Source organism: Pseudooceanicola marinus, assembly GCF_002786295.1.
GTDB classification, from domain to species: domain Bacteria; phylum Pseudomonadota; class Alphaproteobacteria; order Rhodobacterales; family Rhodobacteraceae; genus Pseudooceanicola; species Pseudooceanicola marinus.
Map to the genome: position 1 here is coordinate 268655 of NZ_PGTC01000029.1, position 51655 is coordinate 320309.

The window sequence follows — 51655 nt, forward strand, 5'->3', positions numbered from 1 at the left end:
AGAGCGGCGGCCAGGTGGACGTGGTCATCATGGAGAACGTCGAAGAGTGGAAGACCTGGGGGCCGGTCATCGAGACCCCGCGCGGGCCGATGCCCTGCCCGCAGCGCCGGGGCGAGACCTTCGACAAGTGGCGCAAGGCCATCCGGCGTCTCGGCGGCCAGATGGAGACGCGCGAGCTCCGGGCCTGCGACTATGGCGCCCCGACGATCCGCAAGCGGCTCTTCGTCATCATCCGCTTTGACGGCCAGCCGATTGTCTGGCCCGTCCCGACCCACGGGGCGCCGGACGATCCCCGCGTGATCGCGGGCGCGCTGCAGCCCTGGCGCACGGCGGCCGAGTGCATCGACTGGTCGACCCCCTGCCCTTCGATCTTCGACAGCGCCGAGGAGATCCGGGAGGCGCTCGGCCTGCGGGCCGTGCGCCCCCTGGCCGACAACACGCTGGCCCGGATTGCCCGCGGCGTCGCCCGCTACGTGTTGGAGGCCGAGGCGCCCTTCCTGGTCAACCTCACCCACGGTGGGCGGGTGGAGGCGGCGGAGGAGCCATTCCGAACCATCACCGCCGCGCGTCGCGGCGAGAAGGCCGCCGTGGCGCCCAATCTCCTGTCCCTCAAGGGCACGGACCGCCGCGACAGCACTCTCGCCGCCCCGCACCCGACCGTGCTGGCCGGTGGCGGTCACAGCGCCCTGCTGGCGCCCAGCCTCACCCGCTTCAACACCGGCGCGACGGGCGCCGACCTGCGCACCCCGGCCCCGACCATCACGGCCAACAGCTGGGTGAAGCGCCCGGGCGGTGCCGCGCCGCTTGGCGTTGTGGCGCCCTGCCTCGCCAGCATCGCCCATGGCGACAGCGGCGGGCGGCGGGAATACCCGCTAACCGATCCCCTGGGCACCATCACCGGGCGCGGCGTCCAGCACGCGGTCGTCGCCACCTTCTTTGCCAAGTACTACGGCACCGGGGACGGCGCCCGCACCAATGCGCCGTGCCACACGATCACCGTGAAGGACCGGATGGCCCACATGCAGGCCGCCCTCCAGGCCCCGCCCTTCACCGCCGCGCATGAGGCCCGCGCCCGCGAAGTGGCCGCCTTCCTGCGCGCCCATGGCGCCTGGGACGGCGGCGACCTGGTCACCCTCGACATCGCCGGCACCCGCTACGTCATCGCCGACATCGGCATGCGGATGCTCACCCCGCGCGAGCTCTTCACCGCCCAGGGCTTCCCCACCGACTACGTGATCGAGGGCGTCTGGGCGCAGGACGATAACGGTGCGTGGGACTGGCGCAGCTTCACCAAGAACACCCAGGTCAGCTGCGTCGGGAACTCTGTCTGTCCGCCCGTGGCGGCTGCGGTCGTGAAGGCGAACTGCGGGCAGCTGGCTGAGAAGGAGGACGTGGCATGAGCAACGCCACTCGGAAGCTTCAGCAGCTCAACGCCTTGCGCGCCCGCGCGCAGCGACACGCCGACAGCAGCGACAGCCCGGCCATGCGCCGCGTCTGTCGCGCCATCATGGTTGAGACAAACGCGATGCTGCGCCCGCTCTGGCGGACGACACGCAGCGCCCAGTCGACGCAAGCAGGAGACAAGACCCATGCCTGATAAGCAGCACCCCCCAAGCCCGCGCGATGTCGCAATACGCAAAGGCTTTCGCCCTGAGATCGTCACAGAGATGCGTTCTCGCGGGTTCCTCGATTGGCTCCCCACGAGCGGCCCGGGCAAGAAGCACCCCATGCAGCCGGATGAAGAACAGGCATTGGAAACCTTCCTTGACCTCATGTCCGCCGGCATGAAGCCCGCCAAGGCGGGGCGGATCGCCTATGCGTTCTTCGGCTCACAGGATGACGCATTCCGCTACGGCATTGGTTTCGGGATCTGGATCGAGATCCCGAAGGCCAAGCCGCCGGCGGCCTGAAAGGAGCAACCACCATGGCAGCAACTCGCGATTTTGCACCCCGGCTGATGCCTGCGCCGCAGGCCGCACACTATCTTGGCGTATCCGTGTCCATGCTCCGAAACCTCAGCCTGCGCCGGCGCGAGCTGGGCGGCAAACGGGTCTACGACCGCGCCGACCTCGATGCCTTCGCAGACCACCTTCCCTATGAGGGTATGGTACGAACGCAGCTGGATGCGATCAGCGCCCACCTGAACGAACCTGAAGACGAGAGCAGGAACGCATGCGATCAAGCATTCGGAACGTAGAGCTAAAGGGGCTAGTGGTGAAGCGCCGCGGCGATCGCGAATATCGCTACCTCCGGATCCGGCAAACGAATGTCGCGAAGCTACCGTCGGACTGCGCCCTGGACAGCCCAGAGTTCCTGGAAGCCTACGCCAAGGCTCTTGCGGAGAACAGCGGCCCCGTCCAGAGCCGCAACGGTCCTGGAAGCATCGCGGCCGTGGCAGATGGCTCCCTGCGCAGCAAGTACTTCAGCACCCTCTCCGAGGGCTATCAGGCAACCCTGCGGCGCCACCTTGGCCAGATCAGCGACGAGGTTGGCGCGGCGCCCGCCGGCGGTTTGCGCGACTACCACGTCCGAAAGAACGTGGCCGAGGCCGCCTCCCCCCACGATCGACTGAAGACCTGGCGCTTCTGGGCGCAGCACGGCCTCGATACAGGTGTCATTCGCGCGGACCCGACCATCGGTGTCCGCCCGCCCCGCCGAGTGAAGTCGGACGGACATCCGCACTGGACCGATGATGAGAAGGAAGCCTATCGCGAACGCTGGCCCATCGGGACAACGCCGCGCCTTTGCTTCGAGGTGATTTCCTGGACGGGCTTCCGCCTGATCGACGCTGTGTCTATCGGCCCTGGCCACGTCGACCGCGATGGAGTGATGGTGTTTCGGCAATCGAAGGTGAAGGCCCCGGCCTTCATGCCCTGGACCGCCGCCCTGCCCCCATATGCCCAGCCCTTCGCCTGGGAGCGCGACCTGCTGCTGGAGGCTGTTGCCGCAACCAACCTGCGCCAGGCAACATTCCTCGCCACGGAGGCGGGCGCATCGAGGTCGGAGAAGGGCCTGGGGAATCGAATGCGAGAATGGGCGCGCGCCGCCGGCGTCGAGAAGTCGGCCCACGGCCTGAGAAAGAGCCGCGGAATCGCTCTAGCCGAGGGCGGAGCCTCGGCACATCAGATCATGAGCTGGGGCGGTTGGCAGACCCTTAAGGAAGCCGAGCATTACTGCCGCCTGGCCGACCGGAGACGGGCCGTGATGGGGCAGGAACGAAAATCGAACGTGGGAACAGATATCCGCTAAAGTGGGAAAAATTCCGTAAGCGTCAGTTCCAGCTGGATATTTTAGGGGAAGTGGCGCACCGGGGAGGATTCGAACCCCCGACCCCCTGATTCGTAGTCAGGTACTCTATCCAGCTGAGCTACCGGTGCGTCGTGGGGCGTGATCTACAGTTGAGGCCGGAGGGGTGCAAGCGAAAAATCGAAATTTTCGTGACAAGTTTTTCGCATCCGCGTCCGCCCCCGAGCCAAAGCCCTTGTCATGCAGGCGCATCGCCCGCAGCGGCGGAATTCTCGGCCACCTGCCCGACCTCCTTCGGCAGGCAGATGAGGAAGATCGTGCCCTCGGGCCCGGTGCGTTCCAGGTCCAGACGCCCGCCATGGCCGCGCAGCAGCTCGGCGGCGATGGCCAGGCCCAGGCCGGTGCCGCCCTTGCGCGCGCCACCGGTGAAGGGGGTGAACAGATGCTCCTGCGCCTTGGGCGGCAGGCCGGGGCCGGTGTCGGAAATGCGGATCAGCCACTGGCTGTCGCTTTCCTCGGCCGACACGGCGATCTCGCCCGCGCGGCCCGTGGCCTCCAGCGCTTGGCGGGCATTGCGCACCAGGTTGGCCAAGACGCGGTGCAACTGTTCGGGGTCGGCGCGCAGGCGCAGGCTGGCCGGCACGTCCTCCGCAAAGGAAATGTCGGCCTCCTCCGCCACGGCCAGCCGCTCGCCGTCGATCACGTCTCCCACCACGTCAGCCAGAGACAGCAGGCTGAGGCGCGGCGCGGGTTCCTCGGCGCGGCCGAAGGCCAGGGTCGCCTCGCAGAGGTTCACCGCCCGGCTGACCGAGTTCACCACCTTGGGCGCCAGGCGCTTCACCGTGGGATCGTCGGAGGCCTCCAGCCGGTCCGCGAAAAGCTGGGTCGAGGTCAGGATGTTGCGCAGGTCGTGGCTGATCTTGGCCACGGCAGAGCCCAGCTGCGCCAGGCGTTCCTTCTGGCGCAGGGCGCTGGTCAGCTGCGTCTCCATCTCGTGCAGGGCTTCTTCCGCGTCGCGGATGTCCGAGACCGAGGCCGAGGGCGTGATGATGCGCCGCCCGTCCTCCGGGTCCTGGGCGTAGGCGCGCATGTGGCCGATCACCCGTTTCATCGGCCGCAGGATGAAGGACCGCACGGCGATGAACAGAAGAAGCGCGGTGGAGACCGAGAAGAGGGTCGAGATCATCACCATGTAGCGCATGTATTCGACCATGGCCGCGCGCAGGGGCGCCGTGGGCATGGTGACCTCGATCAGCAGGCCGGCCTCGCGCACCGGGTTGCCGATCACCCGGATCACCTCGTCCCCGTGTTCGAAGAAGGTCAGCAACGCCTCGCGGACCAGTTCGCTCATGGTCGGGTCGCGCAGGTCGAAGGTGTCCACGACAGGTCCCGGCACCGGCGAGGACAGCACCAGCTGGCGCGCCTCGTCGCGGCGCAGCACGACGTTGTAGACGCCGGCATTGCGCAGCAGCTCCTCTTCCAGGTCCTCGGGAATCATGTCATCCGCGAGCAGGGTCAGAGAAGCGATCTGCGCGCGTTCGAGACGCGAGATCAGGTAGTCCTGCCGGAATTGCGCAACCGATGGCACGAGGATCAGCACCTCCGCCAGAATGACGAAGATCCCGGTCAGGATCAGCACGCGTCCGGAAAGCGAACGGAACATCAGGGGCGGTCACCTCCGGCCCGGCATGGCGGCCGGGGCCGCAATTGGATCAATAACTGCCCTGAAACTAGGGCCTTGCGTGACAATTTCCCAGTGCAGGCGGCAATGTCATGGTGAAAAGTGCCGATCGCGCCGGTTCGCCCCCTGGTCCGGCCCCCGATCCGACCCTATCGCGGCAGAAAAACCCCGGCTTCGGGGCGGATGGGTTTGACAAGGCGGGCGGGCGTTCTTATAGCACGGGCTTCGAACACCAGCGGGGCCGGGCCGATTCCCGGAACGAACCCGTGCAGCATCGCGTCGGTATCGCGCAGGCCCCTGGCCTCCCGGCATCGCCGCCGTGCATCTGAACAGAAACCCCGGTTGCCACCGCGGGAATAGAAACGGAGACGGAGCGATGAAACGCACCTACCAACCTTCGAACCTGGTCCGCAAGCGGCGCCACGGTTTCCGCGCCCGCATGGCCACCAAGGCCGGTCGCAAGATCCTGAACGCCCGCCGCGCCCGCGGCCGCAAGTCGCTGAGCGCGTGATCGCTGCCGGCGCGGACCTTCCGCGCCGACCGGACGATTGCCCGTTCCTCGCTTGACGCCCGGCGGCCCCGGTCTCCGGAGCCGCATTCCAGGCAGACAGGTCGCAAGATCATGACACCGCCGAAGGTCACGCCCGACATCGCCGAACAGGCGCAGAGGGCAACGGCCTCGGCGGTTTCGTCGTGCGCGGGTCCTGCCTCCGATACCGCCACGCCCGACACCGTAATGCCCGACACCCCCGCCCCCGCGCTGAAGATCCTCGCCAAGCGGTCCCAGTTCCTGGCCGCCGCCCGCGCCCGCCGTCAGGGCGCCGGGTCGATGATGGTGCAGGCCCGTTGCCGGGCCGAGGATGAGCCCGAGGCGCCGGAGGCGATCCGCGTTGGCTTCACCTGCTCCAAGAAGGTCGGCAATGCCGTGGCCCGCAACCGCGCCAAGCGCCGGATGCGCGAAGCCGCGCGCGCCGTGCTGCCTCTCCAGGGCCACCCCGGCTGGGACTACGTTCTGATTGGCCGCAAGGACGAAACCGCCGCCCGCCCCTTCGAGCTGCTGAAGCGGGACCTGGTCCGCGCATTGGAACGGCTGCACGCCGAGCGCGCGCCGCGACCGAAGCCCCCGCGCAAGGACGGCGCGCGGGGATGAGCGGCCGCCGCCTCAGCCCGGCGGCCTGGGTGCTGGCGCAGCCGATCCGGGCCTACCGGCTGATCTTCTCCCCCTGGGTCGGGCACAATTGCCGCTACGACCCCACCTGCTCCGCCTACATCCTGGAAGCGCTGGAAAAGCACGGCGCCCTGCGCGGGTTCTGGCTGTCCCTGCGCCGGGTCGCCCGTTGTCACCCTTGGGGCGACATGGGGGTGGACGACGTGCCGCCCCCGCGAAGCGACCGGCATTCCCACGACCATGACGCCGCCGCGCGTGACGAGGACAGCGGCCCCGAGCGGTAAGCCCAGGCGCCCGCCGCCTGCCGGACTAGTAGCTGTCGTAGTGATACAGCGCCTGGTCGAAGCGCCGGGGACCAAGGTCCTTGGGCTTGACGAGGATATTCGCCGCCCCGCCATCCCCGAAGCTGACCGCGAGGTCCCCCGCCCCCAGACGCCCCAGTTGCAGCAGGACCTTCGCATGGAACCGCTGCCGGCCCGTCCGTACGTCGCCCTGGGCGAAGACGGGGTAGCCGCCATAGGTGATCGCGCCCGCGCGGCCCGCCTCCAGCACACGGTCCAGGGCCGCCTCGTCCACCTCCCGGCCCGCCTCGGCCCAGGCTTTCTGCAAGGCCGCCACCTCGCGCAGTGCGGCACCGGGCAGGTCCTGCACCGCCTCGCCGGTCAGCACCGCGCCCTCGGCGCGCAGGGCAGCGCCCAGCGGGTCCGGCCCCTGCGGCGCATCCGGCGGATCACGGCGCCGGCAAATCGAGGGATCCTCCAAGTAGAGACTGCGGAACCCGGCCTGGTCGAAAGAGGGGAAGGCGCAGCCATGGGCTTCCCCCGCGGCCACGAAGACCGACAGCAGGCCGGACGTGGGATAGTCATCGAGCGGCGGCATCTCGGCATAGTTGATCTGGGCGAGAAACAGCATGGGCCGCCCGTTGTCCTCGGGCCAGTCCATGCCCTCGGGCAAGCTGGGCCGCCCGCCGAGGGACGACACCGGCCCGTCCGGCACCGGCGCGCCGGGCTGCGGCACCAGGCGGATGGTCGGCTGCGCCAGCGCCTCGATCTCGGCCAGGATGTCGGGGGGCAATGCGGCGGGGGCGTCGGACGACGGCACCTCCGCCTCGGCAAGCCGCGGGTTGGGCGGTGCGCTGACCAGCGCGGGATCGGCCACCAGCGGCGCGGCATCCGCCGGACGCTCCGGCGCACGGCCCTGTTTCCGTCCGACCTGTTTCCTTCCGAAAAGACGCCCTAGCCAGCCCATGACGCACCCCGCCCTTGTCCGCTTACACGAAACGATCTATGGGCCGAGCATGCGTGATGAATGTGACGAAATCCACCCGCTGTTCCACGGCGCCCCGCAAAGCACCGAGTTTCGGAAGCTGCGCAAAAGGATTGTGCGCTACACACGCGAGGCGATCGAACAATACGGTATGATCGAACCCGGCGCGCGCTGGCTGGTCTGCCTGTCGGGCGGCAAGGACAGCTATACCCTGCTGGCGGTCCTGCATGAGCTGAAGTGGCGCGGCCTGCTGCCCGTTGACCTGCTGGCCTGCAACCTCGACCAGGGGCAGCCGGGTTTCCCGGCCACCGTCCTGCCCGAGTTCCTGGAAAAGATGGGCGTGCCGCACCGGATCGAATACCAGGACACCTATTCTGTGGTCATGGACAAGATTCCCCAGGGCCGCACCTTCTGCGCGCTGTGTTCTCGGCTGCGGCGCGGCAACCTCTACCGTATCGCACGGGAAGAGGGTTGTTCGGCGGTGGTTCTGGGCCATCACCGGGACGACATCCTTGAGACGTTTTTCATGAACCTCTTCCACGGCGGGCGCCTGGCGACCATGCCGCCGAAGCTGGTGAACGAGGAAGGCGACCTGTTCCTCTATCGTCCCCTGGCCCATGTGGCCGAGGCGGATTGCGAGAAATTCGCCACCGCGATGAACTATCCGATCATTCCCTGCGACCTCTGCGGCAGCCAGGACGGGCTGCAACGCCAGCAGGTGAAACAGATCCTCGACGGCTGGGAAAAGAACAGCCCCGGACGGCGGCAGGTGATGTTCCGCGCGCTGATGAACGCGCGCCCCTCGCACCTGCTGGACCCGAAGCTGTTCGATTTCGCCGGCCTGACCCTGGGCGCCGCACCCCAGGAAGAAGATTCGATTCCCAGCCTGCGTTAAGCCGCTATTGAACTTCTGGACGTAGCGTCACCGCCCATGACACATGGGATGACCTGCAATGCCGGGGATCAGGGCTAAAGACGTCGGACGCGTTCGAGCGCGGTTACGTCGGGCCCTGTGCGGCCCGCAGCTGGTGGCCGTGCTGCCCGCGATCTGCCTGACCGCCTTCTGGGTCGCCGGGGAGGCGGCGCTGATCCTGACGGCCCTGCTGCTGCCGGTCTTCTACAGTTTCGCCGGGTCCGACCCGGCGCCGCGCCCAGCGGGCAATCCGCGCGATCCGGTCACCGGCCTGCCCCTGCGCGACAGCCTGGAACGGACGCTGGACCATGCCCTGCAAGCGCGTGAGGGCGCCATCAGCAAGACCGCCTGCCTGCTGCTGCAACTGGACGACTTCGACGCCTATCGCGACCGCTACGGGCCCGCCGCCGCCGATGACGCTCAGTATCGAATCGCCACGCGGCTGCGTGGCGCTCTGCGCGATGACGATACGCTCTGCCGTCTGGGCGAGGCCCGGTACGGCATCGCCGTGGGCCCCGTAACCCAGCTGGACCTGGAGGCGGCGATACAGCTGGCCTCGCGCCTGCAGGCCGCGGTGGAGGAACCGCTGTCGCTGGATGCGACCACGGTCTACCTCTCCTGTTCGATCGGGTTCTGCCTGGGCACCCGCAGCCCGCAACCCAGCGGGGCCTCGCTGCTGACCGCGGCGGACACCGCCCTGCGCGAGGCCGGGCGGTTCGCCCCCTCGGCCATCCGCTCCTTCTCTGTCGACATGCAGGGACGTCGGCGGACGGGCCCCATTCCGGCGGATGAGATCGAGACGGCGATGGAGGCAGGCCAGATCCTACCCTTCTTTCAGCCGCAGGTGTCGACCGATACCGGACTGGTCACCGGCTTCGAGGCGCTGGCGCGCTGGTGCCACCCGCAGCGCGGCATGATTTCCCCGGCGGAGTTCCTGCCGATGGTGCAGCAGGTCGGGCTGATGGAACGGCTGGGCGACCTGATGCTGGTGCAATCCCTGATCGCGCTGCGTCGCTGGGACGAGGCCGGGGTGAACGTGCCCCAGGTCGGCGTAAACTTCGCCAATGATGAGCTGATGAATCCCCAGCTGGTCGAGAAGATCCGCTGGCAGCTGGACCGCTATGGGCTGACGCCGGGGCGGCTGACGGTCGAGGTGCTGGAAACCGTGGTGGCCGCCTCCCCCGAAGATGTGATTTCACGCAATATCAACGGGCTGGCCAAGATGGGCTGCCGCATCGACCTGGATGATTTCGGCACCGGCCATGCCTCCATCTCCTCCATCCGACGCTTCTCGGTCGAGCGGCTGAAGATCGACCGCAGCTTCGTGATGAAGGTCGACCGCGACATCGAGCAACAGCGCATGGTGGCCGCGATCCTGACCATGGCCGAACGGCTGGGCCTGACGACCCTGGCCGAGGGGGTGGAGACGCCGGGCGAACACGCGATGCTGGCGCAACTGGGGTGCGACCACGTCCAGGGGTATGAAATCGCCCGGCCGATGCCTTTCGACCAGACCACCGAATGGATGCGCGCCTATCACGCCGGCCTGACCGAGGCGCCGAAGTTCGGCCGCCGAAGCGGCTGACCAGCGCGCGCCAAGGCCCTACGTCTGCACCGGATCTGATCGCGCCCCTGCGTCGCATCAGCCGGGTGGATTGGCCTCAGCTCCCCCGTCAGAGCCGCGGCCACCCCCACAGAGGACCATGGCTCCGGTGCAGCCTCCCTCCCGACTGCCGCCAGATGACCCATCTGCCGCCCGCAACGCGCCGTTTCCCGCACACAACCCCGCGACCCTTGGCCCTGTAAAAGAGGGAAGCCCCTTGACCTTTGGCCCGGTGACAGGTTGAACGCCCAAGACCGAATTTCCGAATATTGCAACGACCAAGGGTGGCGCAGCGCGATGGACGATCAGAACAAGAACCTCATCCTGGCCACGGTGCTCAGCTTCATCGTTGTCCTTGTCTGGTTCCTTCTTTTCCCGCCAGAGGAACAGGCCCCCGGCATCGAGACCGCCGAGGAGCAGACCCAGGTTGAGGGCACCGCGGGTGCGCCGACGACCAGCGGCAGCGCAGACGGCGCGCTTGGCCCGGGCGGCGACGGCGTCGCCACGGCCCAGACCGAGGCCCCCGCCGCCGAGGCAGAGGCCGAAGCGCCGCGCGTCACCATCGACACGCCCAGCCTGGCCGGTTCGATCTCGCTGGGCGGCGGCCGTATCGACGACCTTCAGCTGAAGGATTACCACGTCGAACTGTCCGACGACTCCCCCGAGGTCACCCTGCTGCGCCCGCAGAGCGAGCCCGAAGGCTACTACGCCCTTTACGGCTGGATCGCCGGCACCAATGCCGACCCGGAGGCCGTGCCCGGCGCCGACACCCTGTGGTCGCTGGAAAGCGGCGATGTCCTGACGCCCGACACCCCCGTGACCCTGTCCTGGGACAACGGCCAGGGCCTGATCTTCCGCCAGACCTACAGCGTCGACGACAAGTTCATGTTCCAGGTCAGCCAGTCGGTGGAGAACACCAACGACAGCGCCGTCAGCCTGCGCCCCTACGGCCTGCTGCGCCGCCACGGCGAACCCTCCGACCTGCAGAACTTCTTCGTCGTCCACGAAGGCCTGGTACGCATGTCCGACGGCGAGCTGGAAGAAGCCGGATACGATGACCTGGCCGACTACGACGTCGACCCCCGCGAAGGCACTCCGGCGGAACGCATCGACGTCGCCGAAAGCGGCTGGATCGGCTTCACCGACCACTACTGGATGGCGACGCTGATCCCCGGCGACCGCCCCTTCCGCTCGACCGCGAAATACTACCCCAGCCCCGACATCTACCAGACCGAGACCGTGCTGGAGACCGTCGAGGCCGCACCCGGCGAGACCGTCTCGGTCGAAACGCAGCTGTTTGCCGGCGCCAAGGAAGGCGAGACGATCAAGGATTACGAGGACGCCGGCGTCACCCGCTTCTTCGACTCGATCGACTGGGGCTGGTTCTTCTTCATCACCAAGCCGATCTTCTGGCTGATCCACTGGCTGCACAGCTTCATCGGCAACATGGGCTGGTCGATCATCGCGATGACCATCTTCCTGAAGGCCATCCTCTTCCCGCTGGCCTACAAATCCTATGCCTCCATGGCGAAGATGAAGGAACTGCAGCCGCGCATGGAAGAGCTGAAGGAGAAGGCGGGCGACGACCGCCAGAAGCTTCAGAAGGAGATGATGGAGCTCTACAAGAAGGAAAAGGTGAACCCCGCCGCGGGCTGTCTGCCGATCCTTCTGCAGATCCCGATCTTCTTCTCGCTCTACAAGGTGATCTTCGTCACGCTTGAACTGCGCCACCAGCCCTGGATCGGCTGGATCCGCGACCTCTCGGCGCCGGACCCCTCCTCGATCCTGAACCTGTTCGGTCTGCTGCCCTATGCCCCTCCGGGCCCGGAAAGCATCTTCGCCATCGCCAGCCTCGGTGTCCTGCCGATCCTGCTGGGCATCTCGATGTGGCTGCAGCAGAAACTGAACCCGGCGCCCGCCGACCCCGCGCAGCAAATGATCTTTGCCTGGATGCCCTGGGTGTTCATGTTCATGCTGGGCAACTTCGCCAGCGGCCTGGTCCTCTACTGGATCACCAACAACACGATCACCTTCATCCAGCAGTACACGATCATGCGGATTCACGGGTTCAAGCCCGACGTCTTCGGCAACATCAAATCGTCGTTCAGCCGGAAGAAGAAGGCCGAAGCAAAGGGCAAGAAGTAAATGAGACGCGTCGCGCAGATCTGGCGGCACCCGATCAAGGGGATCGGGGCCGAGCCGCTGGAGAGCGCGGCCTTCTTGCCCGAACGGCCCCTGCCCGGTGACCGGGCCTGGGCCCTGCTGACCGGCCAGGCGCAGGATACCGGCGCCTGGCAATCCTGCCGCAACTTCGCGCGCGGCTGCTACGGTCCCCAGCTGATGGCGATCACCGCCCGCACGCTGGAAAATGGCCGCATCCACCTCAGTCACCCCACGGCGGGTGAGATCGAGGTTGATCCGGCCCGCGACGGCGCGGCGCTGTCGGCTTGGCTCGCCCCGCTTTGGCCCGCCGAGCGCCCTGCCCTGGGCGCGCTGATCGCGGCGCCCGCGGAGGGCATGTCGGACGCCAACTATGCCTGCGTCTCGATCCTGGGCCGCGCGTCGCTGGGCGCGCTATCCGAGGCCTGCGGCACGCCCCTGGATCCGCGCCGCTTCCGCGGCAACATCTGGCTGTCGGGGCTGGAGCCCTGGGAAGAGCTGGACTGGCCCGGGCGCCGTATCCGTCTAGGCGATGTCGAACTGGACGTGGTGGAGCGGATCACCCGCTGTCGCGCCACCCAGGTAAACCCCGAGACCGGCGAGGACGACGTGCAGACGCTGCGCACCCTGCGCCGGACCTGGGGCCATGTTGATTTCGGCGTGAAGGCGAAGGTGGTCACCCCCGGCACCATCGCCACCGACGCGCCGGTGGAGGTCCTGCTATGACGCCCCTTCCCTTCCCCCTGGCCGAAGAGCCCGATGACCACATGGCCGAAAAGGGCCGCCTGCTGTTTGCCGGACCGGTGGATTTCGTCAAGGGCGTGGTCGCCATGAACGGCCTGCCAGAGGCCGACCGGCTGGAGGTCTGCTTTGCCGGCCGTTCCAACGTGGGCAAATCCAGCCTGATCAACGCGCTGACCGGCCGCAAGGGCATCGCCCGCGCCTCGAACACACCGGGCCGGACGCAGGAGATCAACTATTTCACCCTCGGCGAGGAACGCTACCTCGTCGACCTGCCGGGCTACGGCTATGCCAATGCGCCCCTGTCGGTGGTGGAGAAATGGCAGCGCCTGCTGAAACAGTACCTGCAGGGCCGCCAAACCCTGCGCCGCGCCTTCGTGCTGATCGATTCGCGCCACGGGGTGAAGGCCGTCGACGAGGAAATCATGACCCTGCTCGACAGCGCTGCTGTGACCTTCCAGGTCGTCATGACCAAGGCGGACAAGGTGAAGGAAAAGGACCGGCAGAAGGTCCTCGACCAGGTGCGCGGCGCCCTGTCCAAGCATCCCGCCGCCTTCCCCGAGCTGGTGCTGACCTCTTCGGAGAAGGGCGACGGCATTTCCACGCTGCGCGCCATCATCGCCGGGCTGGACTGAGCCAGAGCGCGCAATCGCACCTCAGATGCTTCCCCTCAGAAGCGGTAGTTCAGCCGCCCGGTCAGGGTGTTCATGCTGAAGCTTTCGCCGGTGCCATCGAAATCCGACACCTGGTGGTGCAGCAGTTCCCCGCCTAGCGTCACGTGCTCCGTCAGGTGGGTTTCCGCCCCTGCCCCCAGCACGACGCCTGTATCGCTGCCGAACCTGCCCTGCATGTGCGCCAGTCCCGCCACGGCGTAGACATGGACCTCCTTGCGGACCATCCCGAGGCGCCCCTTCACCCGGGCGATCTTGTCCACCGGGCCTGCGGGACTGCCGATGTCGGTCTCCGCCAGGTCAAGCTCCACCCCGTAGGTGGTGGCGCCCCTCTGTTCCAAGTAACCGCCGTGAAGGCTGCGCAGCGCATCGCCGTCGGCCGAGGTCGCGACCCCAAGCGACGCGCCGAGATAGGCGCCGGTCCAATCGTCACCAAGTGGCTGGCCCCGTGCCGCGACCGCCGTGAGCAGAAGCACCGACAACGTGAGCGTCAGACGCCCCGCGGCGGTCCGGACGGCTTGCCCATCAAGGGCCGTGGTATGAGCGCGGTACTGTTCCATCACGAACACAACACGGCAGACGCACTAAAAGTTCATTGAAATCACGCCAGGCCCTGCCCGACGGCGGAACCTTGCCTGTCAGACTTTCTGAAAATGCGAGGTAAATTGCGGCTTTGCCTCCGGTCCGGCGCGGGGCCGGACATGAAAAAGGCCCGGGAGATCCCGGGCCTTTCCAGAGTTTTGATCGCGGTCGGACCGGATCAGAAGCGGTAGTTCACACGGGCCGCCAGGGTGCTGCCGTCGATGTCGACGCCAGTGTCGTCGAAGTCATCGAACTGGTGGTACAGGTATTCGCCGCCGACGGTCACGTCGTCGGTCAGCTTGTAGTCTGCGCCAACGCCCAGGATCCAGCCGTTGTCGTCGCCCAGATCGGATTCGGCGTGCGCGGCACCGGCGACACCGTAGACCAGGGTCTGACCGGCGTCGTAACCGGCGCGGACCTTCAGACGGGTGATCGAGTCGAGGTCAGTGCCGTTGAAGTCCAGATCGGTTGCGCTGTAGTCCAGTTCACCACCCAGCACGAAGGTGCCGAAGTCGTAGTCGTAACCGGCCTGAACACCGTAAACGGTGCCATCGGCACCTTCGCTGGCGGAACCCAGCTCGGCGTCGAGATCGCCATAGCCCAGCGAGGCACCGGCATAGGCGCCGGTCCAGTCGGAGCCCGAGAAGACCGGAGCCGGTGCGGGTGCGGGGACGACCGGGTCTGCGGGGGCTTGCTGGTAGGAGCCTGCAAAGGCGGGGGCGGCCACTGCGCTGACGGCCACTGCTGCGATCATGGTTTTGCGAAGCATTCTTTTTCTCCTTCGTTTCTTTTCAGGGCCGGTTGGGGATGACCGTCCCTGCTGAGACGCTCCCATCGGGCATGCGCCACGAACGCACCTCCGACAGAGGGCGCTCTCGCCGGATCAACACACCGAAACGGAGAAGAGTTCCAATCACATCGCATCAATGTCACGGGCGTCGGCCATCGGGCGCCGCCGGGACAGGGCTCCGAAGGCGATTCCCCGCCGCCTGCCACCCTGCCCTGCAAATTCCTTCGTGATCCCCCTTGAAACCTCTTCGTGTCGCGCAGTGGCGCGGGTCGGACTTGGCAGCGCGACGGGCAACGCGTATCAAGCGACGAAACCAAGGACGCCCGAGACATGAAGAAGCAGACCGCCATGAACCAAGACTGGATCGCCACCGCCCGCACCCTGTCGGAGGCCCTGCCCTACCTTCAGCGCTACGAAGGTGCCATCGTGGTGGTGAAATTCGGCGGCCATGCCATGACCGATGCTGACGGGCTGGAGAATTTCGCCCGCGACATCGTGCTGATGCGGCAGGTCGGCGTGAACCCGGTGATCGTCCATGGCGGCGGCCCGATGATCAACGAGATGCTGGACAAGCTGCAGGTGAAATCCGAGTTCGTCCGTGGCAAGCGGGTCACCGACCAGGCCACAATGGACGTCGTAGAGATGGTGCTGTCGGGTCAGGTGAACAAGCGGATCGTCCAGGCGATCAACGCCCAGGGTGGCAAGGGCGTGGGCCTGTCCGGCAAGGATGCCAACCTGATGGTCTGTCGCCAGGACGATCCGGAACTGGGCCTGGTCGGCACCCCGGACGAGATGGACACGACGATCCTGCACTCGATGTTCCGCAGCGACATCATCCCGGTCATCGCCCCCATCGGCATGGGCCGGGAGGGCCAGACCTTCAACGTCAACGGCGACACCGCCGCCGGCGCCATCGCGGGGGCGCTGCGCGCCGACCGGCTGCTGCTGCTGACCGACGTGGCGGGGGTGAAGGACGGCTCGGGCGAGGTGGTCACCGCGCTGACCGCCCAGCAGATTCGCGACATGACCGCAGATGGCACCATCGCGGGCGGCATGATTCCCAAGACCCAGACGGCGCTGGATGCGATCGAACGCGGCGTGCGCGCGGTGGTCATCCTGGACGGGCGCGCCCCCAATGCCGTGCTGCTGGAGCTGTTCACCGAACACGGGGCCGGCTCCCTGATCCGTGCCAGCTGAGGCACCACCGGATCTCGACAGACTGGAACGGGCCGCGCAGGCCCGCCAGCTGACGATTTCCTGCGGCCTGGACGCCCGGGCCTGTGCCGTCCGCGACGACCTGCCCGGGGGCACGCGCAGCCTGCTGCTGCTGTCGCCCCATGAACCGGCGTTCTGGCCCGCCTTCACCGACAGCCCGGAATGGCAGGACGGCGCGCCGGACCCCATGGACCGCTGGTCGACCCGCGTGATCGGCGCCTGGGCAGAGGAGATCGACGCGATCCCCCTCTACCCCTTCGGCGGCCCGCCCTTCGCCCCCTTCCTCGCCTGGGCGCTGGCCAGCGGGCGGGTCCACAGCTCCCCCATCGGGCTGCTTGTGCATCGCGGGATGGGCCTTCTGACCTCCTTCCGGGGCGCCCTGGCCCTGCCTTGGGACGTCACCGTGCCGCCGCCCCTGTCCTCCCCCTGCGATGGCTGCGCCGCACACTGCCGCGACGCCTGCCCCGTCGGCGCCCTGGGGCGCGCGGGCGGCTACGACGTGCCCGCCTGCAAGGACCACCTGCGCCAGCCCGAGGGCGCCCCCTGCCTGACGGCGGGCTGCCTGGCACGGCGTGCTTGCCCGGCGGGCGTCGGCCATGGCAGGATCGCGGCACATTCCGCCTATCACATGCGGCAATTCCTGGGGGATACGTGACAGAGCAAGAGCCGCGCCGGCGCCTGATCCTGATGCGGCATGCGAAATCCGCCTGGGACGATCCTGCCCTGTCCGATCACGCCCGCCCCTTGAACCGGCGCGGTCAGCGCAGCGCCGAGGCGCTTGGGCAATGGCTTGTCGAACGAGGGCACCTGCCCGACCAGGCGCTGGTGTCGGACGCCAAACGCACGCAGGAGACCTTTGCCGGCCTGCACCTCGACATCGCACCGGATCTCGATTCGGACCTCTACCTGGCGGAGCCGCCCCGGCTGCTGTCCGCCCTGCAGGCGGCCCAGGGCCACTGTGTCCTGCTGATCGCGCATAATCCCGGAATCGCCGCGCTGGCCGAGGCGCTTCTGGCCGACCCAGTGCCCCATCCGCGGTTCATCGACTACCCCACCGGGGCGACGCTGGTCGCGGATTTCCCCATCGACAGCTGGCGCGATCTGGAACCGCACACGGGCCGCGCCGCGGATTTCATCACCCCGAGAGAGCTGACCGACTGAACCCCGGCTGGTCCCCGCCCCCCGGCCTGCCGGGTCGCGCACCAATTGCGTCCATAATAGCGAAATTCATTCCAAATCGTCGCAGCTTCATTGAAAGTGCGAAAGGTCTTTCCCTGCCTCAACCCAACGGCCAACGGGCCGTGCGGCCCCCTGCTGAGGGCAGGACAATGATCGACCTTTTCACCAACACCCTGCGCGCCGCAGGCGCCGGTTCCAAACACCACACCCCGCGCGACCGGACCGCGCGGGGTGCCTCCTTGCGCTGCCGCAAGGGGCCGGACAATCTTGGGTCGTGGACCGGCCTGCGGGCTGCCTGGATTGGGGACGGGCAACCCGATGGCGGTGTTACTTCACCACGATGTGCCAGATGCCGCCGATGCCGTCACCATTGCGGTCGCCCGGGGCCTGGTCGCCGGACCAGTAGTACAGCGGCTGGCCCTTGTAGGCCCACTGGTAGGCGCCGTCCTGGCGCAAGATCACGGAGAAATAGCCGTAGGGGGTCGCGTCGGGCGCGGCATAGAAGGGCGGCCAGTCGGTGGCGCAGCGGTCATAGCAGTTCGAGACGCCGCGATTGTCGTTGTCGAAATAGTAGAGCGACATGCCCTCGGCGTCGGTGACATAGGCCACTGCCGTCTTCGCGTGCTGCTGCGGCGCGGTGTAATTGTAGTTGCTGGCGGCCTTGTTGGTCGCGCCATAGGAATTGCTGGACCCATAGCCTGCGGCCATGGCGGAAACGGAAGATGCGGCGAAAATGGCCGCTGCAATCAGCGATACGGACTTCATATGAAGAATTCCCTTGGTCATGCGGGGCCTTGCCCCGGGGTGGAGAGGTACAGCGCCGCCATCCCTGACCGGGAGAATACGCGGACCGACGACGACGCCGTGGCGCCTCTGTCGACCGCCACCATTGTGCCAAGCGTTGTCATGACCGGTGAATTGCCGTTGAAAGTTGCCCCCCGGCCATATGCTGCCTCGGCCCGTCCCCCTTCGCCCTCGCAACGAAAAAGGCCCCGCCGAAGCGGGGCCTTCTGATCCTGATCTGCGGCGGCCTCAGTGGCCGAGGATCTGGCTGAGGAACAGCTTGGTACGTTCCGAGCGCGGATTGTTGAAGAACTCTTCCGGCTCGTTCTGTTCCACGATCTGGCCCTGGTCCATGAAGATCACGCGGTTGGCGACCTGGCGGGCAAAGCCCATCTCGTGGGTCACGCAGAGCATCGTCATGCCCTCTTCCGCCAGCTCGATCATGGTGTCGAGCACCTCCTTGATCATCTCCGGATCCAGCGCCGAGGTCGGTTCGTCGAAGAGCATGATGCGCGGCTTCATGCAGAGCGACCGGGCAATCGCCACACGCTGCTGCTGGCCGCCCGACAGCTGTCCGGGGTACTTGTTGGCCTGCTCTGGGATCTTCACCTTTTCCAGGAAGTGCATCGCGGTCTCGACCGCTTCCTTCTTCGGGGTCTTGCGAACCCAGATCGGCGCCAGGGTGCAGTTTTCCAGGATCGTCAGATGCGGGAACAGGTTGAAGTGCTGGAAGCACATGCCGACCTCGGACCGCACCTTGTCGATGTTCTTCAGGTCCGAGGTCAGCTCGGTCCCGTCGACGACGATCTTGCCCGCCTGATGCTCTTCCAGCCGGTTGATGCAGCGGATCATGGTGGACTTGCCCGACCCGGAGGGGCCGGCGATGACGATGCGTTCGCCCCGGTTCACCGTCAGGTTGATGTCGCGCAGAACGTGGAACTGGCCGTACCACTTGTTCATCTGGCTGATCTGGATGGCGACCTCGTCGGAGACTTTCATCGCGGCAGGAGTCGGGGTTTCGACTGCGGTATTGGTCATTTGATATTACCTCCTCAGCGATGGCCGGTCTGAAGCTTGCGCTCCAGGTACATCGAGTAGCGGGACATGGAGAAACAGAAGATGAAGAAGACGGCACCGATGAAGATGAACAACTCCCAGTAGATGCCGTTCCAGGCGGTGTCGGCGCGGATGCCGTTGGCCAGGCCCAGCGGGTCGATCAGGCCGATGATCGACACCAGCGTGGTGTCCTTGAACACCCCGATGAAGGTCGACACGATCCCCGGGATCGAGATCTTCAGGGCCTGCGGCATGATGATCAGCCGTTGCGCCTTCCAGTAGTCGAGGCCAAGCGCATCGGCCGCCTCGTACTGGCCCTTGGGCAGGGCGGCGAGGCCGCCGCGGATCACCTCGGCCATGTAGGCCGACGCAAACAGCGTCACCATGATCATCACCCGCAGGATGATGTCGAAGTTGGTGCCCGGCGGCAGGAAGATGTTCAGCAGCACCGAAGCGACGAACAGCAGGGTGATCAGCGGCACGCCACGAATGAATTCGATGAAGCCTACGCAGAGGATCTTCACCAGCGGCAGATCGCTGCGGCGGCCAAGCGCCAGGACGATCCCGATGGGCAGCGAACAGCCGATGGCGGTGACGCCGATGGTGATCGACAGCATGAAGCCCCCGAAATCACGACTGGCCACAGGCTCCAGCGCCAGCGGCAGAACCGAGGCGATGCCGTTGGCGACCGGCGCGGCCAGCAACACCCACCAGAGCACCGCAACCGCCGCTGCGACGGAGATCGAGATCCCGGCGTTCAGCAGCCGGCTGACCAGGGTGAAGACGGCAAACCCGATGGCAAAGCCCGCGGCCGCCATCAGCGGCATCCAGACGGTGCCGCCCCACAGCAACCAGGGCATCAGGAAGGGGAAGGCGGCGGAGAAATACAGCAGCTTGGGCGTGACGTAGTCGGTGTAAAGCACCGGCGCCAGCGCCACCAGCAGCAGGACCAGGGTCAGGATCGGGCGCCAGTAGAGCTCCGGCGGGTAGAACCCGAACAGGAGTTGTTGCCAGCGATCGCGGATCACGCCCCAGCAGGCGCCTTCGTGCCCGTCCAGGATCTCGCGGCAGTTGGACAGCGAGCTGCCGTCCCAGGTGGGCGAGACGAACCACGGGATCAGCCGGTACAGCAGGTAGGCGATGAAGAGGCTCGACAGCACCGTCAGAGCCGTGTTCAGCCAGCCCGAGAACAGGTTGTCCTTGGCCCACCCCACGGGACCCACGGTCGAGGACGGGGGGGCCTGCTGTTCCAGCATGGTGTCGCGGACGTAAAGAACAGTATCAGCGTGCGTATTGCTCATTTCACCGCTCCACCAGTTTCTTGCGTTCGTTGTAGACGTTCATGACGCTGGAGATGATCAGGCTGATCACCAGGTAGATCGCCATGCCCAGCAGAACGGTTTCAAGCTCGCGCCCGGTCTGGTTCAGGGTGATCCCCATCAGCGTGCCGGTGATGTCCATGTAGCCCACGGCGATCGCCAGCGAGGAGTTCTTGGTCAGGTTCAGGTACTGGGAGATCAGCGGCGGGATGATGACCCGCAAGGCCTGGGGCAGGATGACCAGCGACATGATCCGGTTGGACCGCAGGCCAAGCGCCGCGGCGGCCTCGGTCTGGCCGGCGGAAATGGCCAGGATGCCGGCGCGCACGATCTCCGCCACGAAGGCGGCGGTGTAAAGAGACAGGGCCAGCCACAGCGCGATCAGCGAGTTGCGCATGTGCGTGCCGCCCTGGAAGTTGAAGCCGCGCAGTTCCGGGTAGCCCAGGTGGAAGCCGAGGATGCCCAGCAGGATCACGGTGGGCAGGATCACAGCGGCGGTGCGGATGTGCCAGGTGGTGGGGCGGACGCCCGTGGCTTCCTGGGTGGCATCCGCCTTGCGGCCGATGCGTTTCGACACCCAGATGGAGCCGATGAACACCACCAGGATCGCGATCAGGTCGACACTGATGTCGAAGGCGCCGAAGAAGGAGATGTCGCCCAGCCCGCGCGAGAACAGCGGCTCGGGGATGTAGACGCCCCGGTTGGTCAGCGCGACGCTGTCGAAGAGCTTCATCGTGGAATCGGGATCGTCGCCGCGGAAGGCCGAGGGCGCCGGCAGGCCCTCGATCAGGACGGCCATGGCCAGGATGATCCACATCAGCACGGGGACGTTGCGGAACATCTCGACGTAAACGGTCATCAGGCGCGCGATCAGCCAGTTGCCCGACAGACGCAGCACGCCCACGATGACGCCGATGACGGTGGCGGTGATACAGCCCAGGACAGCGACCAGCAGCGTGTTCAGCAGGCCGACGAAGGCCGCACGCAGGTGGGTGTCCTGGTTGTCGTATTCGATCAGGCGCTGGTTGATGTCGTACCCGGCGGGATTGCCGAGGAAGCCGAAGGAGACTTCCTTGCCCAGGTCGTTGAGGTTCTGGACCGTGTTCAGCGTCAGCCAGCCGAAGAACAGCAGGAACGCGATCAGCGCGATGATCTGGAATGTGATGGACCGATAGCGCGTGTCGTAGACAAGCATGGATAGCTTGAACGACTCCGCCGGCGGATCAGTAAGCGTTGTCATGTGAATCTTCCCCGTGTCCGGCCAGTTCTGGAATGCGTCTGCGCGCGGGGCCGGTAACTGCCCCCGAGGGGGCCGATGGCAGGAGGGCGCAGCCAGTGCCGCGCCCTCCGCCGTTGGATCTTAGCGGAACGGCGGGCTGTAGAGCAGGCCGCCATCGGTGTACTGGGCGTTCAGGCCACGGGCGAGACCGATCGGGGTGTTCTCGCCGATGTTCTTCTCGAACAGTTCACCGTAGTTGCCGCCGGCGGAGATCGCGTCCACGGCGAAGTCGGCTTCCAGGCCCAGCATGGCGCCCAGTTCACCTTCGGTGCCCAGCAGGCGGTTCACTTCCGGGTTGTCGGTCGGCGCAGACGCCAGGTCGGCAACGTTGGCCGAGGTGACGCCGTATTCCTCGGCAGCGATCAGGGCGTTCAGGGTCCAGCGGACCACGTCACCCCATTCGTCGTCGCCATGACGGACGAGCGGGCCGAGCGGCTCCTTCGAGATGATCTCGGGCAGGACGGCGTAGTCGCCCGGGTTCTCGAAGGTGGCGCGGGTCGCGGCCAGGCCCGAGGCGTCGGTGGTGTAGACGTCACAGGCACCGGCCAGGAACTGCTGCTGCGCTTCGGCATTGGTCTCGATCGGGACCGGCTCGTAGCTGATGTTGTTGACGCGGAAGTAGTCGGCCAGGTTCAGCTCGGTGGTGGTGCCGGTCTGGATGCAGACGGTGGCGCCATCAAGCTCCTTGGCCGAGGACACGCCCAGCTCTTTCGGGATCATGAAACCTTGGCCGTCATAGTAGTTCACGCCGACGAAGGTGAACTTCAGGTCGACATCGCGCGAGAAGGTCCAGGTGGTGTTCCGGGCCAGCACGTCGATCTCGCCGGAGGCCAGGGCGGTGAAGCGGGTCTTGCCGGTGGTCGGAACGAACTCGACCGCGCTGGCATCGCCCAGGACTGCGGCGGCAACGGCGCGGCAGAAGCCGACGTCAAACCCCTGCCACTCGCCGTTGGCGTCGGGGTAGGAAAAGCCGGTCAGGCCGGTGGAGACGCCGCAGTTCAGCGTGCCGCGGGCCTTCACGTCGTCCAGGGTGGCGGCACCAGCCACGCCAGCGGCCAGGCCAGCGACGGTCAGCGCGCCAAGAAATACGGATTTTTTCATGTTTACCTCTTCCTGATTTTCCGCCTTGTCTGCATCCATGTCTGCAGCGGCAGTTCACCGCCCCTTTGGGGTCGGAGACAAAAAGCGCTAGAGGTGCTCCCCCTAACAGTGCTTAAACAGTGAGCGGATTCATCGCTATGGGTCAACCCATTCATCACGGAAAGCGAACGATCCGATCTGCGACGAAGGCACAGGTCGGTCGCGGCGCGTCAGCGCAGGCGCGTCCGTTCAAGAGGTTTTCTAGGCAATCTTACCGATGCAGAAGCGCCAGGAATCGGCGCGCATCGTCAAAAGATGCCCTTTTCAGGGCTTCGATCTGCCGTGCTTCCTCGTCGATTCCCCACTGGGCCTCCTGCCAGCGCTCATCGAGGCGCGACACTTCCCAGATCTCGTCTGCGGACCGGGTGGTCAAAAAAGCGGCAAAGCCCAGCACCAGAGAGCCCGTGAGCGCCACCAGATCATGGAAAGCAGCCAATTCGAAGGGGTCGAGCGCATGGACTCGGTCCCGCAGGACCTCCAGCGCGGCGGGATCCTGCGGCGCATGGATGATGCCGGTCCGCGGGCTGAGTCGCGCGCCCAGCTCGGCCTCGGCCCAATCCAGCATCGGGTCCCAGTGCGCCACCTGCCGGTCGACCAGTTCCGCCGGGCTGTCGGCGCGATAGCACAGCAGGTCGCTGTCGCCATAGGCGGCCAGCATCTCCGCCACCTCGGCCCGCTGCACGGCCACCTTGTCGATGGCGGAATTGGCGGTGCGGGTCATCGGCATGGTGTTCGGATCGACCACCTCTTCCTGGGCGTCCCACTCGGCGGCCAGGGCCTGGGCCAGTGCCTCGGTCGGCACCACCAGCGCGGCCTTGGCCGGGGTCTTCACCGGGCGCTTGTCCAGTTGCACGGTGTAGCCGCCGGTCACCGGCAGGGCGGCGGCCTCGGTCCAGAAACGGCGGGGCTTCCAATCGCTCATCAGGTCTTGTCTCCGGTCGTCAGGGCGTCGATGGCCCGGGCCAGGTCGTCGGGCGTGTCGACCACCACGTCGGCCTGGGCCAGTTGGTCGGCCGGGTGATAGCCCCAGGCCACACCGATGGAAGCCACGCCGGCGGCGCGCGCCATCTCCAGATCGTAAGTCGTGTCGCCGATCACCACCGCGCGGGAGGCGTCCACGCCGGTCTCGGCCAGGGCGGTCATCACCATCGACGGATGGGGTTTCGAGGGGTGGTCGTCGGCCACCTGGATCGACTGGAAGAAGGGCCGCAGCCCGTGGGTGTCGAGCAGCGCCTCCAGCCCGCGCCGCGACTTGCCAGTGGCCACGGCCAGCAGGGTCTCGGGCTCCGCCGCCAGGCGTTCGACCAGCGCCCGCATGCCCGGGAAGAGCGGCGAATGATCCGGCCCCGCCGCCAGGCGCTGTTTCTGATAGGCCGCCTTGTAGCCCGCCACCAGCCGCGCATGGGTGGAGGCCGGGGCCTCCTGCGCCAGCTGCGGCATGGCCTCCTCCAGGGACAGGCCGATGATGCCCATGATCCGGTCCCGGTCGGGCACCGTCATGTGTTCGGCGCCAAAGGCCGCCTCCATGGCGCCGACGATCTCGCCCAGAGAGTCGGACAGGGTGCCGTCCACGTCGAAGATGACCAGTCGCAGATCTGCCATGGCGCGGTCCTCAGTCCAGCGGTTCGTCGAGATCGAAGGGATCCTTGCGCACGGTATCCTCGGACCAGCCGAAGTGGTCCCAACTGCGCTTCATGTGATCGGGCAGCGGCGCTTCCAGCTCGATCTCCTTGCCGGTGAAGGGATGGGTGAACCGCAGAAGACGGGCGTGCAGATGCAGCTTGCGGCTGATCTCGCCGCCCAGTTGCGCCCCCCAGCCGTCGCCGAGGTTCTCCTGGCTGGATCCGCCGTATTTGCCGTCGCCAATGATCGGATGGCCCATCTCGGCCATATGGGCGCGCAGCTGGTGCGTGCGGCCCGTGACCGGCACCAGGCCGACCCAGGCGGCGCGCTGACCCAGGCGCCACAGCACCGAGTAATCCGACACCGCGCGTTTCGCGCCGGGGGTGCTGTCGACGTCGCGCGGATGCACGCAGATCATCTTCTCCCCCTCGCCGCCGGAGCCATGGCCCGGGGCCTTCACAAGGCCGAACTTGATCGTGCCCATGTAGGGCTGCGGCACGCCGGCCACCAGCGCCCAGTAGATCTTGCGAGTCTCGCGCGAGCGGAAGGCGCCGGTCAGCTTCGAGGCCGCCTCGCGCGTGCGCGCCAAAAGCAGCAGGCCCGAGGTGTCCTTGTCGAGGCGATGCACCAGGCGGGGTTTCTCGTCGTAGTCGAAGCGCAGCGCCTCGGACAGCCCGTCAACGTGGCGGGTCTGTTTCGAGCCGCCCTGCACCGGCAGACCGGCGGGCTTGTTCAGGGCGATGATATGGTCGTCCATCCACAGCACGGCGTCGCGCATCATCTTGGCGTCGTCGTCGCTGATGCGCGGGCCCGCCTGGGGCGCGGGCGCCTCGCCCTCGGGGATCGGCGGCACGCGCAGGACCTGGCCGGGGGCCAGCCGGGTGTTGGATTTCACCCGCCCGCCATCCACGCGCAGCTCGCCCTTGCGGCACATCTTCTCGATGCGCCCTTGCGTCAGCTGCGGGAAGGTCCGCCGCATCCAGCGGTCCAGCCGCATGTCGGCGTCACCCGCCGGGATCTCGATCTGCTGCACACCGCTCATACCAATACCGCCCGCATCGCGTAGGTGCCCGCGACGATGGCCGCGAGCGAAAGAATGACATTGATCCCGACGTAAACCGCAGCCAGCCCCGGCTCCCCCCGCTCATAAAGCGTGAAGGCCTCCAGCGAGAAGGAGGAGAAGGTGGTGAAGCCGCCCAGGATCCCCGTCGCCAGGAAGGGGTTCCAGTGGCCCAGGCCCTTTTCGCCGATGACCACCACCAGCACCCCCATCAGGAAGGAGCCGAGGATGTTGACGAAGATCACGCCCACCGGGATCGGCAGGCCGGGCCCGAAGACGCGCATCAAACCCACCCCCGACAGGTATCGGAGCGAGGCGCCAACGGCGCCTCCGGCGGCAACTTGAAGAACGGTCAGGATCATCCGGCGTCTGTCGCGCGCGGGCCCGCGGTTGTCAAGTTTTACAAGGGTGTCGACGGGGTATTAGCCGGGTTGCGCAGGGCGCCCGGCCCACGCCGCACCGGCATCAGGTCCCGGGGTTGCCCGCGCGTTTCGCCCGCAGCTTGGCGAAATACTCGATCCGCTTCTTCAGGTCACGCTCGAACCCGCGTTCGACGGGCTGATAGAACTCGGTGCGCTGCATCTCCTCGGGGAAGTAGTTCTGCCCCGAGAAGCCATCCTCGGCATCGTGGTCATAGGCGTAGCCGGCACCATAGCCCTGCCCCGCCATGAACTTCGTCGGCGCATTCATGATGTGTTTGGGCGGCATCACGCTGCCCGTCTTGCGGGCCTGGGCGCGGGCGGCGAGATAGGCCATCTCGGTCGCGTTCGATTTGGGCGCCAGGGCCAGGTAGATCACCGCATTGGCCAGGGCCTGTTCCCCCTCGGGGCTGCCCAGGCGTTCGTAGACCTGCCAGGCGTCCAGGCAGACGGTCTGCGCTTGGGGATCGGCCAGGCCGATGTCCTCGACCGACATGCGGGTGATCCGCCGCGCCAGATAGCGCGGGTCCTCGCCCCCCTCCAGCATCCGGCAGAACCAGTAGAGCGCCGCATCCGGGTCGCTGCCCCGGACGGATTTGTGCAGCGCCGAGATCAGATTGTAGTGCTCGTCGCCCGACTTGTCGTATTTCGCCGCGCGCCGCATCAGCCGCGCCGACAGCTGCTCGGGCGTCAGCGGCTCCTTCGTCTTCCAGGCGGCGGCCTGTTCGACGAGGTTCAGGAAGGCGCGGCCATCGCCGTCGGCCATGGCCAAAAGTGCCTCGCGCGCCTCCGCCGTCAGCGGCAGCTTGCGGCCCAGGGCCTCTTCGGCGCGCTGCGCCATCTGTTCGAGGTCCTCCATCGACAGCCGTTCCAGCACCAGCACCTGAGAGCGTGACAGAAGCGCGGCGTTCAGCTCGAAGCTGGGGTTCTCGGTGGTCGCCCCGACCAGGAGGATCGTGCCGTCTTCCATATGCGGCAGGAAGCTGTCCTGCTGCGCCTTGTTGAAGCGGTGGATCTCATCGACGAACAGCAGCGTCCCCTGCCCCATGCGGCGGTGCTGCTTGGCCGTCTCGAAGACCTTCTTCAGGTCCGCCACGCCGGAAAAGATCGCGCTGATCTGGACGAAGTGCAGGTTGGTTTCATGGGCCAGCAGACGCGCCATGGTGGTCTTGCCGGTGCCGGGCGGCCCCCAGAAGATCAGCGAGGACAGCGAGCCCGACTCCAGCATCACCGTCAGTGGTGCATCGGGGCCGATGACCTGGCGCTGGCCGATCACCTCGGCCAGGGTCTGCGGACGCAGCCGGTCGGCCAGCGGGCGCGGCGCGCTGTTGCCGCCGCCCTCTGCGCCGGCCGTTCCGTCGGCCCCGTTGTCAAAGAGATCCACCATGTCAGAGCCGGAAGCGCAGGGACAGGCTGCGCCCGTCGCGCAGCACGGTCAGTTGCAGGAAGACGTTGGCGCGGGTCAGCGCGACCTCGGCCATGGGGGCGCCGTCGACCACAGTGTCATTGACGGCCTGGATCACGTCGCCCCGTTGCAGGCCCGCACGGGCGCCGATGGCGCCGGGGTCGTCGATCATCGCGCCCCGGGCGTCCTGCGGCAGCTGGTTTTCCGCGATCACGGCGGGGTTCACGGTGATCAGCCGCATGCCCGGCAGGGCCGAGGCCTGACCGGTGGTCACCGGGTCACGCGGCGGATCCTCGGGTGGCGGCGCCAGGGTCACCTCGATCTCGCGCTCCCGGCCATCGCGCAGGCGCGTCACCCACACCGCATTGCCAAGGCCCGCCACGGTCATGCGGAAGATCATCTCCGGCGGGGAGGAGACCGGCATGCCATCGACCGCCAGGATCACGTCGCCGGGCTGAAACCCCGCGTCGGCGAAGGGCGAGGCCGGGTGCATCTGAGTGATGGCGATCCCCTCGGGCCGGTCGAGCCCGAAATGCGCCGCCATGTCCGCATCGACGCTTTGCCCGGTGATGCCGGCCCAGGGGCGCTGGAAGCGATCATTGCCGGCCTCGGCCTGGTCCAGGACCTGCGCCACGAGGCTGGCGGGAATGGCGAACCCGATGCCGTTGGAGCCGCCAGAGCGTGACAGGATCGAGGTGTTCACGCCGATCAGGTCGCCGTTGATATCGATCAGCGCACCACCCGAGTTGCCCGGATTGATCGGCGCATCGGTCTGGATGAAATAGCCACGTTCGTTGCCCGTGGCCGTGCCCGAGCGCGCCAGCCCAGACACGATGCCGGAACTGACGGTCTGGCCCACGCCGAAGGGGTTGCCGATGGCCAGCACCAGCTCGCCCACCTCAACGGTGTCGCTGTCGCGCAGCTCCAGGTGCGGCATGTCCTGCGCCCCCTCCAGCTTCAGGATCGCCAGGTCCGCCTGGGGATCCGACAGCAGAACCGTGGCATCGAATTCTCGCCGGTCGTTCAGCACCACCTTGATCTCATCCGCCTGGCCGACGACGTGGTAATTCGACACCACGTAGCCGTCGTCGGACAGGATCACCCCGGAGCCGAGCGAGTTCTGCACCCGCGGTCGCGACGGCGCGAAGTTGCGGAAGAACTCGGAGAAGATCGGATCATTGGCAAAGGGCGAAGACCGCGTTTCGACGATCCGCTTGGCGTAGATGTTGACCACCGCCGGCGTCGCCTCCTTCACCAGGGGCGCGAAGCTGAGGGTGATCTCCTCCTTCGAGAACGGGATGCGGGCCTGGGCGGGCAGCGCCAGGGCGCAGGCGAGGCAGAGGGCGGCAAGAGCTCGGAACACCTGGGGGCCTTTCTCTGTGCGTGGGGCGTGGCCCCAGATATGCGGAGCGCGGGCGGGAATGGCAACCCAGGCGAGCTCACCAGCGCGTGCGCAAGGGCGGGCGGCGCGGCGCGGGGCAAAGGAAAACCCCCGGCGCCTGGGGCACCGGGGGTTCGGAAATCAGGTCGGAAGGCCGGAATTACTCGGCGGCTTCTTCCGCTTCCAGGCGGGCCTTGTCGGCTGCGCCCTTGGCGTCGACGTCGCGGTCGACGAATTCGATGATCGCCATCGGCGCCATGTCGCCGTAGCGGAAGCCGGCTTTCATGATGCGGATGTAGCCACCCTGACGGTCGGCGTAGCGCGGGCCGAGGACGTCGAACAGCTTCTGGACCAAGGCGTCCTGCTTCAGCTTGGAGGCGGCCTGACGGCGGGCGTGCAGATCATCACCGCCACGCTTGGCGAGGGTGATCAGCTTCTCGACGATCGGACGCAGTTCCTTGGCCTTGGGCAGGGTGGTCTTGATCTGCTCGTGCTCGATGAGCGAGCCGGCCATGTTCGACCACAGGGCCTTGCGGTGTTCGTGGGTACGGTTGAGGCGACGGTAGCCTTTTGCGTGACGCATGTGTCTTACTCCTATGTGCCCTCTACGGGCGGTTTTGCTTTGTCCGGCCGGCGATGCGTGTCACCGACTCTCCTTGGGGCACTTGCCCGAGGGCGCCCGGATAGCCCGGTCCGCCCATTTGTGCAACAGCGAGACGGGCCCGTTGTCGCGAAAAAGGCAAGGCGGGGATCCCCCCGCCCTGCCCAAGTTCCGGTCGCTGACCTCAGAAGTGATCTTCGAACTTCTTGGCCAGGTCTTCGATGTTGTCCGGCGGCCAGTCCTCGACATCCATACCCAGGTGCAGGCCCATGCCCGACAGCACTTCCTTGATCTCGTTCAGGGACTTGCGGCCGAAGTTCGGCGTGCGCAGCATCTCTGCTTCGGTCTTCTGGATCAGGTCGCCGATGTAGACGATGTTGTCGTTCTTCAGGCAGTTTGCCGAACGGACCGAGAGCTCCAGCTCGTCGACCTTCTTCAGCAGCAGCGGGTTGAACTCGAGACCGTCGTCCTCGTCCTGGCGGCCGGCGGATTCGGGCTCTTCGAAGTTCACAAAGATCGACAGCTGGTCCTGGAGGATGCGGGCGGCATAGGCCACGGCATCATCCGGCGTGATCGACCCATCGGTGTCGATCTTCATGGTCAGCTTGTCATAGTCCAGCACCTGGCCCTCACGGGTGGGCTGCACATCGTAGGAGACCTTCTTGATCGGCGAGTAGATCGCGTCGATCGGGATCAGGCCGATGGGTGCATCCTCGGGCTTGTTGCGGTCGGCGGGGACGTAGCCCTTGCCGGTGTTCACGGTCAGCTCCATGAACAGGTCCGCACCTTCGTCGAGGTGGCAGATGATGTGATCCTTGTTCAGGACCTCGATGCCTGCGCTTTCGGAGATCTCGCCGGCGGTGACGGCCCCCGGACCCTTGGCGGAAATCGACAGGCGCTTCGGCCCCTCGACCTCCATCCGCAGGGCGACGCCCTTCAGGTTCAGGACGATGTCGGTGACGTCTTCACGCACACCGGCAACGGAGGAGAACTCGTGCAGGACGTTGTCGATCTGCACGGAGGTGATGGCAGCGCCCTGAAGCGACGACATCAGCACGCGACGCAGCGCGTTGCCGAGCGTCAGACCGAAGCCGCGTTCCAGCGGTTCGGCAACGACGGTCGCCTGGCGCGCCGGGTCATTGCCCGGTTTCACGTCAAGCTGAGTCGGCTTGATCAGTTCGGCCCAATTCTTGTGGATCATGCGTGTCTCCTCAATTCCTGTCCCGACCCCATGTCCGAAGGTCGGCACGCCCGAGGTTTAAAAAGACGAAAGAGAGGCCGCGCCGTGGCGCGACCCCCCGAAATGGGTATATCCGATCAGACGCGACGGCGCTTCGGCGGGCGGCAGCCATTGTGGGCGATCGGGGTCACATCACGGATCGAGGTGATGTTGAAACCGATTGCGGCCAGGGCGCGCAGTGCGGATTCACGGCCCGAACCGGGGCCCTGCACTTCGACTTCGAGGGTCTTCACACCGTGTTCCTGTGCCTTCTTGCCTGCGTCTTCGGCAGCCATCTGAGCGGCATAGGGGGTGGATTTCCGCGAGCCCTTGAAGCCCATGGTGCCGGCGGACGACCACGAAATGGCGTTGCCCTGCACGTCAGAGATCAGGATCTTGGTGTTGTTGAAGCTGGAGTTAACGTGTGCAACGCCAGCTGCGATGTTCTTGGAGACCTTTTTCTTGCCCCCACGACGGGTATCACGTGCCATGTCTGCGTACTCCCCTTACTTCTTCTTGCCGGCGATCGGCTTCGCGGGGCCCTTGCGGGTCCGTGCGTTGGTGTGGGTACGCTGACCGCGAACCGGCAGGTTGCGGCGGTGACGAAGACCGCGGTAGCAGCCGAGGTCCATCAGACGCTTGATGTTCATCTGCGTCTCACGGCGCAGGTCGCCTTCCACGGTGTAGTTGGCGTCGATGTGCTCACGGATGGAGAGCACTTCGGCGTCGGACAGCTCGTTCACGCGACGGGTTGCGTCGATGTTCACGGCTTCGCAGATGGCTTTGGCCGAGGAGGGGCCGATACCGGTGATGTAGGTGAGGGCGATGGGCACCCGCTTTGCAGTCGGGATATTAACGCCGGCGATACGTGCCAATGGTCACTTTCCTTCGGTTGCGGATCCGTAGCTCCAGATCCTTTTTTCACAACAGGATGGCCCGAGGTACGGTGACCTTGGGCCATGTCTGAATACGGACTACTGGGCATATGCGGGAATCGCGGACGCCCTCGTAGATAGGGCTGCGTAGGGGGGAATGGGCGGGGGGTCAACCCCTTTTTCACCGTTCCGTGCCACCCCGCGCGACATGGCGGGGGTGTGCAGGGACGGGACCCCTGCGGCATGGTCCCTGAACCGCAGGTCACCGCAGAAAGGTACATCGCGCGCCCGGCGGGATCAAGGGGATCGCACAGGCCGGGGCCGGCTCGATCTCCCCTGGCTTTGCCACCGGGTGTCAGTCGTAGGGATGAAAGGTCAGCCGCGGGGGCGTCCGGCCCTCAGGGAGCCTCCCCGCGGCATCGGCCAAGACTGGCCGAGCAGCAAGGATCGCGATCAGGCACAGGACGGGACGGCAGAAGGAGCTACGCATGCCCTACCCTGCCCCCGCAGGCCGGGCAGAGACCAATGACAAGCACCGTCAGGAACGGCACGACCCTGCCGCCAAAACGCAACGGGGCGCCCGAAGGCGCCCCGCAGGCAAAGATCGCGATGTCGTGCCTGGTCAGGCGTCGAGGATCGCGCCGATGGAGGCTTTCACCACATTCATCTCGGCCAGGCCGTCCACGCGCTTCAGGTTGCCCTTCGCGTGATAGTAGCCGAGCAGCGGCGAGGTCTTCTTGTAGTATTCCATGAGGCGCTTCTTCAGGCTTTCCTCATTGTCGTCGGCCCGGGCGGTGCCGCCGGCGGCCACGGTTTCGCGGGCCCGGCCCACGATCCGGTCCACCAGCACCTCATCCCGCACGCGCAGTTCGATCGCGTAGTCGAGCGTCTGGCCTTCTTCCTCCAGCAGCGCCTGCAGCGCATCTGCCTGGGCCAGGGTGCGGGGGAAGCCGTCGAAGATGAAACCACCCTTCTGCGGGCCTTCCAGCTTCTCGCGGATCAGGCCGATGACGATCTCGTCGGTGACGAGCTCGCCCCGGTCCATGACCTCGGCGACCTTGTTGCCCATTTCCGTGCCCGAGGTGCGAGCCTCGCGCAGCATGTCCCCGGTGGACAGCTGGATCATGTCCCGCTCTTTCACCAGGAACCCGGCCTGCGTGCCCTTGCCGGCGCCCGGCGGTCCAAGAAGAATGATATTCATCGGCGTGCAGCTCCTCCCTTGCGTGCGCGGCGCTTACCTTTACCGCGCAGCTGCGATTTTTCAATCAGGCCCTCGTACTGGTGCGCAAGAAGATGCGACTGGACCTGCTGGATCGTGTCCATGGTGACAGACACGACGATGAGCACCGAGGTGCCGCCGAAGTAGAAGGGCACGGCGAACTGGTTGCGCAGCACTTCGGGCAGCATGCAGACCAGAGCCAGGTAGCCGGCGCCGAGCACGAGGACGCGGTTGACCACATATTCCAGGTATTCGGCGGTCTTGGCGCCCGGACGGATGCCCGGCACGAAGCCGTTCTGGTTCTTCAGGTTGTCCGCCACGTCGTCGGTCTTGAAGGCGACGTTGTGGGTGTAGAAGTAGGCGAAGAAGACGATCATCGCGACGAAGAACAGCAGGTAGAGCGGCTGGCCGGGGCCGAAGTAGGCCAGGATCGTCGACATGACGGGACCCGAGTCGGCGCCCGAGAAGGTCGAGATCGTGGTCGGCAGCAGCAGCAGCGAGCTGGCGAAGATCGCCGGGATCACGCCCGCCGGGTTCACCTTGATCGGCAGGTGCGAGGAGCCACCGTCATAGACCTTCATCCCCACCTGGCGGCGGGGATACTGGATATGGATCTTGCGCAAGGCACGTTCCATGAAGACCACGAAGGCGATCACCGCGATCACCATCACGATCACGCCCACGATCACCGCGGGGCTGATGGCGCCCGAACGGCCCGAGGCGAAGAACTGTGCCAGGGCTGCGGGGACCTCGGCGATGATGCCGACGAAGATGATCAGGGAGATGCCGTTGCCGATGCCGCGGGCGGTGATCTGTTCACCGAGCCACATCATGAACATCGTGCCACCCACCAGGGTGATGACCGCCTCGACGCGGAAGAAGAGCCCCGGATCGGAGGCCAGGTCGCCCGCTTCCAGCGACACGGCCAGGCCATAGGCCTGCAGCGTGGCCAGCAGAACGGTGCCGTAACGGGTGTACTGGTTGATCTTCTTGCGGCCCTGTTCGCCTTCCTTCTTCAGCTGTTCCAGCGCCGGGACCATGGCGGTCATCAGCTGGACGATGATGGAGGCGGAAATATAGGGCATGATGCCCAGGGCGAAGATCCCCATGCGGCCCAAGGCGCCGCCGGTGAACATCGACAGCATGCCGCCGATCCCCTGGCCAGCGCCTTCCATGAACTCCCGCAGCGCGGCACCGTCGATGCCGGGAACGGGAATGTAGGTGCCCAGGCGGCAGATGATCAGCAACCCGATGGTGAAGAGGATGCGCTTGCGCAGCTCCGTGGCCTTGCCCAGGGCAGACCAGGAGGTGTTGGCAGCCATCTGTTCTGCTGCAGATACCATATGGCTCTCTTTCTTGGCAAAGCGCCGCCGAAGCCATTTTCAGGCTCGGCGGCGCTCAATGAGAAATGACGTGGCAAGATGTAAGCCGCCCGCGAGCGGCTCACAACCTTATTCCGCGGCTGCGGCAGCCACCTTCAGCGAACCACCGGCCTTTTCGACGGCCTCGATGGCCGACTTGGAGGCACCGGTGACTTCCAGGTTCACGGCAGTGGCGATGTCGCCCTTGGCCAGGATGCGGACACCGTCCAGCTTGCGGCGGACCAGGCCGGAGGCAACCAGCACGTCTTCGGTCACGGGAGCCTTGGTGTCGATCTTGCCGGCTTCGATGAAGGCGGCGATCAGGCCGAGGTTCACCACGGCGAATTTCTTGCGGTTGGGCTTGTTGAAGCCGCGCTTCGGCAGGCGCTGGTAGAGCGGCATCTGGCCGCCTTCGTAGCCCTTGATCGCGACGCCGGAGCGGGATTTCTGACCCTTGATACCACGGCCACCCATCTTACCACGGCCGGAACCCGGGCCACGGCCGATACGCTGCTTGCGCGGGGATGCGCCGGGATTGTCGCGAAGTTCGTTCAGTTTCATATCGCTTCTCCTTGGCCGGAAACGCCCCCGAAGCGGTTGGGACGAACGCGGCTTTTCTTGGTTGGTTGAACGCGGCCCCGATTCTGCGAACCGGGCCACCGGGCGCGTATAGGGCCTGTGCCTTCACGATGCAAGGCCAGCGGCAGCCCACCCGTCTCCGGACGGCGCCAATCAGGCCCGCCCGCGCGGGCCCCGGATCAGCAGCGCGCCTCCAGGTCCACGGTACGGCTGTTGACGCCCACGCCCAGGGTGACCGGGCGCGGCTGGCGGCAGACCGACAGCGTCAGGTCGGTATTGGTCACCAGGCCCTTGCGGCTGTTGACGCCCACCCCGACCGTGCCGTGCACGCCGGTCTGGGTTTCATAGGCCGGGGCGGGCCGGTAGCTGCTGCCGGAACAGGCAGTCAGTGCCAGCAGGGCCAAGAGGGACAGCGCCAGAAGGGATTGGGCCGGTGCGACGGCGGAACGGGTCGGGCGGGGCATCTGCATCTCCTCTGGGCTGCCCCCTATATGGCGCCTGCCCTTCATCCGGGCAAGAGTGCCGGGCGAAACCCTACGGTCGGGTAATCCACCGTTGATGGACGGGCCGCCCCGGTGCAATCTGTCGCAGGCGGGGCGGCACACCCGGCTAAGATTTGATCCGTTTCATTTCCAGGACATGCCACCATGCGCCCCCCTCTACGATTCGCCGCCGCCCTGCTGACCGGGCTGGCCTCCCTCGCCGGTCCCGCCGGCGCCCAATCCGCCTTTCCCGACATCACCGACGCCGTGCCCACCCAGGGTCGCGAGGTCCTGCGCTATGGCGAGGCGCGCGGCTGGACCGTCGGCCTGGGCCATTCCCCCGCAGGCGCCCCGATCTACTGCGCCGCCACATCGGGGCCGGACTGGTCGGAGATGACCATCGGCTACGCCACCAGCCAGTGGCAGTTGATCCTGCCGGTCACCTCCCGTCCCGACTGGGAGGGCACCCTGACCATCGACGGCCAGAGCACATCGGTCAGCGGCACCGCCGTGGACGGATGGACCATCGTCTGGCTGGCGGCCTGGGACGTCGAGGCCCTGATGCAGGGCAGCCAGCTCCGGGTGCAGATGGACAACCAGGTTTATGCGCGCCCGCTGGCCGGCTCTGCCGCCGCGATCCTGAAGGTTGACGAATGTGCCGCACGCAACGGGCTGGGCGGTGGCATGTTCAGCGAGGCTCAGGCCCCTGCCCCGACATCGCGCCCCGGTGGGGTGGAGCTCTCCTTCGGTTGTCCCGAACCGGGCACGGTGCGCTCCGTGGACGGGGGCACGCCCTTCACCGCGACCTTCCGCTATGCGGCGCAGAACCGGCCGATGACGATCTACTGGCTGGATCAGGCAGGCCAGCCGGTGCCGATCGGCCCCCTGGGGCCTAATGCGCCGGTGCTGACGGTCGATACCTACGGCGGGCATCATTTCATTGCCTTCGCCGACAGCGACCAGACCTGTCCGGGCGTCATCACCGCCCTGCCCGACTACGCCGAGATCCCGGTGCGCTGAGGCGCGGGCTCAGTCCTGGGTGGCGACCTGCGCAGGGCTGGGCCAGGCATCGACCTCGGCCAGCAGGGCGTCGAGGTCCGGATCGTCGATGCCCAGCTCCCGACAGCCGGCAATGACGTTTTCGAGGTACTCGCGGCTGGTGCCGAGGAACCCCTCACCGGTGGCAAGATAGCGGATCCGTTCGGCGTGAGGCAGATCCGCCTCGATCATCTCCGCATGCGGGTCGGCGACGAAGCACAGGGCCTGCACCTCGCCCTGCGCGGTCTCCACCGGGGCGAAGACGGCGTGGTAGCAGGGCGCGACCATCTCGCGGCGCCAGATCACCTCTGTCTCCTGCTCGGCGCAGGCGGCGGGTACGCGGAAGACGAGCCCCTCGCAGCTGCCCCCCTGGCCGAGGCCCGCCATGGCGCCGGGCGCGTCCGCCGTGCCGCGCGCGCCGCTGCGGTCCACCAGGCAGAAGGAGCGGTGATAGCCCGGCAGGGTGGCGCGGCGCAGCTCGGCAAAGTAGATCGCCGGATCCCACATCAATGACCCGTAGGCGAAGACCCAGATGTCCTCGCCGTAATGCGGCGCCAGGGTGGCGTGGCGCATCTCCTCACGCTCCTCGTCGGTATAGAGCGTGATCGGCTCTCCGCCCCGGCGCATCGCCTCCGCCTCCAGATCGGCGGGGACCATGGTGCGGAAGAAGCTCTCCTCCGGGTCACGGATCTTGCCGAGGAGGCCGGGATGGTGGCGAAAGGCGTCGGGGTCGAGGGGCATGGAATCTCCTGGCCGTCGTGAGGACGGCGCGGCTGGCCTCATTGGTAGAATTGGCGCGCAGGCGGGGCAACCGCAGCTCCCGCAGGTCGGTTGTGCGGCGCGGCGCGTCCCAAGCCCTGCGCATAGAAAAACGCCCCGGCCTTGCGACCGGGGCGTCCTGTTCACTCACCGTGAAGGAAGGCTCAGGCCTTCTCTTCGACGATCTCCACCAGGTGGGGGATCTTGCGGATCATGCCGCGCACGGAGGGGGTGTCCTCCAGTTCGCGGGTCTTGTGCATCTTGTTCAGTCCCAGGCCGATCAGCGTCTGGCGCTGGATGGCGGGGCGACGGATCGGGGAGCCGATCTGCTTGACGACGATGGTAGCCATGTTGAAGCCTCCTTACGCCTCTTCTGCGACCTGGGAGGAAGCGGCGGGCGCTTCGTCACGGGACGGCAGGATGTCGGCGACCTTCTTGCCACGACGCTGAGCCACCTGACGCGGGGAAGATTCCTTGGTCAGGCCGTTCAGGGTGGCGCGGATCATGTTGTAGGGGTTCTGCGAACCGGTCGACTTGGCGACCACGTCCTGGATGCCCAGCATCTCGAAGACGGCACGCATCGGGCCACCTGCGATGATCCCGGTACCTTGCGGTGCGGTGCGCATGACGACCTTGCCGGCACCGTGACGACCTTCGATGTCGTGGTGCAGGGTGCGGCCCTCTTTCAGGGGAACGCGGATCATCTGGCGCTTGGCCTGCTCGGTGGCTTTGCGGATGGCCTCGGGGACCTCCTTGGCCTTGCCCTTGCCGAAGCCGACGCGGCCCTTCTGGTCGCCCACGACGACGAGCGCGGCGAAGCCGAAACGCTTACCGCCCTTGACGGTCTTGGACACGCGGTTGATCGCTACCAGGCGATCGGCGAATTCCGGTGCTTCGTCGCGGTCGCGGCGGCCCCGGTTGTCATCTCTTGCCATGAGGCAATTCCTTCACTTCATGGGCGTGTCCTGTGACCGCCCGGGTTATCCAATCCAGGTGAGGCGCGTGACCCGTGGCCACGGCGTCTCCCGGATCATCGGGGCACCGAAGTGCCCGCAGCGGGGTCGAAAGGCGGGGACACCCCCGCCCGTCGGTAGATCGAAGGAGGCGGGGTTGCCCCCGCCTCCCGATGATCAGATTTTCAGGCCGCCTTCGCGGGCTGCGTCTGCCAGGGCTTTGATCGAGCCGTGGAACAGGAAGCCGCCACGGTCGAAATAGGCCTCTTCCACGCCGGCTTTCTTGGCGCGTTCGGCAATCGCCGCGCCGACCTTGGAGGCCGCCTCGACGTTGTTCTTGCCGACCATGCCCAGGTCCTTCTCCAGCGAGGAGGCGGAGGCCAGGGTGACGCCCTGAACATCGTCGATCAGCTGAACGCTGATGTTCTTGTTCGAGCGGTGCACGGAGAGACGCACGCGACCGGCGTTCACCTTGCGAAGCTTGTTCCGGACGCGCAGACGGCGCTTCAGAAACAGGGTACGTTTCGTATTTGCCATTTGTCTGGTCCTTACTTCTTCTTACCTTCCTTACGGAAGATAAACTCGTCCTTGTACTTGATACCCTTGCCTTTGTAGGGCTCGGGCTTGCGCCATTCGCGGATGTTCGCCGCGACCTGGCCCACAAGCTGGGCGTCATTGCCTTCGATCACGATTTCCGTGGGCTTCGGGGTCGTGACGGTCACGCCCTCCGGCACCGGGAAGTCGACGTCATGCGACAGGCCGAGGTTCAGTTTGACGATCTGACCCTGTGCCTGGGCACGATAACCCACACCGTTGATCTCCAGCTCTTTCTTGAAGCCGGTGGTCACGCCCTGGATCATGTTCGCGACCATGGTGCGCGACATGCCCCATTGCTGGCGCGCCCGCTTGGACGTGCCGCGGGGGGTGACGGTGACGGCGTTGTCTTCGACAGCGATCGTCACATCGTCAGTGGCGGTGAAGGTGTGGGTGCCCTTCGGCCCCTTCACTTCGACGGTCTGGCCGTCCAGCGTCGCGGTGACGCCGGAGGGCAGCTCGACCGGTTTCTTACCAATACGAGACATTACAGACCTCCTTAGAAGACCGTGCAGAGAACTTCGCCACCAACATTGTTGGAGCGAGCCGCTGCATCGGACATGACGCCCTTGGGCGTGGAGACAATCGACACACCCAGGCCCTGACGGACCTGCGGGATGTCCTTGACGCCCATGTAAACGCGACGGCCGGGGGTCGAAACCCGCTTCAGTTCGCGAATGACGGGAGCGCCTTCGTAGTACTTCAGGCCGATTTCCAGGGTCGGGTGACCGTGGGCGTCGGTGCCTTGCTCATAGCCGCGGATGTAGCCTTCGTCCGCCAGCACATCCAGAACCCAGGCGCGCAGCTTGGAAGCCGGCGTCGAGACGGTGGATTTGCCGCGCAGCGACGAGTTGCGGATACGGGTGAGCATATCGCCGATAGGATCGTTCATAATCTATGCCCTCCTTACCAGCTCGATTTCACGAGGCCGGGAACGAAACCGTTCGAGCCCAGTTCGCGCAGCATGATCCGCGACACCTTCAGCTTACGGTAGTAAGCGTGGGGACGGCCGGTCAGCTGGCAACGGTTATGCAGACGCGTCGGGGACGAGTTCCGCGGCAGTTTGGCAAGCTTCAGGGACGCGCGGAAACGCTCTTCCATGGGCTTGTCCTGGTCGTAGATGACCTCTTTCAGTTCAGCGCGCTTAGCGGCGTACTGAGCGACCAGGCGCTCCCGCTTCTTCTCGCGCTCGATCATGGATTTTTTAGCCATATCTAAATCTCCCTCGCGCGATCAGCTGGTGAAGGGCATGTTGAAATGCTTCAACAGCGCCTTGGCTTCTGCGTCGGTTTTCGCGGTGGTGGCGATGACGACATCGATACCCCAGACTTCATCGACCTTGTCGAAGTTGATCTCGGGGAAAACGATATGTTCCTTGATGCCCATGGCGTAGTTGCCACGGCCGTCGAACGACTTGCCGGAAACGCCGCGGAAGTCGCGGATCCGGGGCATCGCGATGGTGATCAGGCGATCCAGGAATTCGTACATGCGCTCGCCGCGCAGGGTGACCTTGGCACCAAGCGGCATGTCTTCACGGACGCGGAAGCCGGCGATCGACTTCTTTGCCTTGGTGATGACGGCCATCTGGCCGGCGATCTGGCTCAGGTCTTCCTGGGCTGCTTTCGCCTTCTTGGTGTCCTTCACGGCCTCGGCGCCACAGCCGATGTTCAGAACGATCTTGTCCAGCTTGGGGATCATCATCTCGTTCTTGTAGCCGAACTCTTCTTTCAGAGCAGGCCGGATCGTGTCGGCGTAGACGGCCTTCAGACGCGGGGTGTAGTTCGCGGTATCAAGCATCGATCACGTCCCCCGTGGTCTTGGCGTAGCGGACTTTCTTGTCGCCTTCGGTCTTGAAGCCGACGCGGGTCGCTTTGCCGTTGGCATCGACGAACGCCAGGTTCGACAGGTCGATCGGCAGGGCCTTGGGCAGGCGGCCACCTTGCGACGTCTGGGTCTGGCGGGTGTGACGGACGGCCATGTTCAGGCCCTCCACGACGGCCTTGCCGGCCTTCGGATCGACGAGGGTGATCTCACCGGTCTTGCCCTTGTCCTTGCCAGACAGGACCATGACGGTGTCACCTTTTTTCAGCTTGGCGGCCATCAGAGCACCTCCGGAGCCAGCGAAATGATCTTCATGAAGTTCTTGGCGCGCAGCTCGCGAACAACCGGTCCGAAGATACGGGTACCAACGGGTTCGTTGTTGTTGTTGAGGATGACGGCGGCGTTGCGATCGAAGCGGATCGCGGTGCCATCTTCACGACGGACTTCCTTGGCGGTGCGCACGACGACGGCCTTGCGGACGTCACCTTTCTTCACGCGGCCGCGCGGGATGGCTTCCTTGACGGAAACGACAATGATGTCGCCCACCGACGCATAGCGACGGTGCGAGCCACCCAGGACCTTGATGCACTGAACTCGGCGTGCGCCGGAGTTGTCAGCGACATCCAGATTGGTCTGCATCTGGATCATGTGGTTTCTCCCGACCTTTGAGGGCTGTTCTGGTTAGATCCCCCAGGGTTTCGACGGGAGGCCGGGGCTTCAGTGAGCCGCGGCCTCGTGCTCTGCATGACGCTTCGCATCCAGCTCTTGCTGAAGCTTGGCGTGTTCTTCGCGCTCGATCCGATCGGCTTCGATCATCTCGGCGGTCATCACTTCCCAGCGTTTGGTCTTCGACTTCGGCGCGCATTCGCGAATGCGGACGGCGTCACCGACCTTGAACTGGTTGTTCTCATCGTGAGCCCGGTACTTCTTGGACTTACGAATGGTCTTTTTCAGAACCGGGTGCGTGAAACGACGTTCGACGGACACGGTCACGGTCTGGGCGTTGGCATCGGAGGTGACAACACCGCGAAGGATACGTTTGGGCATCGGAAAGCTCCTTATTCGCCGGCTGCTTCAGCAGCTTTTTCGTTCAGAACCGTCAGGACCTGAGCCGCTTCGCGGCGGGCCTTGCGCATCTGCGCCGGGTTCTCAAGCTGGCCGGTGGCCTGCTGGAAACGAAGGTTGAACTGGGCTTTCTTCAGCTCGGCCAGCTGTTCGCGCAGCTGGTCCGGAGTCTTCTCGCGAAGCTCTTTGGCGCTCATGGCGCTTCCTTTCCTTCCTTGCACCGGCAGGCCCCTCTGACGGGTGACCCGCGAATCCGGTGGGTTATGTAAGAACAATGAGCGCTGCCTATACGCCCGCATCCGCCATGCGTCAACAGCACAAGGGCAGAATAACCACGCCGCCGCGCCGACAGGGCCGAAACACCGTGTTCGCCGGCCGTCTCGGGCGCCTCAGCCCTCGGTGGCGCGCTGCATCTCCTCCGCGAACTCGCGGCGCAGCTTCTTGCGGATCTGGGCCGCGCGGTGGCGTTTCTCTTCCTCCGCCGTCAGCACCTGCAGCTCGGGCACCTCCACCGGGCTGCCGTCCTCGTCCACGGCGACCATGGTGAAGTAGCACGAATTGGTGTGCCGCGACTTGCCCGAGCGGATCTCCTGCGCCTCCACCCGCACGCCGATCTCCATCGAGGTGCGCCCGGCGTAGTTCACCGCGGCGCGGAAGGTGACCAGTTCGCCCACATTGATCGGTTCCTTGAACATCACCTGATCCACCGACAGCGTCACCGCATACTGCTTGGAAAACCGCGAGGCACAGGAGAAGGCCACCCGGTCGAGCAGGTTCAACAGGGCGCCCCCATGCACCTTGCCGCTGAAATTGGCCATGTCGGGGGTCATCAGGACGGTCATGTCGAGCTTGCGGGGGTCCATGGGATCTCCTGGGCGAGGTTATCCGCTGGTCATGCCGCAAAGCGCGCCCGGGGACCAGCGCCAAGCGCCTTCGCCGGCCCCATCGAGCCCGGGTGCGGCAGGGGCGCCACCCGGTTAGGCGCAACCGGGGGGCTCCGCCCGTGATCGCCTCAAACGGTCCCCCGGACCGTTTGCCGGCCCGCTACGCGGCCCGGACCGAGGGGCTCCGCCCGTGATCGCCTCAAACGGTCCCCCGGACCGTTTGCCGGCCCGCTACGCGGCCCGGACCGACGATCACACCCACTTGTAGTTGAAGCTGACGGAGATGCGGTCCTCCTCGGACATGTTCATCGGCACCTCGTGGCGCAGCCAGCTTTCCCACAGCAGGACGTCGCCGACCTGCGGATTGACGTAGATGAAGGGCTGAAGCTCCTCCGGCGCGGCCTTCTTCCGGGTCGGCGCGGCCATCATCATCTGCAGGCGCGGGTCCTCCAGCTTCAGCGCCGAGGTGTCTTCGGGCATGGCCACGTAGGTGGTGCCGGAGATCACCGAATGCGGATGGATATGGCTGGAATGGGTGCCGCCCTCGGGCAGGATGTTGATCCACAGATCCTCCAGCTGCAGGCTCCCCTCGCCCAGGTCGAAGCCCAGCTCCTCGGCGAAGGCCGCGACATGCAGGTCGAGGGCCTGCTTGACGTCCTCGAAGATCGGGAACCGCCAGGGCAGGTCGGTCAGAGAGGCATAGGAGGTGTAGCCGGGGTAGTCATTGGCCTCGCACCACTCCTGCCCCGCCTCGTCATCCTCGGCGATGGAGTAGCAGCTGGCCTCCAGCTCGGAGGTGTCGACCTGCGGCCCCTTCTCGGCCAGGGCGGCACGGTAGAGACGGGTGACGAAGAGAGAGCGGATATCGGACATGGTCGGGCACCTCGGCGCAGATGGGTTGCTGCCGCCATAGCCTGCCCGCGCGCCGCGCGAAAGCCCCTGCGCCTGCGACCTCGTGGCCGCCCCTCCGGTCTGCCCTGCCACGGGCCGCCCAGGCGCTCCTTCCCCAGCTCCCGCGACGCCCGCCTCCCAGGCGCCCCCTGCCTCTTCTCCTTGCCAAAAATATCCCAAGCGGTGTCGCCAACGGCGACGGGGGCAGAGCCGCCCTGCCCCCGACCGCTCGACAACGCAGCCCCGCCGCACCGCACAAAGCAAAACCCCCGCCGATTGCTCGGCGGGGGTTTCGGATTTCGTGGGGTGGTGGGGTTACCCCCACCCTCCGCTTACCAGTCCTCGCGAACGACGACGCGGGTCTTGATCGGCAGTTTCATCGACGCCAGGCGCAGGGCCTCGCGTGCGATGTCTTCCGACACACCGTCGATCTCGAACATGATCCGGCCGGGCTTGACCTTGCAGGCCCAGTAATCGACGGAACCCTTACCTTTACCCATACGAACTTCGACGGGTTTCGAGGTCACGGGGGTATCCGGGAAGATGCGGATCCAGACACGGCCCTGACGCTTCATGTGGCGCGTCATGGCACGACGGGCTGCCTCGATCTGACGCGCGGTGACGCGTTCCGGCTGGGTGGCCTTGAGGCCATAGGTGCCGAAGTTCAGGTCGGAGCCGCCTTTTGCCTGGCCGTGGATCCGGCCCTTGTGCATCTTGCGGAATTTTGTGCGTTTCGGTTGAAGCATCTTTCTGTCTCCTTACCGGTCGCGATCGCGGCGGCCACCGCCGGCACCACGCGGAGCCGGACCGTCCTGCAGTTCCTGCGCCTTGCGGTCGCGGGCCTGCGGGTCGTGCTCCATGATCTCGCCTTTGAAGATCCACACCTTGATACCGATGATACCATAGGGGGTGGAGGCTTCGGCGTGAGCATAGTCGATGTCGGCGCGCAGGGTGTGCAGGGGCACACGGCCTTCACGGTACCATTCGGTCCGCGCGATCTCGGCACCGCCCAGACGGCCGGCGACGTTCACGCGGATGCCCAGGGCACCCATGCGCATGGCGTTCTGAACCGAACGCTTCATGGCACGACGGAAGGACACACGACGTTCCAGCTGCTGCGCGATGGACTCGGCCACCAGCATCGCATCGAGTTCCGGCTTGCGCACTTCGACGATGTTCAGGTGCAGTTCGCTGTCGGTCATGCGAGCCAGCTTCTTGCGAAGCACCTCGATGTCCGCGCCCTTCTTGCCGATGATCACGCCCGGACGTGCGGTGTGAATGGTCACACGGCACTTCTTGTGGGGGCGTTCGATGATCACGCGGGCAATACCGGCCTGCTTGCACTCATCCTTGATGAACTCACGGATCTTGACGTCTTCCAGCAGAAGATCACCGAAATCCTTGGTGTCGGCGTACCAGCGCGAATCCCAGGTGCGGTTGACCTGAAGGCGCATGCCGATCGGATTGACTTTCTGACCCATTAGGCTTGCTCCTCGACCTGACGCACCTTGATGGTGATTTCCGAGAACGGCTTCATGATCTTGCCGTAGCGGCCACGTGCCCGCGGACGGCCACGCTTCATCACGAGGTTCTTGCCGACCCAGGCTTCGGCGACGATCAGGTCGTCGACGTCCAGGCCGTGGTTGTTCTCGGCGTTGGCGATGGCGGACTGAAGGCACTTCTTCACGTCCTGCGCCACGCGCTTCTTCGAGAAGGTGAGGTCGGTCAGCGCCTTCTCAACCTTCTTGCCGCGGATCAGCTGAGCCACCAGGTTCAGTTTCTGCGGGCTGGTGCGAAGCATGCGCAGTTTTGCCATTGCTTCGTTGTCTGCCACGCGGCGGGGGTTCTTTTCCTGGCCCATGACTTACTTCCGCTTCGCTTTTTTGTCGGCGGCATGACCGTAGTAGGTCCGAGTCGGGGAGTATTCACCGAACTTCTGACCGATCATGTCTTCCGAGACGTTGACGGGGATATGCTTGTGGCCGTTGTAGACGCCAAACGTCAGACCCACGAACTGGGGCAGGATCGTCGAGCGGCGCGACCAGATCTTGATAACTTCGTTACGGCCGGATTCGCGTGCCGCTTCCGCCTTTTTCAGGACGTAAGCGTCAACGAAGGGGCCTTTCCAAACAGAACGTGCCATAGATTAGCGACCCTTCTTCTTCGCGTGGCGCGAGCGGATGATGTACTTATCCGTCGACTTGTTCGTGCGGGTTTTCGCACCCTTGGTCGGTTTACCCCAGGGCGTCACGGGGTGACGACCACCGGAGGTCCGGCCTTCACCACCACCATGGGGGTGGTCGATCGGGTTCATGACCACACCACGGACGGAGGGGCGGATGCCCTTGTGCCGCATGCGGCCCGCTTTACCGTAGTTCTGGTTCGAGTTGTCGGGGTTCGAGACCGCGCCGACGGTGGCCAGGCATTCCTGGCGGACCATGCGCAGTTCGCCCGAGCTGAGGCGGATCTGGGCGTAGCCACCGTCACGGCCGACGAACTGGGCGTAGGTGCCCGCGGCGCGTGCGATCTGGCCACCCTTGCCGGGCTTCAGCTCGATGTTGTGAACGATGGTACCGATCGGCAGGCCCGAGAAGGGCATTGCGTTACCCGGCTTGATGTCGGCCTTCTGCGAGGAGATGACCTTGTCACCGACGGCCAGACGCTGCGGCGCCAGGATGTAGGCTTTTTCACCATCGACGTACTGAATCAGCGCGATGAAGGCGGTCCGGTTGGGATCGTATTCGATCCGCATCACGACGCCTTCGACGTCGACCTTGTTCCGCTTGAAATCGACGATCCGGTACAGGCGCTTTGCGCCACCGCCACGACGGCGGGAGGTGATACGTCCGGTGTTGTTCCGGCCGCCCGATTTCGTCAGACCCTCGGTGAGGGCTTTGACGGGGCGTCCTTTCCACAGCTCCGAACGGTCGATCAGCACCAGCCCGCGCTGGCCCGGCGTCGTCGGCTTATACGACTTGAGTGCCATGCTTTCTGTCTTCCGTTTAGCAAGCGCCGCCTTCGTTTGGTCCGGTGTAAGTCGGGTCCGGTGCCACGTGGGACGGCTATGTATTGGGTATTTGCCGGACGGTTGGAAGTGCCGCCTCTGACAGACTACCCGGATGTTACAGGGCCCCGAAGGTCCCCAGGCTTCAAACACCCGAAGGCCCCGGAGCGAATCCGGGGCCGTCAGGATTGGGCGCGTATAGCAAGGGAGGGGTGGGGTGGCAAGGGGGTCACCCCACCGGAGCTGAGTACTCCTCAAAGTCGCTAGCATAGTCTTCCGCCTTCAAAACCGGAAGATCTTGGGCACGACTTTCCAAGTAGGCGGATAGATACCAGAGATTTTGATAGATAGTTTTATCAGTTTGGTAGTTCGCACCTCTGGCAACCAATGGGGTGAAGTACATGCGAAGCAACTTGTCACCGCCTTCCTCACATATTTTCTTCGCTAATGAGCTCAGAAAGTCGAAAGTCTGAGAGATGAACTCCGCGTCAATATCGGCAGCATGCTCGGCCAACCCCTCATTCCCAATGCGTGTCGCATCGTAGTGGATGATCATTCCAGCGTTGTGGGCAACCGAGTGCCGCAATACCCAGAGCTTATCCAGCGTTTCAATCTCCGAAGTTTCAAAAGGCTGAAACTGAAAAAGCTTCGCATATCTCTCGTTAACTTGAGAAGGACTATGCCATCCCAAAGTCGAATGCACCAACATCGATCCCAGCGTCGCGGTCCCGCTTCGGTTTGCAAGGAGCCGACTGGTGTCGGTCTCCAGCCATTTCTCCTTGAGAATTCTTGAATCCAAAAGTGATGAAGAGTCGACTGCAGTAGCCACAAAATCTTTCAGAAAGAATTCGAAAGATGCCATAAGCTGTCCGAAAAGAGCCAAATGAATTCTGTGCCGATGCTTTAGTGCGACACCGCCACGCGCAGTTGCGACAAGTCGATCATCATGGAAATAATTAGCGGCCAGCACATGGTTGCGGCCTTGAGAGTAGAAGAATGATCCGGGGCTTCTAACCCGCTTATCTTCGTCCCGAAGCACGTCGGCTGTGTCACGGTTCCAAGGGTCCGGTATTGGGAAAGCCACTCTATGCCTCCAACTCTGCATACGCTCTTGGGTCACTTAGAGCGAGACTCGGGAGGTCTTCCAACATTAAATTCTATCGCGACGCAAATTTTTCAATATCCGCTTCGATGGCCCTCCATGGAAAATGTAGGTTCTATTGAAGCAAGAGACTGCGCGCGGTTCTCGTCTAGAGACCTAGTCATCATCTACATCACCGCCCCTTCCGCACCCCCGTCCAGACCGTATGCCGTGACCCGCGCTTGGACCGCCCTGCCCTGACCCCCTCCTCCTTCACGTCGAAGTTTGCCCGCGCAAAGCGCTTGGCAAACTCGCGGCTCGGGTGAGCCGACCAGACCGCCAGCACCCCGCGCGGGGTCAGCGCGCGGTGCGCCACGCCCAGGCCGCCCTCACCGTAGAGCACGTCGTTGCCGTCGCGGGTCAGCCCGTCCGGCCCGTTGTCCACGTCCAGCAGGATCATGTCCCAGTGGGCCGTCACTGACGCGATCTCCTGGGCCACGTCGCCGGCGCGCAGCTCTACCCGGGGATCGGACAGGCAATCATCGAAGACCGGGGCCATCTCGTCTCTAGCCCAGCCGATCAGCTCGGACACCACCTCCGAGACGACGATCTGTGCGTCGGCCGGCGCGCGCTCCTGGGCCGCGCGTAGAGTGAACCCCATGCCGAGGCCGCCGATCAGGATGCGCGGCGCCGGACGGGCGCCCAGGCGGTCGAAGGACAGGGTGGCCAGGGCGATCTCCGATCCGCCGAGGCGGGAGTTCATCAGCTCGTTCCCGTCGCCCAGGCGGATGGAATATTCGGTGCCGCGCCGGAAGAGGCGCAGGATGTCGCCCTCGGGCGCGGGCGCCTCGGACAGGAGTTCCCAGGGGATCATGGCGGCCTCCGCTCGGCTGCGCGGACATGGGGCCCGCAAGAGAAAGGCCCCCCGCCTTGCAGCGGGGGGCCCTGTCATGTCGTGGCGTGGGTCAGACCCACGGGCCCGATCACAGACCGGTGGTCACGTCGATCGCGTTGCCCTCTTCGAGGGTCACATAGGCCTTCTTGACGTCTTTCCGCTTGCCCATCTGGCCGCGGAACCGCTTGACCTTGCCCTTGGTGACGGACGTGTTCACGGCCTTCACCTTGACGTTGAAGAGAGCCTCGACGGCTTCCTTGATCATCGGTTTGTTGGCGTCGATCGACACTTCGAAAACAACCGCGTTGGCCTCGGAGGCCATGGTGGCTTTCTCGGTGATGACCGGCTTGCGGATCACGTCGTAATGTTCTGCCTTGGCACTCATTTCAGGCGAGCCTCCAGAGCTTCGATACCTGCCTTGGTGATCACCAGGGTGTCACGCTTCAGGATATCGTACACGTTTGCGCCCATGGACGGCAGGACATCCAGACCGTCGATGTTGGCGGCGGCACGGGCGAAGTCCTCATTGACGGTGGCGCCGTCGATGATGAGCGCGCGCTTCCAGCCCAGGTTTGCAACCTGCTTGGCCAGGGCGGCGGTCTTGCCTTCGGATTCCGCGGCGTCGATGATGACCAGTGAGCCGGTGGCGGCCTTGGACGACAGCGCGTGCTTCAGACCCAGCTTGCGGAATTTCTTCGGCAGGTCGTGGGCGTGGCTGCGGGGCGTCGGGCCCTTGTAGATACCACCCTTGCGGAAGATCGGCGCCTTGCGGGAGCCGTGGCGTGCGCCGCCGGTGCCCTTCTGGCGATAGATCTTCTTGGTCGAGTAGCTCACTTCCGACTTGGTCAGCACCTTGTGGGTGCCGGCCTGCGCCTTGTTACGCTGCCAGCGGACAACGCGGTGCAGGATGTCGGCGCGCGGCTCCAGGCCGAAGATCTCGTCGTTGAGATCGACGGAATCGGCTGCCGAGCCGTCCAGTTTGATCACGTCGAGTTTCATTCGTCGCCTTCCTTCTTCTCGGCCTCAATGTCGGCCTCGGCCTCTTTGAGAGCGGCTTCCTCAGCGGCGGCTGCTTCGGCTGCGGCTGCCTCTTCGGCGGCCTTGGCTTCGGCTTCTGCGGCGGCGGCGGCTTCTTCAGCCAGACGCTTGGCTTCGTCGGCGGCGGACTTCAGGGCGGCCGGCAGAATGGCGTTCTCGGGGAACGGCTTCTTGACGGCATCCTTGACGGTCACCCAGCCACCCTTGGAGCCGGGAACGGCGCCCTTGATGAAGACCAGGCCACGCTCGCTGTCGGTCTTGACGACCTGCAGGTTCTGCGTGGTGACGCGGACGGCACCCATGTGGCCTGCCATCTTCTTGCCCTTGAACACCTTGCCGGGGTCCTGACACTGGCCGGTGGAGCCGTGCGAACGGTGGCTGATCGACACGCCGTGGGTGGCGCGCAGGCCGCCGAAGTTGTGGCGCTTCATGCCACCGGCGAAACCTTTACCGATCGAGGTGCCCGACACGTCGACGAACTGACCTTCGAAGTAATGGTCGGCGGTGATTTCCTCACCGACGGCGATCAGGTTGTCGGGGTCCACGCGGAACTCGGCAACCTTGCGCTTGGGCTCGACGTTGGCCGCGGCAAAGTGGCCACGCATGGCCTGCGAGGTGCGCTTTGCCTTGGCGGTGCCGGCGCCCAGCTGAACGGCGGAATAGCCGTGGGCTTCGGAGGTGCGTTGCGCGACGACCTGCAGCTTATCCAGCTGAAGGACGGTCACGGGGATCTGCTTGCCATCTTCCATGAAGAGACGAGTCATACCCACTTTTTTTGCGATGATACCGGAACGCAGCATTGTCTCGTTGCCTCCCTTACACCTTGATCTCGACATCCACGCCGGCGGCGAGGTCGAGCTTCATCAGCGCGTCCACCGTCTGCGGGGTCGGATCCACGATATCCAGGAGCCGCTTGTGGGTGCGGATCTCGAACTGGTCGCGGGATTTCTTGTCGACGTGAGGGCCACGGAGAACCGTGAACTTCTCGATCTTGTTGGGCAGCGGGATCGGGCCACGGACGGTCGCGCCGGTGCGCTTTGCCGTGTTCAGGATTTCCTGCGTGCTGGAATCCAGGACGCGGTAATCGAATGCCTTCAGCCGAATGCGAATGGTTTGGCTCATTTTGATAGCCTTTCGCGGCATTGGAGTTGATAGGACGAACAGGGCTCACCCCTGTCCCTCGTCGAACCCAGTCGGCGGACCCGCACAGGTATCTACGACCTGCTCTGGGCGCTCCGCCGTTTGGAATTGGCGCGGCATAGTCGCTTCCGAAACATCTGTCCAGAGGCAATCTGCCTTTCGGGGCCGGTAAGAGAGACGGCGGGGTTTCCCCCGCCGTTTCGAACCGGTGGTCCGCGGCGTCGGGCCAGGCCCTTGGCTGCGGCTGATCCTCGGATCAGGTGCCCGGAGCGGCCCCTGCGGACCGCTCCGAAGTCACCATCACTCGATGATCTTGGATACGACGCCGGAGCCGACGGTGCGGCCGCCTTCGCGGATGGCGAAGCGCAGGCCGTCTTCCATGGCGATCGGGGCGATCAGCTCGACACCGAACTTCAGGTTGTCGCCGGGCATGACCATCTCGGTGCCCTCGGGCAGGGTCACGGTGCCGGTCACGTCCGTCGTACGGAAGTAGAACTGCGGACGGTAGTTCGCGAAGAACGGAGTGTGACGGCCGCCTTCGTCCTTGGTCAGAATGTAGACCTCGGCTTCGAACTTGGTGTGCGGCTTCACGGAACCCGGCTTGCAGAGAACCTGGCCACGTTCCACGCCTTCACGGTCGATGCCGCGCAGCAGGGCGCCGATGTTGTCGCCGGCTTCACCGCGGTCCAGCAGCTTGCGGAACATCTCGACACCGGTGCAGGTGGTCTTCTTGGTGTCCTTGATGCCGACGATTTCCAGTTCGTCGCCAACGTTCACCACACCGCGTTCCACACGGCCGGTCACAACGGTACCACGGCCGGAGATCGAGAAGACGTCTTCGATCGGCATCAGGAACGGCTGGTCGACAGCGCGCTCGGGCTGCGGGATGTACTCGTCCACGGCGGCCATCAGTTCGCGGATCTTGTTCTCGCCGATTTCCGGGTCACGGCCTTCCATGGCGGCCAGGGCGGAGCCTGCGATGATCGGGATATCGTCGCCCGGGAAGTCGTACTCGGACAGCAGTTCGCGGACTTCCATCTCGACGAGTTCCAGCAGCTCCTCGTCGTCGACCTGGTCGACCTTGTTCAGGAACACGACCATGGCGGGGATACCCACCTGGCGGCCCAGCAGGATGTGCTCGCGGGTCTGGGGCATCGGGCCGTCGGCCGCGTTCACCACCAGGATCGCGCCGTCCATCTGCGCGGCACCGGTGATCATGTTCTTCACGTAGTCGGCGTGGCCGGGGCAGTCGACGTGCGCGTAGTGACGGTTCTCGGTCTCGTATTCCACGTGCGCGGTGGAAATGGTGATCCCGCGGGCCTTCTCTTCCGGCGCGCCGTCGATCTGGTCGTAGGCGCGGAAGTCACCGAAGTACTTCGTGATCGCCGCCGTCAGCGTCGTCTTGCCGTGGTCAACGTGACCGATCGTGCCGATGTTGCAGTGCGGTTTGCCGCGCTCAAACTTTTCCTTTGCCAT

General features: G+C 65.5%; 65 protein-coding genes, 1 tRNA gene and 1 pseudogene. 17 read left to right on the top strand and 50 right to left on the bottom strand.

Annotated elements, in window-relative coordinates; genetic code table 11:
- The 5 genes from CVM50_RS20625 to CVM50_RS20645 all read left to right on the top strand — a co-directional run.
- On the top strand, nucleotides 1-1400 hold a 1400-nt coding region (locus CVM50_RS20625; protein WP_232618329.1), incomplete at its 5' end, for a DNA cytosine methyltransferase.
- Nucleotides 1397-1597, top strand: coding sequence for a hypothetical protein (locus tag CVM50_RS20630; protein ID WP_085890187.1), 201 nt, complete (start codon nucleotides 1397-1399; stop codon nucleotides 1595-1597). The genes CVM50_RS20625 and CVM50_RS20630, both read left to right, overlap by 4 nt.
- Nucleotides 1590-1910 carry a hypothetical protein gene (locus CVM50_RS21650; RefSeq protein ID WP_143515671.1) on the top strand — a complete coding sequence of 107 codons (321 nt, stop codon included), beginning with the start codon at nucleotides 1590-1592 and terminating at the stop codon, nucleotides 1908-1910. Before CVM50_RS20630 ends, CVM50_RS21650 begins: the two co-directional genes overlap by 8 nt.
- A gap of 14 nt (nucleotides 1911-1924) precedes the next feature.
- The gene (locus CVM50_RS20640) at nucleotides 1925-2197 is read left to right on the top strand and encodes a helix-turn-helix domain-containing protein (RefSeq protein ID WP_143515672.1); all 273 of its coding nucleotides are present in this window, start codon (nucleotides 1925-1927) and stop codon (nucleotides 2195-2197) included.
- A gap of 17 nt (nucleotides 2198-2214) precedes the next feature.
- Entirely contained in the window at nucleotides 2215-3249 is a 1035-nt protein-coding gene (locus tag CVM50_RS20645; RefSeq protein ID WP_157792260.1) for a tyrosine-type recombinase/integrase, read from the top strand.
- Nucleotides 3250-3300: 51 nt separating this feature from the next.
- On the opposite strand, the gene CVM50_RS20650 is transcribed toward CVM50_RS20645, so the two are convergent.
- Both CVM50_RS20650 and CVM50_RS20655 read right to left on the bottom strand, forming a co-directional pair.
- Nucleotides 3301-3377: transfer RNA gene (locus tag CVM50_RS20650), tRNA-Arg, on the bottom strand.
- A gap of 107 nt (nucleotides 3378-3484) precedes the next feature.
- A complete protein-coding gene (locus CVM50_RS20655; RefSeq protein WP_085890190.1) occupies nucleotides 3485-4909 on the bottom strand; it encodes a sensor histidine kinase in 1425 nt (474 codons plus the stop codon).
- A gap of 394 nt (nucleotides 4910-5303) precedes the next feature.
- On the opposite strand from CVM50_RS20655, the gene rpmH reads away from it, so the two are divergent.
- The 3 genes from rpmH to yidD all read left to right on the top strand — a co-directional run bounded on the left by rpmH (nucleotide 5304) and on the right by yidD (nucleotide 6379).
- Entirely contained in the window at nucleotides 5304-5438 is a 135-nt protein-coding gene (rpmH, locus tag CVM50_RS20660) for a 50S ribosomal protein L34 (RefSeq protein WP_005980833.1), read from the top strand.
- A 111-nt stretch (nucleotides 5439-5549) separates the two neighbouring features.
- Nucleotides 5550-6077: a ribonuclease P protein component gene (gene rnpA / locus CVM50_RS20665; protein WP_085890191.1), complete on the top strand. Its 528-nt coding sequence runs from the start codon at nucleotides 5550-5552 to the stop codon at nucleotides 6075-6077.
- Entirely contained in the window at nucleotides 6074-6379 is a 306-nt protein-coding gene (gene yidD, locus CVM50_RS20670) for a membrane protein insertion efficiency factor YidD (RefSeq protein ID WP_085890192.1), read from the top strand. Before rnpA ends, yidD begins: the two co-directional genes overlap by 4 nt.
- Before the next feature lie 25 nt (nucleotides 6380-6404).
- Here the strand turns inward: yidD and CVM50_RS20675 are convergent, their stop codons facing one another.
- A complete protein-coding gene (locus tag CVM50_RS20675) occupies nucleotides 6405-7343 on the bottom strand; it encodes a YwqG family protein (protein ID WP_085890193.1) in 939 nt (312 codons plus the stop codon).
- A gap of 49 nt (nucleotides 7344-7392) precedes the next feature.
- Here CVM50_RS20675 and ttcA point away from each other — a divergent pair, with 49 nt between their 5' ends.
- The 5 genes from ttcA (at nucleotide 7393) to yihA (ending at nucleotide 13413) form a co-directional block, all read left to right on the top strand.
- Nucleotides 7393-8256 carry a tRNA 2-thiocytidine(32) synthetase TtcA gene (ttcA, locus tag CVM50_RS20680; protein ID WP_085890241.1) on the top strand — a complete coding sequence of 288 codons (864 nt, stop codon included), beginning with the start codon at nucleotides 7393-7395 and terminating at the stop codon, nucleotides 8254-8256.
- A gap of 133 nt (nucleotides 8257-8389) precedes the next feature.
- Complete coding sequence (locus CVM50_RS20685; RefSeq protein WP_332835665.1) at nucleotides 8390-9859, top strand: putative bifunctional diguanylate cyclase/phosphodiesterase; 1470 nt, start codon at nucleotides 8390-8392, stop codon at nucleotides 9857-9859.
- A 315-nt stretch (nucleotides 9860-10174) separates the two neighbouring features.
- Complete coding sequence (gene yidC / locus CVM50_RS20690; RefSeq protein WP_085890195.1) at nucleotides 10175-12022, top strand: membrane protein insertase YidC; 1848 nt, start codon at nucleotides 10175-10177, stop codon at nucleotides 12020-12022.
- Complete coding sequence (locus tag CVM50_RS20695) at nucleotides 12023-12763, top strand: MOSC domain-containing protein (protein ID WP_085890196.1); 741 nt, start codon at nucleotides 12023-12025, stop codon at nucleotides 12761-12763.
- On the top strand, nucleotides 12760-13413 hold the full coding sequence (gene yihA, locus CVM50_RS20700) for a ribosome biogenesis GTP-binding protein YihA/YsxC (protein WP_085890197.1): 654 nt from the start codon (nucleotides 12760-12762) through the stop codon (nucleotides 13411-13413). Before CVM50_RS20695 ends, yihA begins: the two co-directional genes overlap by 4 nt.
- 35 nt (nucleotides 13414-13448) lie before the next feature.
- On the opposite strand, the gene CVM50_RS20705 is transcribed toward yihA, so the two are convergent.
- Nucleotides 13449-14009: an outer membrane protein gene (locus CVM50_RS20705; protein WP_085890198.1), complete on the bottom strand. Its 561-nt coding sequence runs from the start codon at nucleotides 14007-14009 to the stop codon at nucleotides 13449-13451.
- Between the two features lie 200 nt (nucleotides 14010-14209).
- A complete protein-coding gene (locus CVM50_RS20710) occupies nucleotides 14210-14800 on the bottom strand; it encodes an outer membrane protein (protein ID WP_085890199.1) in 591 nt (196 codons plus the stop codon).
- A 351-nt stretch (nucleotides 14801-15151) separates the two neighbouring features.
- Here CVM50_RS20710 and argB point away from each other — a divergent pair, with 351 nt between their 5' ends.
- From argB to CVM50_RS20725, 3 genes are read left to right on the top strand one after another with little or no spacing between them, the layout of a single operon-like run.
- Nucleotides 15152-16018: an acetylglutamate kinase gene (gene argB, locus CVM50_RS20715; RefSeq protein WP_085890200.1), complete on the top strand. Its 867-nt coding sequence runs from the start codon at nucleotides 15152-15154 to the stop codon at nucleotides 16016-16018.
- A complete protein-coding gene (locus CVM50_RS20720; protein ID WP_085890201.1) occupies nucleotides 16008-16691 on the top strand; it encodes a ferredoxin in 684 nt (227 codons plus the stop codon). Before argB ends, CVM50_RS20720 begins: the two co-directional genes overlap by 11 nt.
- Nucleotides 16688-17197 carry a SixA phosphatase family protein gene (locus tag CVM50_RS20725; RefSeq protein WP_232618330.1) on the top strand — a complete coding sequence of 170 codons (510 nt, stop codon included), beginning with the start codon at nucleotides 16688-16690 and terminating at the stop codon, nucleotides 17195-17197. Before CVM50_RS20720 ends, CVM50_RS20725 begins: the two co-directional genes overlap by 4 nt.
- A 345-nt stretch (nucleotides 17198-17542) precedes the next feature.
- Here CVM50_RS20725 and CVM50_RS20730 read toward each other — a convergent pair whose 3' ends face one another.
- The 19 genes from CVM50_RS20730 to CVM50_RS20820 all read right to left on the bottom strand — a co-directional run bounded on the left by CVM50_RS20730 (nucleotide 17543) and on the right by CVM50_RS20820 (nucleotide 34998).
- Nucleotides 17543-17980, bottom strand: a complete 438-nt coding sequence (locus CVM50_RS20730) for a COG4315 family predicted lipoprotein (protein ID WP_085890202.1) — start codon at nucleotides 17978-17980, stop codon at nucleotides 17543-17545.
- 267 nt (nucleotides 17981-18247) lie between these two features.
- Entirely contained in the window at nucleotides 18248-19036 is a 789-nt protein-coding gene (locus CVM50_RS20735; protein ID WP_085890203.1) for an amino acid ABC transporter ATP-binding protein, read from the bottom strand.
- 14 nt (nucleotides 19037-19050) lie between these two features.
- Nucleotides 19051-20355, bottom strand: a complete 1305-nt coding sequence (locus tag CVM50_RS20740; protein WP_085890204.1) for an amino acid ABC transporter permease — start codon at nucleotides 20353-20355, stop codon at nucleotides 19051-19053.
- 1 nt (nucleotide 20356) lies between these two features.
- Nucleotides 20357-21613, bottom strand: coding sequence for an amino acid ABC transporter permease (locus CVM50_RS20745; protein WP_085890205.1), 1257 nt, complete (start codon nucleotides 21611-21613; stop codon nucleotides 20357-20359).
- A 120-nt stretch (nucleotides 21614-21733) separates the two neighbouring features.
- Nucleotides 21734-22753 (bottom strand): amino acid ABC transporter substrate-binding protein, encoded by a 1020-nt coding sequence (locus CVM50_RS20750; protein WP_085890243.1) that lies wholly within the window; start codon nucleotides 22751-22753, stop codon nucleotides 21734-21736.
- A gap of 250 nt (nucleotides 22754-23003) precedes the next feature.
- Nucleotides 23004-23714, bottom strand: a complete 711-nt coding sequence (locus tag CVM50_RS20755) for an ATP12 family chaperone protein (protein ID WP_085890206.1) — start codon at nucleotides 23712-23714, stop codon at nucleotides 23004-23006.
- Nucleotides 23714-24394 carry an HAD-IA family hydrolase gene (locus CVM50_RS20760; RefSeq protein ID WP_085890207.1) on the bottom strand — a complete coding sequence of 227 codons (681 nt, stop codon included), beginning with the start codon at nucleotides 24392-24394 and terminating at the stop codon, nucleotides 23714-23716. Before CVM50_RS20760 ends, CVM50_RS20755 begins: the two co-directional genes overlap by 1 nt.
- Nucleotides 24395-24404: 10 nt before the next feature.
- Nucleotides 24405-25457, bottom strand: coding sequence for an RluA family pseudouridine synthase (locus CVM50_RS20765; protein WP_085890208.1), 1053 nt, complete (start codon nucleotides 25455-25457; stop codon nucleotides 24405-24407).
- On the bottom strand, nucleotides 25454-25837 hold the full coding sequence (gene crcB / locus CVM50_RS20770) for a fluoride efflux transporter CrcB (protein WP_085890209.1): 384 nt from the start codon (nucleotides 25835-25837) through the stop codon (nucleotides 25454-25456). The genes CVM50_RS20765 and crcB overlap by 4 nt, the downstream gene beginning before the upstream one ends.
- A 103-nt stretch (nucleotides 25838-25940) precedes the next feature.
- Nucleotides 25941-27281, bottom strand: coding sequence for a replication-associated recombination protein A (locus CVM50_RS20775; protein ID WP_085890210.1), 1341 nt, complete (start codon nucleotides 27279-27281; stop codon nucleotides 25941-25943).
- A gap of 1 nt (nucleotide 27282) precedes the next feature.
- Nucleotides 27283-28662, bottom strand: coding sequence for a trypsin-like peptidase domain-containing protein (locus CVM50_RS20780; protein ID WP_085890211.1), 1380 nt, complete (start codon nucleotides 28660-28662; stop codon nucleotides 27283-27285).
- 178 nt (nucleotides 28663-28840) lie between these two features.
- The gene (gene rplQ, locus CVM50_RS20785; protein WP_085890212.1) at nucleotides 28841-29263 is read right to left on the bottom strand and encodes a 50S ribosomal protein L17; all 423 of its coding nucleotides are present in this window, start codon (nucleotides 29261-29263) and stop codon (nucleotides 28841-28843) included.
- Between the two features lie 202 nt (nucleotides 29264-29465).
- Nucleotides 29466-30482 carry a DNA-directed RNA polymerase subunit alpha gene (locus tag CVM50_RS20790; protein ID WP_085890213.1) on the bottom strand — a complete coding sequence of 339 codons (1017 nt, stop codon included), beginning with the start codon at nucleotides 30480-30482 and terminating at the stop codon, nucleotides 29466-29468.
- A gap of 116 nt (nucleotides 30483-30598) precedes the next feature.
- Nucleotides 30599-30991: a 30S ribosomal protein S11 gene (gene rpsK / locus CVM50_RS20795; protein WP_058245136.1), complete on the bottom strand. Its 393-nt coding sequence runs from the start codon at nucleotides 30989-30991 to the stop codon at nucleotides 30599-30601.
- A 15-nt stretch (nucleotides 30992-31006) separates the two neighbouring features.
- The gene (gene rpsM, locus CVM50_RS20800; protein WP_085890214.1) at nucleotides 31007-31375 is read right to left on the bottom strand and encodes a 30S ribosomal protein S13; all 369 of its coding nucleotides are present in this window, start codon (nucleotides 31373-31375) and stop codon (nucleotides 31007-31009) included.
- Between the two features lie 622 nt (nucleotides 31376-31997).
- A complete protein-coding gene (locus CVM50_RS20805; RefSeq protein WP_085890215.1) occupies nucleotides 31998-32576 on the bottom strand; it encodes an adenylate kinase in 579 nt (192 codons plus the stop codon).
- Entirely contained in the window at nucleotides 32573-33937 is a 1365-nt protein-coding gene (gene secY, locus CVM50_RS20810) for a preprotein translocase subunit SecY (RefSeq protein ID WP_085890216.1), read from the bottom strand. The genes CVM50_RS20805 and secY overlap by 4 nt, the downstream gene beginning before the upstream one ends.
- Nucleotides 33938-34045: 108 nt before the next feature.
- A complete protein-coding gene (rplO, locus tag CVM50_RS20815) occupies nucleotides 34046-34516 on the bottom strand; it encodes a 50S ribosomal protein L15 (protein ID WP_085890217.1) in 471 nt (156 codons plus the stop codon).
- Between the two features lie 197 nt (nucleotides 34517-34713).
- A complete protein-coding gene (locus tag CVM50_RS20820) occupies nucleotides 34714-34998 on the bottom strand; it encodes a hypothetical protein (protein ID WP_143515673.1) in 285 nt (94 codons plus the stop codon).
- Between the two features lie 183 nt (nucleotides 34999-35181).
- Between CVM50_RS20820 and CVM50_RS20825 the strand changes: the two genes are divergently transcribed.
- Entirely contained in the window at nucleotides 35182-36036 is an 855-nt protein-coding gene (locus CVM50_RS20825) for a hypothetical protein (RefSeq protein WP_085890219.1), read from the top strand.
- A 9-nt stretch (nucleotides 36037-36045) separates the two neighbouring features.
- Here the strand turns inward: CVM50_RS20825 and CVM50_RS20830 are convergent, their stop codons facing one another.
- From CVM50_RS20830 to tuf, 26 genes and pseudogenes are all read right to left on the bottom strand, one after another.
- Nucleotides 36046-36795: a gamma-glutamylcyclotransferase gene (locus CVM50_RS20830; RefSeq protein WP_157792262.1), complete on the bottom strand. Its 750-nt coding sequence runs from the start codon at nucleotides 36793-36795 to the stop codon at nucleotides 36046-36048.
- 182 nt (nucleotides 36796-36977) lie between these two features.
- Nucleotides 36978-37163 carry a 50S ribosomal protein L30 gene (gene rpmD / locus CVM50_RS20835; protein ID WP_010137495.1) on the bottom strand — a complete coding sequence of 62 codons (186 nt, stop codon included), beginning with the start codon at nucleotides 37161-37163 and terminating at the stop codon, nucleotides 36978-36980.
- A 12-nt stretch (nucleotides 37164-37175) separates the two neighbouring features.
- Complete coding sequence (gene rpsE / locus CVM50_RS20840; protein WP_085890221.1) at nucleotides 37176-37748, bottom strand: 30S ribosomal protein S5; 573 nt, start codon at nucleotides 37746-37748, stop codon at nucleotides 37176-37178.
- A 195-nt stretch (nucleotides 37749-37943) separates the two neighbouring features.
- Nucleotides 37944-38303: a 50S ribosomal protein L18 gene (gene rplR / locus CVM50_RS20845; RefSeq protein ID WP_085890222.1), complete on the bottom strand. Its 360-nt coding sequence runs from the start codon at nucleotides 38301-38303 to the stop codon at nucleotides 37944-37946.
- An 11-nt stretch (nucleotides 38304-38314) separates the two neighbouring features.
- Entirely contained in the window at nucleotides 38315-38848 is a 534-nt protein-coding gene (gene rplF, locus CVM50_RS20850) for a 50S ribosomal protein L6 (RefSeq protein WP_085890223.1), read from the bottom strand.
- Nucleotides 38849-38859: 11 nt separating this feature from the next.
- Nucleotides 38860-39252 carry a 30S ribosomal protein S8 gene (rpsH, locus tag CVM50_RS20855; RefSeq protein WP_085890224.1) on the bottom strand — a complete coding sequence of 131 codons (393 nt, stop codon included), beginning with the start codon at nucleotides 39250-39252 and terminating at the stop codon, nucleotides 38860-38862.
- A 14-nt stretch (nucleotides 39253-39266) separates the two neighbouring features.
- A complete protein-coding gene (gene rpsN / locus CVM50_RS20860) occupies nucleotides 39267-39572 on the bottom strand; it encodes a 30S ribosomal protein S14 (protein WP_085890225.1) in 306 nt (101 codons plus the stop codon).
- 21 nt (nucleotides 39573-39593) lie between these two features.
- Nucleotides 39594-40157, bottom strand: a complete 564-nt coding sequence (rplE, locus tag CVM50_RS20865; RefSeq protein ID WP_085890226.1) for a 50S ribosomal protein L5 — start codon at nucleotides 40155-40157, stop codon at nucleotides 39594-39596.
- Nucleotides 40150-40461 (bottom strand): 50S ribosomal protein L24, encoded by a 312-nt coding sequence (rplX, locus tag CVM50_RS20870; protein ID WP_085890227.1) that lies wholly within the window; start codon nucleotides 40459-40461, stop codon nucleotides 40150-40152. The genes rplE and rplX overlap by 8 nt, the downstream gene beginning before the upstream one ends.
- Nucleotides 40461-40829, bottom strand: coding sequence for a 50S ribosomal protein L14 (rplN, locus tag CVM50_RS20875; protein ID WP_009574016.1), 369 nt, complete (start codon nucleotides 40827-40829; stop codon nucleotides 40461-40463). The genes rplX and rplN overlap by 1 nt, the downstream gene beginning before the upstream one ends.
- A gap of 171 nt (nucleotides 40830-41000) precedes the next feature.
- Nucleotides 41001-41228, bottom strand: a pseudogene (gene rpsQ, locus CVM50_RS20880) (30S ribosomal protein S17); the annotation flags it as partial.
- 11 nt (nucleotides 41229-41239) lie between these two features.
- Nucleotides 41240-41443: a 50S ribosomal protein L29 gene (rpmC, locus tag CVM50_RS20885; RefSeq protein ID WP_085890229.1), complete on the bottom strand. Its 204-nt coding sequence runs from the start codon at nucleotides 41441-41443 to the stop codon at nucleotides 41240-41242.
- 192 nt (nucleotides 41444-41635) lie between these two features.
- Nucleotides 41636-42109 carry an acyl-CoA thioesterase gene (locus tag CVM50_RS20890; RefSeq protein WP_085890230.1) on the bottom strand — a complete coding sequence of 158 codons (474 nt, stop codon included), beginning with the start codon at nucleotides 42107-42109 and terminating at the stop codon, nucleotides 41636-41638.
- 273 nt (nucleotides 42110-42382) lie between these two features.
- Nucleotides 42383-43003 carry a 2OG-Fe(II) oxygenase family protein gene (locus CVM50_RS20895; protein ID WP_085890231.1) on the bottom strand — a complete coding sequence of 207 codons (621 nt, stop codon included), beginning with the start codon at nucleotides 43001-43003 and terminating at the stop codon, nucleotides 42383-42385.
- Between the two features lie 350 nt (nucleotides 43004-43353).
- Entirely contained in the window at nucleotides 43354-43767 is a 414-nt protein-coding gene (gene rplP, locus CVM50_RS20900; RefSeq protein WP_085890232.1) for a 50S ribosomal protein L16, read from the bottom strand.
- 12 nt (nucleotides 43768-43779) lie between these two features.
- The gene (gene rpsC, locus CVM50_RS20905; protein ID WP_085890233.1) at nucleotides 43780-44502 is read right to left on the bottom strand and encodes a 30S ribosomal protein S3; all 723 of its coding nucleotides are present in this window, start codon (nucleotides 44500-44502) and stop codon (nucleotides 43780-43782) included.
- The gene (rplV, locus tag CVM50_RS20910; protein WP_085890234.1) at nucleotides 44502-44882 is read right to left on the bottom strand and encodes a 50S ribosomal protein L22; all 381 of its coding nucleotides are present in this window, start codon (nucleotides 44880-44882) and stop codon (nucleotides 44502-44504) included. Before rplV ends, rpsC begins: the two co-directional genes overlap by 1 nt.
- Nucleotides 44883-44885: 3 nt before the next feature.
- The gene (rpsS, locus tag CVM50_RS20915; protein ID WP_008281873.1) at nucleotides 44886-45164 is read right to left on the bottom strand and encodes a 30S ribosomal protein S19; all 279 of its coding nucleotides are present in this window, start codon (nucleotides 45162-45164) and stop codon (nucleotides 44886-44888) included.
- Between the two features lie 3 nt (nucleotides 45165-45167).
- Nucleotides 45168-46007 carry a 50S ribosomal protein L2 gene (rplB, locus tag CVM50_RS20920; RefSeq protein WP_085890235.1) on the bottom strand — a complete coding sequence of 280 codons (840 nt, stop codon included), beginning with the start codon at nucleotides 46005-46007 and terminating at the stop codon, nucleotides 45168-45170.
- 247 nt (nucleotides 46008-46254) lie between these two features.
- Nucleotides 46255-47109, bottom strand: coding sequence for a hypothetical protein (locus CVM50_RS20925; RefSeq protein WP_143515674.1), 855 nt, complete (start codon nucleotides 47107-47109; stop codon nucleotides 46255-46257).
- A gap of 190 nt (nucleotides 47110-47299) precedes the next feature.
- Entirely contained in the window at nucleotides 47300-47980 is a 681-nt protein-coding gene (locus CVM50_RS20930; RefSeq protein ID WP_085890237.1) for a spermidine synthase, read from the bottom strand.
- A gap of 109 nt (nucleotides 47981-48089) precedes the next feature.
- A complete protein-coding gene (locus tag CVM50_RS20935; RefSeq protein WP_085890238.1) occupies nucleotides 48090-48386 on the bottom strand; it encodes a 50S ribosomal protein L23 in 297 nt (98 codons plus the stop codon).
- On the bottom strand, nucleotides 48383-49000 hold the full coding sequence (gene rplD, locus CVM50_RS20940; protein WP_085890239.1) for a 50S ribosomal protein L4: 618 nt from the start codon (nucleotides 48998-49000) through the stop codon (nucleotides 48383-48385). Before rplD ends, CVM50_RS20935 begins: the two co-directional genes overlap by 4 nt.
- The gene (gene rplC / locus CVM50_RS20945) at nucleotides 48997-49839 is read right to left on the bottom strand and encodes a 50S ribosomal protein L3 (RefSeq protein ID WP_085890240.1); all 843 of its coding nucleotides are present in this window, start codon (nucleotides 49837-49839) and stop codon (nucleotides 48997-48999) included. Before rplC ends, rplD begins: the two co-directional genes overlap by 4 nt.
- Before the next feature lie 16 nt (nucleotides 49840-49855).
- Complete coding sequence (gene rpsJ / locus CVM50_RS20950) at nucleotides 49856-50182, bottom strand: 30S ribosomal protein S10 (protein WP_179747236.1); 327 nt, start codon at nucleotides 50180-50182, stop codon at nucleotides 49856-49858.
- 297 nt (nucleotides 50183-50479) lie between these two features.
- Nucleotides 50480-51655, bottom strand: a 1176-nt coding sequence (tuf, locus tag CVM50_RS20955) for an elongation factor Tu (RefSeq protein ID WP_100148433.1), incomplete at its 5' end; no start/stop codon positions are given.

Coding starts and splice junctions, on each gene's coding strand:
- CVM50_RS20630 (WP_085890187.1), top strand. CDS start 1,397: ATGAGCAACGCCACTCGGAAGCTTCAGCAGCTCAACGCCTTGCGCGCC.
- CVM50_RS21650 (WP_143515671.1), top strand. CDS start 1,590: ATGCCTGATAAGCAGCACCCCCCAAGCCCGCGCGATGTCGCAATACGC.
- CVM50_RS20640 (WP_143515672.1), top strand. CDS start 1,925: ATGGCAGCAACTCGCGATTTTGCACCCCGGCTGATGCCTGCGCCGCAG.
- CVM50_RS20655 (WP_085890190.1), bottom strand. CDS start 4,909: ATGTTCCGTTCGCTTTCCGGACGCGTGCTGATCCTGACCGGGATCTTC.
- rpmH (WP_005980833.1), top strand. CDS start 5,304: ATGAAACGCACCTACCAACCTTCGAACCTGGTCCGCAAGCGGCGCCAC.
- rnpA (WP_085890191.1), top strand. CDS start 5,550: ATGACACCGCCGAAGGTCACGCCCGACATCGCCGAACAGGCGCAGAGG.
- yidD (WP_085890192.1), top strand. CDS start 6,074: ATGAGCGGCCGCCGCCTCAGCCCGGCGGCCTGGGTGCTGGCGCAGCCG.
- CVM50_RS20675 (WP_085890193.1), bottom strand. CDS start 7,343: ATGGGCTGGCTAGGGCGTCTTTTCGGAAGGAAACAGGTCGGACGGAAA.
- ttcA (WP_085890241.1), top strand. CDS start 7,393: ATGCGTGATGAATGTGACGAAATCCACCCGCTGTTCCACGGCGCCCCG.
- yidC (WP_085890195.1), top strand. CDS start 10,175: ATGGACGATCAGAACAAGAACCTCATCCTGGCCACGGTGCTCAGCTTC.
- CVM50_RS20695 (WP_085890196.1), top strand. CDS start 12,023: ATGAGACGCGTCGCGCAGATCTGGCGGCACCCGATCAAGGGGATCGGG.
- yihA (WP_085890197.1), top strand. CDS start 12,760: ATGACGCCCCTTCCCTTCCCCCTGGCCGAAGAGCCCGATGACCACATG.
- CVM50_RS20705 (WP_085890198.1), bottom strand. CDS start 14,009: ATGGAACAGTACCGCGCTCATACCACGGCCCTTGATGGGCAAGCCGTC.
- CVM50_RS20710 (WP_085890199.1), bottom strand. CDS start 14,800: ATGCTTCGCAAAACCATGATCGCAGCAGTGGCCGTCAGCGCAGTGGCC.
- argB (WP_085890200.1), top strand. CDS start 15,152: ATGAAGAAGCAGACCGCCATGAACCAAGACTGGATCGCCACCGCCCGC.
- CVM50_RS20730 (WP_085890202.1), bottom strand. CDS start 17,980: ATGAAGTCCGTATCGCTGATTGCAGCGGCCATTTTCGCCGCATCTTCC.
- CVM50_RS20735 (WP_085890203.1), bottom strand. CDS start 19,036: ATGACCAATACCGCAGTCGAAACCCCGACTCCTGCCGCGATGAAAGTC.
- CVM50_RS20740 (WP_085890204.1), bottom strand. CDS start 20,355: ATGAGCAATACGCACGCTGATACTGTTCTTTACGTCCGCGACACCATG.
- CVM50_RS20745 (WP_085890205.1), bottom strand. CDS start 21,613: ATGACAACGCTTACTGATCCGCCGGCGGAGTCGTTCAAGCTATCCATG.
- CVM50_RS20750 (WP_085890243.1), bottom strand. CDS start 22,753: ATGAAAAAATCCGTATTTCTTGGCGCGCTGACCGTCGCTGGCCTGGCC.
- CVM50_RS20755 (WP_085890206.1), bottom strand. CDS start 23,714: ATGAGCGATTGGAAGCCCCGCCGTTTCTGGACCGAGGCCGCCGCCCTG.
- CVM50_RS20760 (WP_085890207.1), bottom strand. CDS start 24,394: ATGGCAGATCTGCGACTGGTCATCTTCGACGTGGACGGCACCCTGTCC.
- CVM50_RS20765 (WP_085890208.1), bottom strand. CDS start 25,457: ATGAGCGGTGTGCAGCAGATCGAGATCCCGGCGGGTGACGCCGACATG.
- crcB (WP_085890209.1), bottom strand. CDS start 25,837: ATGATCCTGACCGTTCTTCAAGTTGCCGCCGGAGGCGCCGTTGGCGCC.
- CVM50_RS20775 (WP_085890210.1), bottom strand. CDS start 27,281: ATGGTGGATCTCTTTGACAACGGGGCCGACGGAACGGCCGGCGCAGAG.
- rplQ (WP_085890212.1), bottom strand. CDS start 29,263: ATGCGTCACGCAAAAGGCTACCGTCGCCTCAACCGTACCCACGAACAC.
- CVM50_RS20790 (WP_085890213.1), bottom strand. CDS start 30,482: ATGATCCACAAGAATTGGGCCGAACTGATCAAGCCGACTCAGCTTGAC.
- rpsK (WP_058245136.1), bottom strand. CDS start 30,991: ATGGCACGTGATACCCGTCGTGGGGGCAAGAAAAAGGTCTCCAAGAAC.
- CVM50_RS20805 (WP_085890215.1), bottom strand. CDS start 32,576: ATGAATATCATTCTTCTTGGACCGCCGGGCGCCGGCAAGGGCACGCAG.
- secY (WP_085890216.1), bottom strand. CDS start 33,937: ATGGTATCTGCAGCAGAACAGATGGCTGCCAACACCTCCTGGTCTGCC.
- rplO (WP_085890217.1), bottom strand. CDS start 34,516: ATGAAACTGAACGAACTTCGCGACAATCCCGGCGCATCCCCGCGCAAG.
- CVM50_RS20820 (WP_143515673.1), bottom strand. CDS start 34,998: ATGCCCCGCCCGACCCGTTCCGCCGTCGCACCGGCCCAATCCCTTCTG.
- CVM50_RS20825 (WP_085890219.1), top strand. CDS start 35,182: ATGCGCCCCCCTCTACGATTCGCCGCCGCCCTGCTGACCGGGCTGGCC.
- CVM50_RS20830 (WP_157792262.1), bottom strand. CDS start 36,795: ATGCCCCTCGACCCCGACGCCTTTCGCCACCATCCCGGCCTCCTCGGC.
- rpmD (WP_010137495.1), bottom strand. CDS start 37,163: ATGGCTACCATCGTCGTCAAGCAGATCGGCTCCCCGATCCGTCGCCCC.
- rpsE (WP_085890221.1), bottom strand. CDS start 37,748: ATGGCAAGAGATGACAACCGGGGCCGCCGCGACCGCGACGAAGCACCG.
- rplR (WP_085890222.1), bottom strand. CDS start 38,303: ATGGCAAATACGAAACGTACCCTGTTTCTGAAGCGCCGTCTGCGCGTC.
- rplF (WP_085890223.1), bottom strand. CDS start 38,848: ATGTCTCGTATTGGTAAGAAACCGGTCGAGCTGCCCTCCGGCGTCACC.
- rpsH (WP_085890224.1), bottom strand. CDS start 39,252: ATGAACGATCCTATCGGCGATATGCTCACCCGTATCCGCAACTCGTCG.
- rpsN (WP_085890225.1), bottom strand. CDS start 39,572: ATGGCTAAAAAATCCATGATCGAGCGCGAGAAGAAGCGGGAGCGCCTG.
- rplE (WP_085890226.1), bottom strand. CDS start 40,157: ATGCTTGATACCGCGAACTACACCCCGCGTCTGAAGGCCGTCTACGCC.
- rplX (WP_085890227.1), bottom strand. CDS start 40,461: ATGGCCGCCAAGCTGAAAAAAGGTGACACCGTCATGGTCCTGTCTGGC.
- rplN (WP_009574016.1), bottom strand. CDS start 40,829: ATGATCCAGATGCAGACCAATCTGGATGTCGCTGACAACTCCGGCGCA.
- rpmC (WP_085890229.1), bottom strand. CDS start 41,443: ATGAGCGCCAAAGAGCTTCGCGAGAAGACTCCGGACCAGCTGCGCGAA.
- CVM50_RS20890 (WP_085890230.1), bottom strand. CDS start 42,109: ATGGACCCCCGCAAGCTCGACATGACCGTCCTGATGACCCCCGACATG.
- CVM50_RS20895 (WP_085890231.1), bottom strand. CDS start 43,003: ATGTCCGATATCCGCTCTCTCTTCGTCACCCGTCTCTACCGTGCCGCC.
- rplP (WP_085890232.1), bottom strand. CDS start 43,767: ATGCTTCAACCGAAACGCACAAAATTCCGCAAGATGCACAAGGGCCGG.
- rpsC (WP_085890233.1), bottom strand. CDS start 44,502: ATGGGTCAGAAAGTCAATCCGATCGGCATGCGCCTTCAGGTCAACCGC.
- rplV (WP_085890234.1), bottom strand. CDS start 44,882: ATGGGCCAGGAAAAGAACCCCCGCCGCGTGGCAGACAACGAAGCAATG.
- rpsS (WP_008281873.1), bottom strand. CDS start 45,164: ATGGCACGTTCTGTTTGGAAAGGCCCCTTCGTTGACGCTTACGTCCTG.
- rplB (WP_085890235.1), bottom strand. CDS start 46,007: ATGGCACTCAAGTCGTATAAGCCGACGACGCCGGGCCAGCGCGGGCTG.
- CVM50_RS20930 (WP_085890237.1), bottom strand. CDS start 47,980: ATGATCCCCTGGGAACTCCTGTCCGAGGCGCCCGCGCCCGAGGGCGAC.
- CVM50_RS20935 (WP_085890238.1), bottom strand. CDS start 48,386: ATGAGTGCCAAGGCAGAACATTACGACGTGATCCGCAAGCCGGTCATC.
- rplD (WP_085890239.1), bottom strand. CDS start 49,000: ATGAAACTCGACGTGATCAAACTGGACGGCTCGGCAGCCGATTCCGTC.
- rplC (WP_085890240.1), bottom strand. CDS start 49,839: ATGCTGCGTTCCGGTATCATCGCAAAAAAAGTGGGTATGACTCGTCTC.
- rpsJ (WP_179747236.1), bottom strand. CDS start 50,182: ATGCCGCGAAAGGCTATCAAAATGAGCCAAACCATTCGCATTCGGCTG.